Genomic DNA, 55755 nt, shown 5'->3' with positions numbered 1-55755 from the left:
GGAGATCGCGCGAGCGTGTCACGCGGAGGGGATGGTCGTGCTGACCGCGGGAACCTACGGCAACGTACTGCGCTTCCTGCCGCCGCTCGTGATGCCGCCCGAGCTTCTCCGCGAGGCTCTGAGCCTGCTCGCAAAGGTCTTCGACGCGCGGTAGGGCGTGTCGCGCGCATCACATCAAGGGGACCCAACCTCAAACCCTGTCGAGCCCATCATTGGCCTGTGGGGATCCTCGACAAAACTGTCACGACGACATTCGTTCTCCTGGCAGGGGTTGCCCTGGTCGGTGTCGCTACCGACCTCGCCGCAGTGGTCGCGCCGGACCACGCCAACGAGCTACACGCCTACGAGGCCGCGCCGCGCTGCCCGGCCGCCCTGTCCTGGGTCAACTCGACGAGGGCGACCGGGTGACCGGCACGATCTGGCGCGGCGAGCTGATCGAGATCGCGGCCAAAGGTGCCACCCAGACCGGAGACGCTCCGGGCGACGGGGTCGGAGCGGACATCCTTGCGCTGGTCCTGGCGACCAGCGGTGTGCTCGTGATGGTCGCCTGCGCCTGGCGGCTGCGACGCCGTCGCTCCGCCTCGACCCCCGCCATGGAAGCCACTTTCGTCCTGAGTATCGGAGTGCTCCTCGTAGGACTCGCCTCCGCGGTCGTGATGTTTGTTCTCGACGACTTCCTGCCGCCGAGCATGGGCGAGAACTTCGTGGTGTTCGCGGCCGTCTTCTGCGCCGGCGCTGCCTGGCTGACTGTCGCGGTACGCCGGGACCTCAAGAAGTCACCGGACCTCCCGGGCATCCCGATCTGAGTGCAGCTCGACAGGAGGTGCCGGGGCCGGCAGGCGCTCGCCACGCTCAGGGGAGCGTCTGCGATGAGTAGAACGCCCGACACTTCCTGTCGGCGTGCACATCAGGGGTCGATGGTGGTGGTGATGGTCCAGAGGAGGTTGCGGAGCACGCGACGGTCCTCGGGGCCGAGCTGGGCGAGGGCCCGGCGGCCGGCGCGGTCGTAGACCTCCTGGACCGTGTGGGCCAGCTCGACGCCGCGGTCGGTGAGTTCGATCGCGACCTGGCGGGCGTCGGTACTGTTCCTGACCCGGCGGACGAGGCCGGCAGCTTCCATCCGCTGGGTGGTTTTCGTTGCTGTCGGCACCTCGACGTCCAGGACCTTGGCCAGTTGAGCCACCGGGAGCGAGCCCAGATGCAGGAGCTTGGCAAGGACTAGCTCCTGGCCGGTGTGCAGTCCGGTGCCGGCCAGTTCTTCGGCGACCGCCTTCCGGGCGGCGCGGTCGGCGAACCGCAGCGCGATCAAGACATCAGCTTCACTGGCTGGTACTTCCGGAGGCCATTCGGTTTGATCGGTGCTCACATGTGGCTCCGTGGTAGGAACGGGTTGCGGGCGTCGTAGTCGCCGCTGTACTCGGTCGGGATCGCGGGCTCACCGCGGCTCAGCTGGCTGGCGTAGCGGGGCAGCTCGTCCCGCACCCTGAGGTGGTGCGCCTGGGACTCCTCCGGCGTGGTGCGGCCGACGATCTTGCCGGCTTCGACCAGCGGTTTGAGCAACTCGCGGTCGTCACCGTCGTCGACCGCTGGCTCGCCGACGCCGATCAGCTCGACCTCCGCGACCCCGCTGGCTGACCGGCGCCGCAGCGCGTACTTCCGGCCGCCGATGGAGATCTTGTCCGGGCTCTTCTTCGCCACCGGCACAAGCACTCCGTCCGCGGTCTCCCGCGCGACCAGCTTGTACACGAACCCGCAGGTCGGGTGGCCGCTGCCGGTCACGAGCGACGTACCCACGCCGTATCCGTCGACCGGAGCCGGGGCGAGCGCTGCGATCTGGAACTCGTCCAGGTCGCTGGTGACGATGATCCGGGTCTTGGTCGCCCCGAGAGCGTCCAGTTGCTCGCGGACCTGCCCGGCCAGGGACGGCAGATCGCCGGAGTCGAGCCGGACCGCGCCGAGCTCTGGGCCGGTGATGCTGATCGCGGTCCGGACCGCCTCGGCCACGTCGTACGTGTCCACCAGCAGGGTCGTCCCCTTGCCGAGGGCATCGATCTGGGAGGTGAACGCGTCCCGCTCGGTGTCGTGCAGCAGGGTGAACGAGTGTGCCGCCGTACCCGCGCTCGGGATGCCGTACCGGCGCGCGGCCTCCAGGTTCGAGGTGGTGGCGAAGCCTGCGATGTACGCCGACAGCGCGGCGGCGACCGCGGACTCCTCGTGGGTCCGGCGCGAGCCCATCTCGATACACGGCCGGCCACCGGCCCACCAGGTCATCCTCGATGCCGCCGAGGCGACCGCGGAATCGTGGTTCAGGATGGACAGGAACACGGTTTCCAGCAGCACCGCCTCGGCGAAACTGGCCTCCACCACCAGCACCGGCGAGCCGGGGAAGAAGATCTCCCCGTCGGCGTAACCGGAGATGTCGCCGGTGAACCGGTAGCCGGCCAGCCAGTCCCGGGTAGCCTGGTCGACGACACCCCGGTCGGCCAGGAATCCGATCGCCCGCTCGTCGAAGCGGAACCGCTCCAGCGCGTCCAGCAGCCGGTTCACGCCGGCGACCACGCCGTAGCGGCGCCCGTCGGGCAGCCGGCGGGCGAACAGCTCGAAGACCGAGCGGCGCTGCGCCGTGCCGTCGGCCAGGCTGGCCTGCAGCATGGTGAGCTCGTAGTGGTCCGTGAGGAGCGCGGTCGAGTGCGTCACAGGGGCAGCCTATTGCGAACCGTGACTCGATGATGGAGAGAATGGACTGGTGAGCACCGCACCAAGCGAACTCGAGAGCCCCGAGGTCGACGAGGCGATCGAGCTGAGCCCACCGTGGGTGACGATCGTCTGGAACGATCCGGTCAACCTGATGGACTACGTCACCTTCGTCTTCCAGACCTACTTCGGCTACTCCAAACACAAGGCGGAGAAGCTGATGCTGCAGGTGCACCAGGAGGGCAAGTCGGCGGTCTCGAACGGCAACCGCGAGGCGATGGAACGCGACGTGGAAGCGATGCACTCCTACGGCCTGTGGGCCACCTGCGAGAAGTCGTGACCCGGTTCCGCAAGCGCCGCAAGACCGTCGTCGTCAGTTTCGCCGAGCACGAGGCGGACATCCTGGCGAACCTGCTCCGCAACCTGGTCGAACTCCTGTACGACGGCCTGCCGCCGCGCGCCACCGAGTCCTCGGACCCGCTGGCCGCGCTCCTGGACAGCGACGGGCCGACCTCGCCGCCGGAGGACGTCGTACTCCAGCGGCTGCTGCCGGATGCGTACAAGGAGGACGACCAGGCGTCGGGTGAGTTCCGGCGGTTCACGGAGCGCGGTCTGCGCGACGGCAAGATCAGCGACGCGAAGCGGGTGCTGTCCGCGCTCGAGGAGTCCGGCGCGGACGAGATCGCACTGGAGCCCGACGAGCAGCTGTCCTGGCTGCGCGCGCTGAACGACCTCCGCCTGGCCATCGGCACCCGCCTGGACATCAAGGAAGAAGACGACTACTCCACCTGGGAAAAGCTCCCGGACGACGATCCGCGCCGCCTGACGTACGACCTGTACGACTGGCTGGGTTATCTCCAGTCCGCGCTCCTCCACAACATGCGCTGACACCCCCTCCGGCGCGCGAAAGGACACCGCCCTTCGGTGGCGGCTGATTGATGGCGCGCGGGCCCTGATCCGGACTGAGCATGATCGGCGAGACAAACCTCATTGCGGGTGGGTCGCCATGCGGGCCACGTCACGGCGCCTGGAGCATTCGCGGTGGACCTGAAGGACACCGCCGAGACGCCTTGGGCGTCCAGAGCTGAAGTCCGAACGACGCCATGGCGTCCATCTGCTCGTGAGCAGGTTGTTCTTGCCGGCGGTGTCCTTTGTCAGCTGCCGTGGGAGGCGGTGTCGGGGGCCCGTTTAGGATCGGCGGGTGGGTTATCCGATGAGTGGCGATGCTGAGCTGAGTGCTAGTCCTGACTTTCCGCGGGTTGAGCGGGAGGTGCTTGAGTACTGGGACAAGGATGGGACGTTCCTGGCCTCGGTGGAGCAGCGGGCGGCGGGGGAGGACGGGGCCAACGAGTTTGTCTTTTATGACGGGCCTCCGTTCGCCAACGGGTTGCCGCATTACGGGCATCTGCTGACGGGATATGTGAAGGACGTCGTACCGCGGTACCAGACGATGCGGGGACGTCGGGTGGAGCGGCGGTTCGGGTGGGATACGCATGGGTTGCCGGCCGAGCTAGAGGCCCAGCGGGTGCTGGGGCTGAGGACGAAGGCGGACATCCTCGAGCTCGGGATCGAGAAGTTCAACGAGGCGTGCCGGGCGTCGGTGCTGAAGTACACCGGTGAATGGCGCAGCTACGTCACCCGGCAGGCGCGTTGGGTCGACTTCGACCACGATTACAAAACGCTCAATCGCGACTACATGGAGTCGGTGATCTGGGCGTTCAAGACGCTGTACGACAAGGGCCTGGTGTATGAGGGCCTGCGGGTGCTGCCGTACTGCTGGAACGACGAGACTCCGCTGTCCAACCACGAGCTGCGGATGGACGACGACGTCTACCAGCAGCGCCAGGACCCGTCGGTGACGATCGCGGTGGAGCTGGAGACCGGTGAGCGTCTGCTCGCCTGGACCACCACGCCCTGGACCCTCCCGAGCAACCTCGCCATGGCCGTCGGCCCGGACGTCGACTACGTGGTGGTGAACGATGCCGAGGGCCGTCCGACGATCCTCGCCGAGGCGCGATTGGCGGCGTACGCCGGGACGCACGGCGACTTCGCCGGCCTCGGTGACGAGGTGCTCCGGCGGCTCAAGGGGTCCGAGCTGATCGGCCTGCGCTACACCCCGCTGTTCCCGTTCCTCGCGAACGCCGAGGTCTTCGGGACGGGCGAGGCGTACAAGGTCATCTCGGCCGAGCACGTCACCACCGACGAGGGCACCGGCGTCGTGCACATGGCTCCCGCGTACGGCGAGGAGGACCAGGTGGCCTGCGAGGCGGCAGGGATCCCCACCGTGCTGACCGTCGACGAAGGAGCCCGGTTCACGTCCGTGGTCCCGCCGTACCAGGGGATGCACGTGTTCGAGGCGAACCGGCCGATCATCCGGGACCTGCGGGCGGCCGGGGCACTGGTGCGCGAGGACAGCTACGTGCACAGCTACCCGCACTGCTGGCGGTGCCGGAACCCGCTGATCTACAAGGCGGTGTCGAGCTGGTTCGTCGAGGTGACCCGGATCCGGGACCGGATGGTCGAGCTGAACGAGCAGATCACCTGGGTGCCGGAGCATGTGAAGCACGGGCAGTTCGGGAAGTGGCTGTCGAACGCCCGGGACTGGTCGATCAGCCGGAACCGGTTCTGGGGCAGCCCGATCCCGGTCTGGCGTTCGGACGATCCGGCGTACCCGCGGATCGACGTCTACGGCTCGATCGAGGAGCTGGAGCGCGACTTCGGTGTCGCCGTCCCCGATCTGCACCGCCCGTACGTCGACCAGCTGACCCGGCCGAATCCGGACGACCCGACCGGGCGGTCCACGATGCGCCGCGTGTCCGACGTACTCGATGTGTGGTTCGACTCGGGGTCGATGAGTTTCGCGCAGGTGCACTACCCGTTCGAGAACACCGAGTGGTTCGAGCACCACTTCCCGGGCGACTTCATCGTCGAGTACATCGGCCAGACCCGCGGCTGGTTCTACACCCTGCACATCCTGTCCACGGCGCTGTTCGACCGGCCGGCGTTCTCGTCCTGCCTGAGTCACGGCATCGTGCTCGGGAACGACGGCCAGAAGATGAGCAAGTCGCTGCGGAACTACCCGGACGTGTCCGAGGTGTTCGACCGCGACGGCGCCGACGCGATGCGCTGGTTCCTGATGTCCAGCCCGATCCTGCGCGGCGGGAACCTGGTCGTCACCGAGGAAGGCATCCGGGACGGCGTCCGCCAGGTGATGATCCCGCTGTGGAACGCCTGGTACTTCTTCGCGCTCTACGCGAACGCCGCCGGGGCGACTGCGACCTGGTCGACCAGCTCCGAGGTGCTGCTGGACCGGTACGTGCTGGCCCGGCTGCGAGTGTTCGTCGCGGACGTCGAGGAGAAGCTGGACCGGTACGACGTCGCCTCGGCCTGCGACGCTGTGCTCAGCTACCTCGAGGTGTTGACGAACTGGTACATCCGCCGGTCCCGGGATCGTTTCTGGGACGAGTCGGGGGAGACGTTCCAGGACGCGGTGAACACGCTCTACACCGCGCTCGAGGTCGTGTGCCGGACGGCTGCGCCACTGCTGCCGCTCACGGTCGAGCAGGTCTGGCGCGGGCTGACCGGCGAGCGGTCGGTGCACCTGACCGACTGGCCGTCGGCCGACGAGCTCCCGGACGATCCCGAGCTGGTCGCGCGGATGGAACGGGTGCGCGAGGTGTGCTCGGTCGCGTCGTCGATCCGGAAGGCGGCGGGCATCCGCGGCCGGCAGCCGTTGCAGTCGCTGACGGTCGCGACGGCCCACGCAGAGGCGCTGAGGGCGTTGGTGCCGTTGATCGAGGACGAGGTCAACGTCCGTGGGGTCGTGCTGACGTCGGCGGATGCGGTGGACGCGCCGGTGTCGCAGCGGTTGACGGTCAACGCGCGGGCGGCCGGGCCGCGGCTGGGGCGTGATGTCCAGACGGTGATCAAGGCGTCGAAGAGCGGCGACTGGTCGGTCTCCGCGGACGGCGTGGTCGTTGCCGGGGGCATCGAGTTGGCCGAGGGCGAGTACACCCTGGAGACCACGCTGGCCGAGGGCGGTACGGCGAGCGGCCTGCTCTCCGGCGGCGGCTTCGTCGTACTCGACACGACGATCACGCCTGAGCTGGAGGCCGAGGGCACGGCTCGCGACGTGATCCGCTCGGTGCAGCAGGCGCGGCGGGACGCAGGCCTGCAGGTGACCGATCGGATGCGCTTGTCGGTGACGGCCGACGCTCGGACCATGCGGGCCGTCGAGGCGCATCGCGAGCTGATCATGGCCGAGACCCTCGCGACTGAGCTGGACGTCGCGGCGGGTCCCGAACTCCAGGTCGCGGTCACTGCCTAGGGTGAGGGCTATGGAGACGCGCAGGCTTGGTCGGACCGGTCGGGACGTGGGTGTGGTCGGGCTCGGCGCCTGGCAGTTGGGCGCCGACTGGGGCTCGGTCGACGAGAGCGATGCGCTCGCGGTACTGCGGGCCGCGATCGAGGGCGGTGTCACGTTCATCGACACCGCGGACGTGTACGGCGACGGCCGTAGCGAACGGCTGGTCGGTCAGGTCTTCAAGGAGTACGACGGCCTGACCGTCGCGACCAAGATGGGACGTCGCGTCGAGCAGGTGCCGTCGAACTACACGCTGGAGAACTTCCGCGCCTGGAACGACCGGTCCCGGCAGAACCTGGGCGTCGACACCATCGACCTGGTGCAGCTGCACTGCCCGCCGGCGCCGGTGTACTCGACCGACGAGGTGTTCGACGCGCTCGACTCGATGGTGGACGAGGGCAGGATGACGTCGTACGGCGTGAGCGTCGAGACCTGCGCCGAGGCGCTCACCGCGATCGCGCGGCCGAACGTGGCGTCGGTGCAGATCATCCTGAACGCGTTCCGGCTGAAGCCCCTCGACGAGGTGCTGCCTGCGGCGCAAGCGGCCGGCGTCGGCATCATCGCTCGTGTCCCGCTGGCGAGCGGGCTGCTGTCCGGCAAGTACGACGAGAACACCACGTTCTCGGCCGACGACCATCGCACCTACAACCGCCACGGCGAGGCCTTCGACGTCGGCGAGACCTTCTCCGGCGTCGACTTCGGCACCGGTCTGGAGGCCGTCCGCCGCCTGATGCCCTGGCTGCCCGCCGGCGTCACGATGGCCCAGTTCGCGCTCCGCTGGATCCTCGACCAGCCAGGTGTGAGCGTCGTCATCCCCGGCGCCCGCAACCCGGCCCAGGTGGCCGGCAACCTGGCCGCGGCAAGCCTTTCCCCGCTCACCGCGGACCAGTCGGCCGCCGTCCAGGCGACGTACGACGAGCTGATCCGGCCACAAATCCACCACCGCTGGTAGCGCTCTGTCCGCATAATGGACCGACTCCCGGGTTGGCGGGCCGGGTCCGGCGGTCGCCGTACCGTGGTCTCGTGTTGATCATCGAGAAGCCCACGTACGACGCGATCGTCGAGCATGCCCGCCGGGACCACCCGGACGAGGCCTGTGGCGTGGTCGCGGGGCCGGCCGGGTCGGACCGGGCGGTGCGGTTGGTGCCGATGCTCAACGCGGCGATGTCGCCGACGTTCTACGAGTTCGACTCGGGCGATCTGCTCCGGCTCTACAAGGAGATGGACGAGCGGGACGAGGAGCCGGTCGTGATCTACCACTCGCACACCGCCACCGAGGCGTACCCGTCACGCACCGACATCACCCTGGCCCAGGAGCCCGGCGCCCACTACGTGCTGGTGTCGACCCGGGACGGCGCCGATTCCCCGGCGTACGACGGGCCGGTCGAGTTCCGGTCGTACCGGATCATCGACGGCGAGGTCGTGGAAGAAGAAGTACGCGTGGTGGGTTCTTATGAGGAAACAAAAGGAGACAACTGATATGGCGATCGAGCTGCGCGTGCCGACGATCTTGCGCACGTACACCGGCGGCGAGAAGGCGGTGAACGGGGACGGCGCCACGCTGGCCGAGTTCATCGACAACGTGAACGGTGCCCACCCGGGCCTGAAGGAGCGCATCGTCGAGGGCGAGCCGGAGGAGCTGCGCCGGTTCGTGAACGTCTACGTCAACGACGAGGACGTCCGGTTCACCGGCGGCCTGAAGACCGGCGTGAAGGACGGCGACGTGGTCGTCGTACTGCCCGCGGTGGCCGGCGGCTGAGCATGCGTTTCGACAGTCTGCTCGACTCGGTCGGGGGCACACCGCTGGTCGGTCTGCCCCGGCTGTCGCCGTCGGCGGACGTCCGGTTGTGGGCCAAGCTGGAGGACCACAACCCGACCGGTTCGATCAAGGACCGGGCGGCGCTGCGGATGCTGCTGGACGCCGAGAAGGACGGCCGGCTGCGGCCCGGCACCACGATCCTCGAACCGACGTCGGGCAACACCGGCATCTCGCTGGCGATGGCGGCCAAGCTGCGCGGCTACCGGATGGTCTGCGTGATGCCGGAGAACACCTCCGAGGAACGCCGCCAGATCCTGCGGATGTGGGGGGTCGAGATCATCTCCTCCCCGGCCGCGGGTGGGTCGAACGAGGCGGTCCGGGTGGCCAAGCAGGTCGCCGAGGAGCACCCGGACTGGGTGATGCTCTACCAGTACGGCAACCCGTCCAACGCCGCCGCGCACTACGACGGCACCGCGCGCGAGATCCTCGCCGATCTGCCGTCCGTCACCCACTTCGTGGCCGGCCTCGGCACCACCGGCACGCTGATGGGCGCGGGCCGCTTCTTCCGCGAGCACAAGCCCGAGGTGCGTATCGTCGCGGCCGAGCCGCGGTACGGCGAACTCGTCTACGGACTGCGCAATCTGGACGAGGGGTTCGTGCCCGAGCTGTACGACGAGACGTTGATCGACGCCCGGTTCTCGGTCGGCCCGCGCGACGCCGTACGCCGGGTCCGTGAGCTGCTGGACAACGAGGGGATCTTCGCGGGGATCTCCACCGGCGCGATCCTGCACGCGGCGCTCGGCCAGGCAGCGAAATGCGTCCGCGAGGGCGAGACCGCGGATATCGCGTTCGTGGTCGCGGACGGTGGCTGGAAGTACCTGTCCACCGGTGCCTACGAGGGCACGATCGACGAGGCGGAGGACCGCCTCGAGGGTCAGCTCTGGGCCTGAGGTGGAGCTGAGCACCGGCGGGCGGAGGGCCGGGACTCAGGGGTGTGCCGGGTGTTGTTGCTGCCGGCACTTGATCGTGACTAGGTCATGTCCGCCTACGGTTGCTTGAAGAGGACCTTGCGTCCCAGCCGGGGATGAACGCCGCGGCCCTTGCAGCTGTTGCAGGGGCGTTGGGCGTAGCTGAAGAGTGCGCCGCGGTGCCGTCCGGCGCCTTTGCAACGGTTGCATTTGGCGTTCGGGTGCAGCGACAGCGAGACGACGTACAAGACGAACGCCGCCATGGCCAGCACCACCAGCATCCCGGTCGGCCCGAGGGCCGCCACGATGTCCCCGGTGGTGCTGTGCGTGTCCGCAGCCTGGCCCGCCGTGGCCTCGTTGGGTTGCGGATTCGGTGCGGCGGTGGTGACCAGCACCACCGCGATCTGGTGCGCCAGTGTCATGGCATCACGAAGGGCGGTCGAGCAAACATCGCTCCAGAGTGGCGCCCATCACGTGAAAAGGCAATTCCGCAGAGTAAAGATGTGGATAACTCCGGCGTGTCGGATCGCTTGGTTAGGTAAGGCTGGCTTCCGAACTGCCCGCGATCAGACCTGTATAAGCTCTGCCTGTGGCTGACGCACCGGTGGGGATCTTCGATTCAGGCTTCGGCGGTCTCACCGTCGCCCGCGCGGTGCTCGACCAGTTGCCGCACGAGCCGATCCTGTACCTCGGCGACACCGCCCGGCAGCCGTACGGCCCGAAGCCGATCGCCGAGGTCCGCGAGTATGCGCTGGAGTGCCTCGATCACCTGGTCGAGGCCGGTGTGAAGATGCTCGTCATCGCCTGCAACTCGGCCAGTGCCGCGATGCTGCGCGACGCCCGCGAACGGTACGACGTACCCGTCGTGGAAGTGATCCTGCCGGCCGCGCGCCGGGCCGTGGCCGCGACCCGGAACCAACGCGTCGGCGTGATCTGCACCCGGGCGACGGCGGCGTCGCTCGCCTACGAGGACGGGTTCGCGGCCGCGCCGCAGGTGGAGCTGTTCACCCGTGCCTGCCCGGATTTCGTCGACTTCGTCGAGTCCGGAGTGACGTCCGGGCCTGAGCTTCTCGAGGCCGCGCACGAGTACCTCGATCCGCTGGTCGAAGCCGGCGTCGACACGCTGATCCTCGGCTGCACGCACTATCCGTTGCTCACGGGCGTGATCTCGTACGTGATGGGCGACAACGTCACGCTGGTGAGCAGCGCCGAGGAGTGCGCCAAGGACGTGTACGGCGTACTCACCAAGACCGGACTGCTCCGCGCGGACAACCTGCCCGAGCCGCGGCACCGCTTCGTCACCACCGGCAGCCCGGCCGAGTTCGCCGCCATTGGCTCTCGCTTCCTCGGGCCGGTGCTGTCCGCGGTCGACCAGTTCGCGTGGGTCCGCTAGCGGGTCTGTTGTCCAGGGCACCGGATCACGGCGTGATGTGCGCGAAATCACTGCCAGGCAACTGGATCCGATGATCCCCGACGCGACTCGCGATCCTGCGAAGCCGGCAACCCGCCGGTAATGTTCCAGCTATGAAGCTCACCGTGATCGGCTGCTCCGGGTCCGTCCCCGGCCCCGACTCGGCCGCCTCGAGCTATCTGCTCACCGCCGAGGGTTTCCACCTGATCCTCGACCTCGGCAGTGGCGCGCTCGGCTCGCTGCAGCGGCACGTCGCGGTCCCGGAGATCGGCGCGATCGGCCTGTCCCACTTGCATCCTGACCACTGCATGGACCTGTGCGGGCTGTACGTCGCGGCGAAGTACGGACCCGGTACGCCGATCCCGCGGATCCCGGTCTACGGACCGCCCGGGACCTCCGGCCGGATGGCGTCGGCGTACGACCTGCCGACCGATCCCGGGATGGAGGAGGAGATCGAATTCCACACCTGGCAGGCGGTTCAGCAGATCGGCCCGTTCACAGTGCGCACCGCGCGGATGGTGCACCCGGTGCCCGCGTACGCGATCCGGGTTGAGCACGGCAACAAGTCGCTCGTCTACACCGGCGACACCGGCCCGAACGACGCACTGATCGAGCTCGCCCGTGGTGCCGACGTCCTGCTGTCCGAGGCCGCCTTGCAGGACAACGATCCGCACAACCCGACCGACCTTCACCTCACTCCCGCCGACGCCGGCGAACACGCCAAGAAGGCGGGGGTCAAACGGCTGATCATCACCCACGTCCCACCCTGGTACCGCCGCGAGACCCAGGCACAAGCCGCCGCCCGCACGTACCCCGGCCCGATCGAGATCGCCACCCCCCATGCCGTTTTCGACATCTGACGGCGCCGCGTTGTGGACGACAACGACCGGCAGCGCGAGTTCGTTGCCGCCCGTCGTCATCCTCCACGGCGGCCCCGGCCTGTGGGACGACTACGCCGTACTCGCGGAGATGCTGGACGATCTGACCGTCGTGCATCGCTTCGACCAGCGTGGGTGCGGGCGATCGGGTCCGTCGGAGTTGCAGTCGGTCCGGCGGACGGCGCAGGACATCGACGAGCTCCGCGAGTACTTCGGGCATGAGCGGATCGTCGTACTCGGGCATTCGTTCGGGGCAACGCTCGCGCTGGCCTACGCCGGGTGGCACGGCGACCGGACCGCGGGTGTCGTGTATGTCGGCGGTGTCGGGATCGGTGACTGGCGTACGCCGGAACGCGCGGAGCGTGCGCGGCGGATGACACCGGCCCAGGTCGCACGGCTGGACGAGCTGGGGGAGAAGCGTGGCCGGACCGCGGAGGAGGAGCTCGAGTTCCGCGTGCTGGCGTGGTTCCCCGACTATGCCGACCAGTCGATGGCGATGACCTGGGCGCGGCGGAGTGCGGCGGTGGAGCTGCCGATCAACTTCGCCGCCAACCGCGAGCTCGGCCAGGACGTCAGCAGGTGGCCCGAGGGCTACCTGGCCGGACTCGCCGCTGGGCTCAGCGCGCCGGTCACGTTCGTCCATGGAGCGGGTGATCCCCGGTCGGTGGTCAATGTCCGTGACCTGGCGTCGCACACTCCTCGCCACACCTTCCACCTCATCCCCGACGCCGGTCACTCCCCGTGGCTGGAGCGGCCGGAGCTCTTCCGGGAGGTGCTGCGGGAGGCCGTGCAGGGTTGCTGAAACGAATTCTGAGATCTACTCTCAAATTAGAGTTGATCTCAGAAGGAGTGTGCGATGGGTGCTGTGAGTCGTGACCCGCGGCGGTGGTGGGCGTTGGGCGCCATGTCGGTCAGCCTGATCGTGGTCGGGCTGGATCTGACCGTGCTGAACGTCGCGCTGCCGACGCTGGCGACCGAGCTGGAGGCGTCGACCAGTCAGCTGCAGTGGTTCGCCAACGCGTACACGTTGGTGCTCGCGGCGCTGCTGCTGCCCGCCGGGCTGCTGGGTGACAGATTCGGCCAGAAGCATCTGCTGATCGGGGCCCTCGTGGTGTTCGGCGGAGCTTCGGCGGCGTGCGCGTTCGCCTCTTCCGCGGGGCAGTTGATCGCGGCTCGCGCGGTGCTCGGGGTCGGGGCGGCGTTCCTGATCCCGCTGTCGATGTCGTTGCTCAACGTGCTGTTCGAGCCGGGGGAGCGGGCTCGGGCGATGACGATCTGGGTGATGGCCAACTCGCTCGGCATCCCGCTCGGGCCGGTGCTCGGCGGCTGGCTGCTGGACCACTACCGCTGGGGCTCGGTCTTCCTGATCAACCTGCCGTTGGTCGCCGTTGGCCTGGTCGCGGTCGCGCTGCTCATTCCGGCGACTCGCGGGCACCGGTCCGGTCGGATCGACGTACCCGGGATTGCGTTGTCCGGGGCGGGGCTGGTGGCGGTGACCTACGGGTTCGTCGCGGCCGGCGAGCGCGGGTGGGGTGACGCGGTGACGCTGGTCAGTCTGGTCGTTGGCGTCGTACTGCTGGCGGTGTTCTGGTCGTGGCAGCGGCGTACGACGGATGCGCTGGTCGACCTGGCGTTGTTCCGGTCGGCGCGGTTCGCGTGGGGGACGGTGCTCGCGACGCTGGCGTCGTTCGCGTTGATGGGTCTGCTGTTCGTGCTGCCGCAGCTCTTCCAGGCCGTGCAGGGCGCGGACGCGTTGAACACCGGTCTGCGGCTGCTGCCGATCATCGGTGGACTCCTGATCGGTGCCAAGGTCGCCGAGCGTCTCTCCGCCACCGCCGGGCCGCGGCTGACTGTGGCGTTCGGGTTCGTGCTGATGCTGGCCGGCCTCGTGATGGGCGCGTTCACCAGCGTCGACGCCGGCTACGGTTTCACGGCGATCTGGGTCAGCATCGTCGGCGTGAGCATCGGGTTCACGCTGCCGCCGGTGATGGATCTGGCGATTGGTGCGTTGACCGTCGAGCGCAGCGGATCCGGGTCGGGCCTGATCCAGGCGCTCCGCCAGGTCGGCGGCACGATCGGGGTCGCGATCCTCGGTACGGTGCTCAACTCGGCGTACCGCGATCACCTGAACGTCGGCGGTCTGCCGCCCGCGGTCGCCGACGCGGCCCGCGACAGCGCGTCCGGGGCGGTCGCGATCGCGGCCCACACCAATGCGCCGGCGCTGGCGGAATCGGCCCGTGAGGCGTTCGTGCACGGCATGAGCGCGACCCTGTGGACGTGCAGCGGGATCGCAGCTCTGGGCTTCGTGGTAGCGCTGGCCTTCCTGCCCAGCACCCGTGGGTCAGTCGAGCCGGAGTCCGTGGAAGTTGTCACAATCGAGGTATGACGATGGAGAAGCCGCCCGGGCTGCGCGAGCGCAAGAAGGCGAAGACCCGGGCGGCGATCCAGGAGCACGCGCTGCGGCTGTTCCGCGACCAGGGGTACGCCGAGACGACCGTGCAGGAGATCGCGGCCGCGGCGGAGGTGTCGCCGGCCACCTTCTTCCGGTACTTCCCGACCAAGGAGGACACGGTCGTCTTCGACCGGCTCGACCCGGTGCTGATCGACGTGTTCCGCGCGCAGCCGGCCGAGATGAACCCGACCGACGCGTTGCGGGCGACGCTCAAGGACAGCATGCGGGCGCTGACCGAGGAGGAGTGGGAGCTGGAGTCCCAGCGTCAGCAGTTGGTCCTCAACGCCCCGGAGCTGCGCGCCCGGATGCTCGACCAGCTGTACGCCGGCATCGATCTGCTGGCCGCCCTGGCGGCCGAGCGAGTCGGCCGGTCCGCCGACGACTTCGCCGTTCGGGCCTGGGCCGGTGCGGTGGTCGGCGTGGTGATGGCGACGTACCAGGTCACCGGCCACGCCAAGATGAAGGACTACTTCGAGATCATCGACCGTGCGTTCGCCCACCTCGAGGCCGGCCTGCCGCTCGGCAAGTAGCTGCCTACGGCCTCATTTCGGCGAGGGCGAGGGTCATCGTCGCGCCCGGGATCGGCATCGACAACGCCTCGGCCTCGATCGCGGCCCGGTCCTGATCGGACAGCGGGCCGGCAGTGCGGAGGTCGACCTTCCCGCCCTTGCGTCCCCAGGCGCCGCGGATCTCGCCGTTCAGCATCAGCCCGTGCGGGTGGTACCAGTCATGCAGGTGAATCCGCGGCTTCTGCCCTGGTCCGGCGAACAGACCGTGCCGGTCCTGCCCGAACAGCCTCAAGTCGGACGCCACCAGGAATCGTGCGCCGGTCGGAACCGGCGCTGACCGGACGGCCTGCTCGTCCGCCGCGAGGATCCACCCTTCGCGGCCTTCCAGCTCGACCGGGAGGAGCTCGCGGTCCAGCAGCTTCCAGACTTCTCTCGCGTCAGGTCTCGACAACCCGGACCACCAACTGAAGGCCTCCACGGTGGTCGGCCCGAATGCCTGCACGTGTCGTCGGCACAGCTCGGCGTGCGCGTCCTGGAAGTCGATCTCGGGCGCTGGAACCTCACGCACGTACAGCGCACTGGTCGTCCACCGCAACGCCAGCCGCCCAGTCCAGCAAGCACTCCGCAGCTCAGGACCCCGGCCGCCGCGATGCTCGGCCCCACCCAGCTCCCGGCAGATCCGGTCGGCCTGGCCTTCGATCTCCCGCCGCTTCTCTTGATCGAGCGGCATCCGCCCGATCGTGAACACCCCGAAGTCCCGCTCCGGCAACACATACACCGCCGCCCGCGGACTGTACGTCTGAACCAACCCCGGCGCCTCCCACGCCGACGGCTCACACCCCTCCACCCGCGCATGCAACCCAACCAACGCATCCCGAGGAGCCGTATCCTGCAACCCAAACCGAGCCGCCCGCACATACTCCCCACCAGCCAACCGGCCCCCCAGCCGGTTAACCATCAACCGATACCGCACAGCCCGCAGGTAGTCGATCTCAAGCATCCGCGCCATACCCGCTGTCTAACAGCCTCCACCGACAGCCCTGCTTGTTAGGTGTCCAGGGCGTTCAGGTACGCGGTGCCTCGGGGGCTTAGTTGGTAGCCGACTTCGAGGCTGTGGGTTAGGCCTAGGTTTTTGAGTTTGCGGACGTCCAGTTTGAAGGGGGCGGTTTCGCGGTTGAGGGAGGCGGCCAGGTCGGCGGCTCGGGTGGCGGGCTTGGACTGGATCAGCCGGAGGGTCTGGGTGGTCCAGGCGCCGTGGTGGCTGAGCTCGTCGAAGCGGGCCAGCCGGTTCTGGAGATCGGTGAGGTCCTCGGCGGTCAGCTCGGACTGGGACGCGAGCTCCTCGCGCGGATCCGGCCCCTCGACCAGGTGGAACTTGATCAGGAACGTCGGCCACTCGTCGTTCCCGCGCAGCCGCCGGCGGACGTCCTTCGCGTTGCGCCGGTCCGCGTCCGCCACGTCGGCGTCGGTGTCGGCGATCAGCTCCGGGTTCACCTGGCGGACGCTGTCGATCTCGATCCGGCCGGCGTTGGTGCGGTAGATCCGCCCCTCCACCACCCGGGGCTCAGCCCACCGCCGGTACGCCGCGGTGATCTTCCCGTCCGCGACCCCATCCCGGTCCGATCCGGCGAACAACATGGTTCTACCCTCCCAACGCCTTCGCGACGATCGGGGCCAAGGCACGCAACGCCTTGCCCCGATGGCTGATCGCGTCCTTCTCCTCGATCGACAGTTCCGCCGTCGTCCGGTCGTACCCCTCGGCCTGGAACAGAACGTCGTACCCGAACCCGCCCGTTCCGCGCAGTTCGCGGATGACCGACCCGCGCATCTCGCCGAGCACCAACTCGTCCGCCTCGTCGGGCTGGACGAACGCGACTGCGGCGACGAACGACGCACCACGCCGCTCGTCCGGCACATCCTCCAGCTGGCCGAGCAGCAGCAGGTTGTTCCTGTGGTTGTCCTTCGCCGGTCCCGACCAGCGCGCCGACAGTACGCCGGGCATGCCGTTCAGCGCGTCGACGCAGATGCCGCTGTCGTCAGCGATCGATGGCAACCCAGTCGCGGCCAGCGCGGCGTGCGCCTTCAGCAGCGCGTTGCCCTCGAACGTCGGCTCCGTCTCGGCCGGCTCGTCGTACGCCGGTACGTCGCCCAGCCCGAGCACCTCGATCCCGGGCACGATCGGGGTCAGGATGCGCCGCAGTTCCTCGAGCTTCTTCTTGTTGTTCGACGCCAATAGCACCCGACTCATCCACGTCCTCGCTTCGCTCCGGGCGCGGACGAGGCACGAGTTGCACAGCGCTTGATGGTGAACTCGCTTCGCTCGTTCACGCGAGGGCCTCCAGCTGCAGCTTGGTCAGCTCCGCGCAGCCCGCCGTCCCGAGCTGCAGCAGGCTGTCCAGCTCGGCGCGGTCGAACGGCGCACCCTCGGCCGTGCCCTGCACCTCGATGAACTTGCCGTCGCCGGTCAGCACCAGGTTCATGTCCGTCTCGGCCCGGACGTCCTCCTCGTAGCAGAGGTCGAGCATCGGGGCCCCGTCGATGATGCCGACCGAGACCGCTGACACCGAACCGGTCAGCGGCTCGCTCTTCAGCAGTTTGCGCTCACGCAGGTACGACACCGCGTCCGCTAGAGCGACGTACGCGCCGGTGATCGCGGCGGTCCGAGTCCCGCCGTCGGCCTGCAGTACGTCGCAGTCGAGCAGGATCGTGTTCTCGCCGAGTGCCTTGTAGTCGATCACGGCTCGGAGCGACCGCCCGATCAGCCGGGAGATCTCGTGCGTCCGGCCGCCGATCTTGCCCTTCACCGACTCGCGGTCCGAGCGGGTGTTGGTGGCCCGCGGCAGCATCGCGTACTCCGCGCTGACCCAGCCGAGACCGGAACCCTTGCGCCAGCGCGGCACACCCTCGGTCACACTCGCCGCACACAGCACTCGGGTCCGGCCGAACTCGACCAGCACCGAGCCTTCGGCGTGGTCGAGCCACTTCCGGGTCAGGGTGACGGGCCGCAGCTGATCCGGGGTACGTCCATCGATACGCGCCATGCGTCCGACCCTATGCCTCCAGGCGCTGGACCTCCGCATTGGACGTCCGCAGGGCACCGGACGAAACGGGTGGGCGCAGTCCACTGGACGGACGAACCTGGGTGACGGCCATCCGGGCAGCCCACGGCAGCAGGTCGTTGGCCCGCCGGCCAAGCCACGGGACGCCTTCCTTGACCAGCCAGAGCGTGTCCGCCCACCGGCTCGGCGCGACGCCGACACAGTCCAGATCCGGACGTACGTCGATCGGCAGGCCGCGCTGGGCCAGTTCGTCGGCGAACGCCCGGGCCAGCCGCCGGTGACCGCGCTCACCCGGGTGCAGCCGGTCGATGCTCCAGAAGTCCCGGCGGTACACCTCCGGGTAGTCGGCCAGGTCCAGCCGGATCCCGCCGAACTTCGCGTGCAGGTCGTCGTACACCTGGTTGACCTGCTCGATCCGCTGCCACAGCGGGCGGCGCAGCCAGGCCGGCAGACCGAACACCTGGCCGTGGTCGTGGAACCGGACCGTGAGCAGCAGGGCGCCACGGGCGGTGAGTTGCTCGGCACACTGATCCAGGCACGCGCGGATCCGGCCGGAGTCGAAGTTGGACCGCAGGGTGTCGTTGACCCCGACGATGAGCGAGGCGATGTCGATCGGACCGGTCGTTACGGCTTCGGGCAGTTGCTCGGTCGCGACCAGGTGCACGGTGGCGCCGCTGGTCGCGAAGTTGGAGAACGTCACACGGTGGGAACTGGCCAGGGAGTCGGCAAGCAGCGAGGCCCAGCCCCGCCACCCTTCACCCGGGCGCGCACCGGCACCGGACAGGTCGGTCGTACTGCTGCCGTTCATCGGGTCCCCGACACCTACGGTGGTCGAGTCCCCCAGTGCCACGTAGTGGAGGCTCACATTCCGCCATGGTGACGGCACGGAGCGAGACGTCGGTGTTTCCTGGATGACCAACGCGTCAATTCCAGCTGGAGGACGGGTGATTGAAGGACGCAACTGCTCGGAGTTACTGTGCTTCAAACAACTATGTGCAGGAGCTGCTTGCTGATGACTGATCTTCGGTTTGGCCTGGTGGGACTCGGCGCCCGGAGCCGGATCGGGCTGTACGCGCACACGCCCGGTGAAGGGACAGCGATCGTGGCGGTTGCCGATCCGGCCGCCGCACAGCGGGACACGGCACTCGAGCGGTTCCCCGGCGCGACGGCGCACGCGGACCACCACGAGTTGCTCGACCAGAAGCTCGACGGCGTCTTCCTGACCACGCCCGACGACCTGCACGAGGGCCCGGCGATCGACTTCCTCCGGGCCGGTGTCTCGGTGTTCGTGGAGAAGCCGCTGGCCATCACGACCGAGGGCTGCGACCGGGTCCTGCAGGCGGCGTACGAGAGCGGCGCACGGCTGTACGTCGGGCACAACATGCGGCACATGCCCGTCGTACTGACGATGCGGGAACTGATCCGGTCCGGCGCGATCGGTGACGTGAAGGCGATCTGGTGCCGGCACTTCGTCGGCCACGGTGGCGACTTCTACTTCAAGGACTGGCACGCGGACCGCCGTCGGTCCACCGGCCTGCTGCTGCAGAAGGGTGCCCACGACATCGACGTGATGCACTGGCTGGCCGGCGGCTACACGACCCGGGTGAACGCGATGGGCGCGCTGACCGTGTACGGCGGGATCGAGGACCGGCAGGACCGGTCGGAGCAGCGGTTCGGCGACTTCGTCAGCGACGACAACTGGCCGCCGCTGGAGCAGAAGGGCCTGGCGCCGGTGATCGACGTCGAGGACATCTCGATGGCGAACCTCCGGCTCGACAACGGCGTCTTCCTCACCTACGAGCAGTGCCACTACACGCCGGACTACTGGCGCAACTACACCGTCATCGGCACGCACGGCCGGCTGGAGAACTTCGGTGACACGTACGGCGGTGTGGTGAAGGTCTGGAACAGCCGCCGGTCCGGGTACCGCGAGGACGCCGACCAGGTCGTCGAGATCCCGGGCAGCTCGGACCACCACGGTGGCGCGGATCCCTTGCTGGTGGGCGAGTTCATCCGCTTCGTCCGCGACGGCGGCGAGACGCTCACGTCCCCGGTCGCCGCGCGGGCCGCGGTTGCCGCCGGGTACGCCGCCACCACGTCACTGCGCTCGGACGGCACCCCGGTCGACGTCCCGCCGCTGGACCCGACCCTGGTCAGGTATTTCGACAACGGCCAAACGCGGTGAGCTAAGCTCGTGGTCGTGACCTGGTACGCCGCCATGCGAATGCTGAGCCCTCGATGCGGAGGACTCTAGCGGCGTAGGCGCATGTGCTTGCAGCGAGAGGCCCCCTGTGTCGGGGGCCTCTCTCTTTTTGTCCCAGCTGCCTGCACATCCATGGAGAGATTCGATGTACCCGATCACCTATGTCACCGACTGTTTCGGCGGCAACGCCCGCGCCAGACTCAGCATCCGGATCGGCGCCCTGTTCGGCCAGTCGCCGACGATCGTGGCCGCCGACGGGCCTGATCCGGAGTCGTTCGCCGCGCTCACCCTGCTCGACTGTCTGAGATCGACCGAGTCCTTGGGCGAGGACGGCCATCCGACCATCACGCTCGTCAACATCGCACCCCGCGACGGCGAGTGGCCGAACGGCGCTCCGTTCTGCTTCTTCACCTACGGCAAGCACCTGGTCGCGAGCACCTTCGACGCGCGCACGCTGTCCCTGGTACGCCGCGAGCTCGGGATCGATCGGGTCCACGTGACGGACATCCGCGAGGTCGTCGACGCGGCCCGGGACTGGGCGTCGTTCAGTGCCGACGAACTCGACAGGATCGCCGACACCCAGTTCCGCAGTCTGTGGTATCTGCCGCTGCTGGCGAAGTGGCTCACCGACGGCCACGCGGTCCCGTCGACGCTGACCGCCGTACCCGAGCTGGACGACACCGAGCCGACCGTGAGCGTGGTCGACAACTTCGGCAACTGCAAACTCGACTGCGGCGCCGCCGCGATCGGCTTCAGCATCGGTACGTCGATTCCGGTCGCCGGCCGGACCCAGGACGGCTCGATCACCCTGACCGAGGTCACCTGCTACCGCCACCTGACCGACGTACCCCTCGGAGCCGCAGGCCTCGTCGTCGGCAGCTCCGGCACGGACTTCGTCGAACTCGTCATCCGCGGCGGCTCGGCGGCCTCCGCCTTCAACCTCCGCCCGGGCGACTCACCACTGCGCAGTACGCCGGCCGAGTACGCCGCCTGAGGTGCCAGAGGCGGGACTCGAACCCGCACGCCCGGGGGCACCGGCACCTAAAGCCGGCGTGTCTGCCGTTCCACCACTCTGGCTCGGGTGAGCACGCTGCTCCCCTAGGACAGACATCCTAGGGGAGCAGCGGACGCTCAGCGGCTTTGCAGGGCGTCGATGAACACCGTGCGCAGGTCGCCGGGGTTGCGGGCGACGTACGACTGTCCACCGGTGGCCTGGGCGAGCTTGCGGAGCTCCTCGGCGTCCGCGTCCGGGCCCATACCGAGTGCGATGATGCGGACCGGGCGGGCCGGGTCGCGGAGGCCTTCCAGGGTCTGGATGGTCTTCTCCAGGGTCGGGCTGCCCGGGTCGTCGTTCTTGCCGTCGGTGAACAGCAGGATCGAGTTGACCGCGCTCGAGTCGTACTGGTTCCGGACCGCGCGAACCGCCGCGATCGCGGTGTCGTACAGACCCGTGCCGCCGTTGGGCACCGCGTGCTGGATCTTCAGGTTGGCCAGGATCTTGGTCCGCTGGCCCGACGACAGCGGCGCGATCGGAACGAGTTCCTTGTAGTCGCCGCCGTCCGAGCCGATCCGGGTCGAGAAGGTCCACAGGCCCAGCGAGGCGCTGTTCGGGAACAGCGACAGGCCGCCGCTCGCCGCCTCGATGGTCAGCTGCATCCGGGTCTTGTTGCCGACCGTCTCCGCCATCGAGCCGGACACGTCGATGACCGCCAGCGAGTGAGTGGACAGCGACAGCCGGGTCCAGTTCTGCAGCGCCTTCTCGATCGCCTCACCGGTCGGCTTGGTCAGCTGGGTCAGGTCGCCGACCCCACGGCCGCCACTGAGCGGGCTGAACAGTGCGTCCCGGAAACCGGCCTGGTCGCGGGCCTGGCTGGACGCGTCGGTCAGCAGCTCCGCCGCCAGCGCCTTTCCGGCGTCGCTGATCGTCTCGGCGTCGTCCTTGGCGGTGACCACCATCGGGTAGTCCAGCGTCAGCGTGCCGGTGGCCGGCATGATCGCCTTGAGCTGGGCGTCCGGGTGATCCTCCTGGTACTTCACGAAGCTCTGCTCCGAGGCCGGTACGACGACCTTGCTGGCGTCCTGGTCGGCCCGGCCGAACAGTGCGTTCACGTCGGTGTACGGCTTGGCCATCGAACCGAGTCGCTGCGCCAGCGGCACGATCACCTGCGACACCTGGGTGTCGGAGGCGGAGGTCTTCTGCCGCTCGGACTGCACCGCGAGCAGCGCGAGCGCACCGGGTGAGGTGTTCAGCGGGTCCAGCAGAGCCGGATCCGCCGCGCCAAGGGCGCGTAGCCAGGACGAGGTGTCGGCGAAGTTGGCGCTCCGCCCGACCAGCACCAGCGGCGAGGTCGCGACGGACGGTACGGCGATGCTCGGGACGCTCTGGCCGTCGTCGGCTTGCGCCACCCACAGGGACGAGTCCGGCACCCACAGGTCGGGCCGGTTGTCGCTGCCGCTGGCGATGTCCCGGGCCACCTTGGCCGAGGGAGCCCCGCTGATGGTGAACTGCAGACACGGAGTTCCGTCGTCGCCGCCCTTGCCGGCCAGCGACTTGGCCGCGGCCTCCAGCGAGGGCTGCATCTCGGGTGTGGTGCTCAACGAGACCTGGGTCGGGTCGTCACACGACTTCCCGCCGAGGAACCCGTCGGCGCCCGACTGCGATCCGAAGGAGCGGACCACAAAGACGGCGCCCAACGACACCACCAATAGCCCGACCGCAGTGATGTACACCGAACGACGGTTGTTGTTACTTCGCGTCACCGCAGAGGAATGTTTTCCCATCGCGGCAGGTCCCTCCCTCCCAGAGGCTGACTGCGCGCGCAGATTACCCGCTTTCGGCTGGTCAGGGCCAAGGTCGGAGTACTTCTTGACACACCCGGGGGTGGACCGCAACCGAACGCCGGTGGTCCTGGGAGTACCGCTCTTTCGTAAGAACACTCAAAAAGTCACCGACGGTAGTCCTACCACTCCGATCCGGTGAGATCGGGGTGTGATCCAAATCACACCAGAGACTTTCCTCAAACGACCGTTCCATGGACCATCCCCATGAAACGGTCGAAGGTTTCCCTGCGCGGAGTGGTCTGGACCGGCCCGGATCAGAGGCCGAGATCGCGGCGGAGCTTGGCGACGTGCCCGGTGGCCTTGACGTTGTACTGCGCCACCGAGACCTTGCCCTCGGGGTCCACCACGAAGGTGGAGCGGATCACGCCGGTGACCTTCTTGCCGTACATCGTCTTCTCGCCGAAGGCGCCGTACGCGGTGAGCACCTGCTTGTCCGGGTCGCTCAGCAGCGGGAACGTCACGCCGTCGCGCTCGCGGAACTTGGCCAGCTTCGCGGGCTTGTCCGGTGAGATGCCGAGGACGGCGTACCCGGCGGCCTGCAGCGAGTCCAGCGAGTCGCGGAAGTCGCAGGCCTGCTTGGTGCAGCCGGGCGTCATCGCGGCCGGGTAGAAGTAGACGATCACGTTCTTCCCGCGCAGGTCCTTCAGCGCGACCTCGTTGCCATCGGCATCGGGCAGGGTGAAGTCAGGTGCGACATCGCCGACGGACAGACGTTCGGACATCAGGCCCTCCAGGGGAACGGGGTGAACTGCTCGCAATCGTACGTGGGCGGGGCCCCTGAGTGGCGACTTGCGCGGGCAGGGGCCGCAGGGTGGAGTGGGCGCATGCGGGCCATGACAGTCACACCGGGGAAAGCCGACTCTGCCAAGCTCGGAGAGGTCGGAGACCCGCCCGGCTCCGACGGTTCGGTGCTGGTCGAGGGGCTGCTGACCGGCATCTGCGGGACGGACATCGAGCTGGTCTCGGGAGCGTTCGGTAGCGGGCGGCCCGGCGCGGACCACCTGGTGATCGGCCATGAGTCACTGGGGCGGGTACTGGAGGCTCCGGCGGGTTCCGGCTTCGCCACAGGCGATCTGGTGGCCGGTGTGGTCCGCCGTCCCGACCCAGAGCCCTGTCCGGCGTGTGCACGTGGTGAGTGGGACTTCTGCCGCAACGGCTTGTACACCGAGCGCGGCATCAAGGAGATGGACGGGTACGGCGCCGAACGGTGGCGAGTCGACCCGTTCTTCGCCGTACCGATCCCGGCAGAGCTCGGCCACCTCGGCGTACTCGTGGAGCCGGCCAGTGTGATCACCAAGGCCTGGGAGCAGGTGGATCTGGCCGGCCGGCGGTCGTGGTTCGGGCCGCAGCATGTGCTGGTCACCGGAGCTGGGCCGATCGGACTGCTGTCCGCCCTGATCGCGAGACAGCGTGGGTACGACGTCCACGTCCTGGACCGCGTGCCGGATGGGCCGAAGCCGGAGCTGGTGCGAGCACTCGGTGGCACCTATCTGACCGACCTCGCCGACCTGAGCGTCGTACCGGATGTGGTGATCGAGGCGACCGGGGTCGGACAAGTGGTGTTCGACTGCGCGAAGCTGCTCGCGCCGGCCGGGGTGATGTGCCTGATCGGGATCTCGCCCGGTCCCGCGTCGATCGACGTACAGCTGGATGCCCTGATCCGGCAGTTGGTGGTCCGCAATGCCGCGCTGGTGGGTTCGGTGAACGCGGGCAAGCGGCACTACGCGGATGCCGTCGACGTGCTGCTCACCGCGGACCGGACCTGGCTGGAGCGGCTGATCACCCGGACCGTGCCGCTGTCGGACTGGCCGAGCGCGCTGGTCCGCGAGGCGGATGACATCAAGGTGGTCGTGGACTTGCAGGCGTGACCTGCGAGGATGGGAGGTACGCAGGGCAGGCCCGGCCATCCCGGGGCTGGCCCGTCGAATGAAGGGAGCGCCGACAGGTGTCGGACACGAAGGCGAAGGCTCGGACTGCCGAGCAGATCGAGGCGGACATCGCCGCCACCCGGGCGCGGTTGGCCTCCACCGTGGACGAGTTGGTCGACCGGGCGCACCCGAAGAACATGGCCAAGCGCCAGGTCGAGCAGGCGAAGGCGCAGGTCTTCGACGAGCGTGGCCAGTTGCGGACCCAGAAGATCGTCGCGGTCGGTGGTGCCGCGGTCGGCGTACTCGCCGTCCTGCTGCTGATCCGGCGGCTGGTGGGTCGCCGGTGACTCCTCGCAAGAAGCTCTCCGACGACAAGCTGCCGATCCGGATGCTGCACGACCGCGTCCTGGTCTCCGTCGAGCAGGAGGGCGAGCGCAAGTCGTCGGCCGGCATCCTGATCCCGGCCACCGCGCAGATGGGCCGCCGGCTCGCCTGGGCGAAGGTGGTCGCCATCGGGGCCAACGTTCGCACCGTCGAGGTCGACGACCGGGTCCTGTTCGACCCGGAGGACCGGGCCGAGGTCGAGGTCCGCGGTGACGACTACATCCTGCTTCGCGAGCGCGATCTGCACGCGGTCGCGGCCGGCCGTCTGGAGGACGGCCAGACCGGCCTCTACCTCTAAGAGGGCAGCCGGTAGAGCCGCCGGGCGTTATCGCGACCCCAGAGAGTGGCTACGCGTACGGCGTCCTCGGCGGACCAGTCGTCCTGCTCGACGAAGCCGCCGAGCACTGACGTCACGGCCCGCCGCCACAGGACGGCGCCGAGGTAGTGCAGCTCTGCCGGGCCGAACGCGTCCGAGGAATAGAGCAGCTTGCCGAACGGCGCCAGCTCCAGTCCTTCGGCGATCACAGCGGCCGCTCGCGCTCCGACGTACATGGTCGTCAGGCCTAGATCGAAGTACACGTGGGGGAAGACGTGTGCGAGGTATCCGACCTCGCGGTGGAACGGGTAGCAGTGCAGCAGGGCGACCTGCGTACCGAGTGGCTCCACCTGGCGCAGCCACTCGGTCAGCAGCAGTGGGTCGGCGGTCCGCAGGTTCAGGTCGGTGTCACCGAAGCCGACGTGTAGCTGCAGCGGCAGACCCCGGCGTGCACCGATCCACAGCAGCCAGCGCAGCAGGACCGGATCAGTGACGCGGTCAGCGCCGGCGGAGTACCAGCGGTCGAGTGCGGCCAAGACCTCTCTGGTGCTTGGCTCGGCGGGATCGAAGTCGAACCCGTGCCGATACGCGACGATGCTCTTCAACCCCACAGCACCAGCAGTCCGCTCTTCCAGCCGCTGGAGCAACGCGTGCGGTACGGCGGCCACGGTGGACTCGTGTGCGGCGACGTACTCCAGCTCGGACTCCAGCCGGACGACCTCATGTGCCCGCGAGCCGCTCAACGCCGCCAACTCGTCCACACCGGTCACCGCGTCGGCTTGGTAGCCCGTGTCGACGAGGTAGTCGCTCACACCTGCGGCGTTGAGGAGCAGCGTGTTCGGGTCTTGCTGCGCGCGGGCCGCGAGGTAGTCGTCGGGCGACGCGTGCGGCTGCAGTCCGAGCAGCGGAGCGCAGTACCGGCGGATCGCCAAGCCCAGCTGGGAATCGAACGTCGACAGCCACGGCGGGACCGGCCGGTCCGACTCGGTGATCAGCTGCTCGAAGGCGGTCCGGTCGAGCCGGCCCTTGAACGCGCCGTGGACGTGGTGGTCCACCAGCGACAGGTCGGCGATGTGGTCAGCGAGGGACATTGTGGCTCGCCATCCGGAACCGTGAAGGTACGGCGGCCGCACCGGTGACCAGGCCGCGCACGAACTCACCGACCAGCGGGACGAACTTCAAGCCCTGCCCGCTGAACCCGACAGCGACCGTGATCGGACCGGCCCGGTCGATGACGAATGTGTCCGACGGAGTGTTGTCGTAGAGGCAGCTGATCGTCGTGGACCGCGCTGTGTCGAGTCCCGGGAACCACTGCTCGACGTGCCGGATCAGCTCGGCGTCCCGCGTCGGCTCCGGCTCGAAGTCCCGCGTGTCGGGGTCGACCACTGGACCGGAGCCGTGCAGTCCGACCTTCACTCCGGTTCCGGGCTCGAACAGCCCATAGCTGTTGCCGTTGTGGTTCAGGAAGCTCGTCCAGTCCAAGCCGTCTGCTTTCGGTGCGAAGAACCGCGGCTGCTCCTGCGTGCAGGTGATCGGCGGCAACGGCGCGAGTCCGGTCAGCAACCTCGGAGCCCACGGACCGGCCGTCACCACAACGTGCTGCGCCCGCAGCGCCCCACCTGGTACCTCGAGCTCCACAAAACCGTCGTGCACGCGCAGCGCGTGGACCGGCGACTGCACGCGGAACTCTGCACCGTGCCGACTTGCGACCGTCTGCAGTGCCTTGACGGTGCGGTCGGCGTACAAGCGTCCGGAGCCCGGCTGGTGGAGGACCGGTGTCTCGAACCGGAACCCCGGCCAGCGTTCGGTCGCGGCCTCCGCTGTCAGCACCTCGCCGGTTGCCGCATGCAACGACCGGAACGTGTCGACGGTCGTGTCGTCCACGCCGAAGTCGATCCCACCGGTGACCTCGAACAGCGTCTCGCCGGACTCCGCCTCCAACTCACGCCAGAGCGGCCGCGCCTGCTCCGTCAGTCGCGCGAGGTCGGCGTTGTCGGCAGCGGGCCGGAACAGTCGCGTACCACCGTGCGACCCGCCGCGGTCGTGCCCGAGCGTGAACTGCTCCAGTACGACGACCTCCCGCCCGGCCGCCGCCAACGCCCGAGCCGCTGCCGACCCCATCGCCCCGGCCCCCACCACCGCTACGTCGTACGTCATCCCTCACCCCTCCAACCGGCGTCCGTCGTCCGGTTGGGTCCCATCTTCCTAGAAGCTGTTGGGTCCGAAGCGGAAGGCGGCGAGCAGGACGGCCAGGATCAGGACGACCACGTTGATCGGGAGCACCTTGAACTCCTTGCGGCGGGCGTGGATGACGATCGCGCCGGCCATGATCACGGCCAGCCCGACCGCGGCCAGCGGGACCAGGATCGGCGCGATGTCGAGGGCGCCGGGCAGGATCAGGCCGAGCGCCCCGAGCACCTCGGCGGTGCCGATGAGCTTCAGCGTGCCGGCCGAGAAGTCCTCGACCCACTGCATGTTCGGGCTCGCGAGCAGCTTGCGGCGCGACTGGCCGAGCTTGTTCGCGCCGGCGGCCAGGAAGAAGGCAACCAGGAACAAGGCGGCCAGGACCCCTGTCCCGCCTGTCGCATGTGGTGAAGCGCCTGGAGCAGCGGGGCTTCGTGACGCGCCGCCCGGCCGAGGACGACGGCCGGATCACGGTGGCGACCATCACCGACGCCGGCTACGAGGTCCTGGTCGCGGCCGCTCCCGGTCATGTCGCGACGGTCCGGGAGTATGTCGTCGACACCCTCACGCCGGAGCAGCTCGCCGAGCTCAAGACGATCGCCGACCAGATCCTCGCGAAGATGGACCGCGGCAAGGCCTGCTGAAATCCCCTTGCCGAGGAGCGAACGATCGTGCTTTTATCGTCAGATGGGCAAGGGCGAGGAGACCCGCGCTGCGGTGCTGGACGAGGCTGCGCGTGTGGTCAGTGCAAGCGGCTTGAGCGGTCTGACGATCGGTCTGCTGGCCGATCGGATGCAGCTGTCCAAGAGCGGCCTGTTCGCCCACTTCCGATCCAAGGAGCAGTTGCAGGTCGCGGTCGTCGAACGCGCAGTCGAGCTGTACGCCGAGCGCGTGATCCGGCCGGCGCTCAAGGCTCCGCGCGGTGAGCCGCGACTGCGGGCACTGTTCGACCGCAAGCTCCGCTGGGACGACGGTGATCTCGCCCTGCCGGGTGGTTGCTTCTTCGCCAGCGTCTCGGCCGAGCTCGACGACGCACCGGCCGGCCCGGTCCGCGATCTGGTGGTCAGCGCCGAACGCGACCATGGTGAGCTGCTCGCGAACGTCTTCCGGACCGGCATCACCGAGGGGCATTTCCGCGAGGACGCGGATCCCGAGCAGTACGCGTACGACATCAAGGGCGTGCTGCTCGCGTACCACCACGCCAGCCGGCTCCTGGCCGACCCCAAGGCCGAGGACCGAGCGCGCGCCGCCTTCGAGGCGCTCCTCCGGGCCGCCCGATCCGACGTTGTGGAGTGAGTTCTCGTGGCCAAGAAAAGCACGAACGTTCGGTTGCTGAATCTCGTCTTCGGGCTGTCCGAGCGCCTCGCGCCACCGGTCGGCACAGCCTTGCTCAACCGGATCTGGTTCCGCATCCCCGCCGTTCCGGAGAAGGCGCGGCGGCCGCGGGGCGAGTTGCCCGCGCCGACGCCGTTCGAGGTCGGGACGCTGCGTGGGCAGTCGTACGGCGAAGGGCCGGCGGTCTACCTCGTCCACGGCTGGGGTGGTTGGGGCCTGCAGTTGGCGGCGTACATCCAGCCGTTGGTTGACCAGGGTTTTCGAGTGATCACGTACGACGCTCCGAGCCACGGCGACTCGGGTCCCGGGCCGGAGGGCAGTTCGTCGTCGACCCTCCTCGAGATCGCCGACGCGCTCACCGCGGTCATCGCCGCGCAGGGACCGGCGTACGGGGTGATCGCGCACTCGGCCGGTGCGACGGCCACTGCTCTGGCGCTGCGGGACGGGTTGGAGGTGGAGCGGCTTGTGTTCGTCGCGGCGGCGACCGACTTCGCTGTGACACTTGATCAAATGCAGGCGGTCCTCGGCTTCGGGCGGCGGATCCGGCGTGGGTTCGAGCGCCGGTTCGAGGCGCGCTTCGGGCCGATGAGCTCGTTCCGGATGGTGGCGATCGTCGCCGAGATCGCTGCCGGCCGTGCGCTGCCGCCAATGCTTCTGATCCACGATCGCTCCGACGCGGAGACGCCGTACCAGGGCAGTGCCGACCTGGTCGGGGACTGGCCGGGCGCGCGACTGGAGACCTCCGAGGGACTCGGGCATCGGCGCGTGTTGCGAGACCCGGACCTGGTGAAGCAGGCGGTCGGCTTTCTCGCGGAGCGGGCGCCCGGCGGCGGCGCGGGCGGTGGGCGAGAGATGATGTGGGAGTGATCTTCGAGACCTCCAGCAGGCTGCCAGACTTCCCGTGGGACAAGCTCGCCCCCTACAAGCAGAAGGCGGCCGAGCATCCCGACGGCATCGTCGACCTGTCCATCGGCAGCCCGGTGGACCCGGTGCCGGACCTGGTGAAGAAGGCACTCGCGGACGCGGCCGACGCCCCGTCGTACCCGACCACCATCGGTACGTCGACTGCGCGGCAGGCTGCGGTGGACTGGATGGCCCGGCGTCTCGAGGTCACCGGAGTGGATCCGCAGACCGGCGTACTGCCCGTGATCGGCACCAAGGAGCTGATCATGCTGCTGCCGACGCTGCTCGGCATCGGCGCCGGTGACACCGTCCTCATCCCGGATCTCGCCTACCCGACGTACGAGGCCGGTGCTGCGCTCGCCCGCGCGACCAGCGTGCCGGTCAGCGATCCGACGACGTACGACGGACCGGTCCGGGTCGCGTACTTGAACTCGCCGCGGAACCCGACCGGCGAGATCACCTCCGTCGACGACCTTCGCCGTGCCGTCGAGTGGGCGCGGGCGAACGACGTACTGCTGGTCAGCGACGAGTGCTACCTCGAGTTCGGCTGGGACGAGCGGCCGCTGTCCGTGCTGCACCCGGACGTCTGCGGCGGCAGCTTCGACAATCTGCTCGCGGTGCACTCGCTGTCCAAGCGGTCCAACCTGGCCGGGTATCGCGGTGGCTTCGTGGCCGGCGACGAGACGGTGGTCACCGAACTGCTTGCCGTACGCAAGCACGCTGGGCTGATGGTGCCGTCGCCGATCCAGGCTGCGATGGCGGCTGCGTTTGCCGACGACGTGCACGTGGAGGAGCAGCGGGCTCGGTACCTGCGTCGGCGGTCGGTGCTGCAGGACGCGCTGACCGATGCGGGCTGGGCGATCACGCTGTCCAACGGTGGCCTATACCTGTGGGCCGAGCACCCGTCGTACGACGCTTACGGCTCCGTCGGAACGCTCGCGGACCGCGGCATTCTGGTCGCTCCGGGCGCCTTCTACGGTACGGCGGGGGAGCGGCACGTGCGGGTCGCACTGACCGGCACGGACGAGCGGATCGACGCCGCGGTGAAGAGACTCCAGGAATAACAGAACTTCCACGTCTTGTGCGACGTCCTCTTCAATGGGTAGATGATTCCCTGGGGAGGGGACGTGCACATGAAGATGTGGCGATCTGTCGGGGTGGCGGGGACTGCTGTCGTGCTGGTGCTGGGGTTGCTCCCGGCCGGAGCACAGGCGGCCGACGAGCCGACGCCTGAGGTGACGGGAACAACTCCTGCGGTCACGCCGCCGGTCGAGACGCAGGCTGACACTCCACCGCCGAGTGAGCCGCCGCCTTCGGCTGCGGCGGAGCAACCGACGCCTACACCGACTCCGACGACCGCGGCGGCGCCGGAGTGGTCGATCACGCTGAACCAGCCGGCTGCCTCGTGGGAGGACCGGCCGATCGTGTTCACCGGCAAGATCAGCAAACCGATCACCGGTTCCTACATCACGCTGTGGCAGCGCGTCTCGACCACGTGGGTCCTGCGTGGGGCGACCCGGACCACGACCGGCGGGGTCTACAAGTTCAGCTTCACCTCGCCGTACCCCGGGACCTGGGCGTTCCGCACCATCATCGGAGCGAAGGACACCACGTCGCTGGCGATCTCGGCAGCCCGGACCGTGCCGATCCAGGACCGGAAGATCGTGGTCAACACCCCGGCTCCCTGGTACGCGACGCTGACCGGTGCGTCCGTCAGCGGGCGGACCTGGCCGCCCGAGCCGCGCAAGGAACTCGGGGTGCAGCAGTTGGTCGGCGGCAAGTGGCTCGCACTTGGCATCACCAAGACGGATTCGTGGGGCAAGTACCTCTTCCGCGTGCCCGACAACGTGCCGGCGACCCGGACCGTGCGGGTGCTGAGCCGGTGGGTCAGCCAGCCGGCGATGGAGTACTCCGCCTCGGTCAAGATCGTGGTCAAGGCGCACATGAACCCCAAGATCTACACAGTCACCGCTGCATCGTTGCCGAACACCTATCGGGCCGGCTGTCCGGTCGGGCCGTCGTCGCTGCGGCTGCTCCAGCTGAACTACTGGGGTTTCGACCACACGGTGCACCGCGGTGAGCTGATCGTCCGGGATGCCGCCGTACAGAAGATGATCACGGCGTGGACGGCGACGTTCGCGGCCAAGTTCCCGATCCGGCAGATGCGGCGGGTGGACCGGTTCGGCGGCAGCGACATCAAGTCGATGGCGGCCGACAACACGTCGGCGTTCAACTGCCGTCGGGTCACCGGGAACCCGTATGCGTTGTCGCCGCACTCGTACGGCTGGGCGATCGACATCAATACCGTCGAGAACCCCTACCTGGCGGCGAACAACGTCTGGTACCCGTCCAACGGGAGCGCGTACCGGAACCGGTCGGTGTCGCGGCCGGGCATGCTCTTCGCCACCAGCACACCGACCAAGTCGCTGATCGGGCAGGGCTACTTCTGGGGCGCCCGCTGGAGCAAACCCGACTACCAACACTTCGAACCAAAGTGAAACCACTCCCTCGTGCCGCGGCGCTAGCTGGCGCTGTGGTGCTCGGTCGTGCGGTGGTGTGCGGTGGTGCGGTGGTGCTTGCTGTGGTGCTGGTGGGGTGCAGTGCCGACCCGCCGCCGCAGGCTGCTGGGACGCCGCCTGCCAGCACGCCCACGCCGGCACCTACGCCTCCGCCGACGGGTGGTGGCACGGTGCCGGTGCCTACGAACACACTGAGCACGGTGAAGCCGACAGATGCCGCTGTACCGCCGGAGCTACCGGAGGAGGCGACCGCACCACCACCCGCCTCGGCCGGTCCGCTCAGTGCCCGCAACCTCCCGGCACCTGCCAAGCTCGGTGCCGGGTGGAAGACGTACGTCGACCCTGGTGGTTCCGAGGCGGGGTTCCTCGGCAACAAGACCTGGACCCGCCAGCGCGAGCCACACCAGGCCGCGTTCGAAGCGCTCCCGGTCGGCTGTGCGGGTCAGCTGCCGTCCGGCTCGCTCCCGGTGCCGCAGTACGCCCTGCAAGCGACGTACCGCACCGCCGCAGGCCTGCCCGCAACCGCTCTGCTCCTACGCTTCACCGGCGCCGAGGAGGCTGCCACGTACTACAACGGCTACCACTCCCGCATGACCGCCTGCGGCAACGGCGGCGACCTCTCCGTCACCCAGCTCTGGACCGAGGACGCCGCGACAGCAGCCACCCGCCAGTACGCCGGCGCCGAGTCCTACACAGACATCTCAGTAGTCCAAGGCCGCACAGTCGCCCTCCTAGCCGCCACCGCCACCACCCCGCCCCCCACCCAATCCACCTGGTCCCACACAGTCACCCCCACCCTCCAATCCACAATCGACACCCCCTGACCCACCCCGCTTGGAACCCAGCACGCGCCACTCAACTGGAACAGAAGTTGTATTACCTTTCAGTATTTGTTGTCTTACACTCGCGGTATGGGTGACTTCGACCGGTATGCCCGCCTGACCGCGGGTCTCGACGCGCCGTTCGCGGTGGTCGACCTCGCCGCGTTCCGCCGGAACGCGGACGACCTGGTCCGCCGCGCCGCGGGCACGCCGATCCGGATCGCGTCCAAGTCGGTCCGCTGTCGCGCGCTGATCTCCGCGGCGCTCGAGCGACCCGGCTTCCACGGCGTGATGAGCTATGCCCTCCCGGAAGCCCTCTGGCTGGCGCACAACGGCATCGACGACATCCTGATCGGCTACCCGACCGTGCACCGCACGGCTCTGCACACGCTCTCCGAAGACCCCGAGGCCGCCGCCCGGATCACACTGATGGTCGACTCACCCGAGCACCTCGCGTTCATCAAGACCGTTGCGACTGGCAACGCCCGCATCCAGGTCTGCCTGGACGTCGACGCCTCCCTGCGCATCTTCGGCCAGCACCTCGGCGTACGTCGTTCGCCCCTTCGCACCCCCGCAGACGTCGCCGCCCTCGCCCGCACGGTCGCCGCGGATGACGCCTTCGAACTCACCGGCGTGATGTTCTACGAGGCGCAGATCGCCGGCCTCCCCGACACCTCACCAGCCGTCCGCTGGGTCAAGCGCCGCTCGGCCGCCGAGCTCGCAGACCGCCGCGGCGCTGTAGTCGACGCCGTCAAGCAGATCGCTCCGCTGCGCCTGGTCAACAGCGGCGGCACCGGCAGCGTCGAGATCAGCAGCGCCGACCCCGTCGTCACCGAGGTCACCGCAGGCTCAGGCCTCTACGGCCCGACGCTCTTCGACAAGTACGACGTCTTCAAGCCCGAGCACGCGGTCGCCTACGCCCTGGACGTCGTACGGCGTCCTGCCCCGCGATTCGCCACGCTCTTCGGCGGCGGATATGTCGCGTCCGGACCGGCCAAGAAGTCGCGGCTGCCATCGCCGACCTGGCCGGCTGGGCTGAAGCTGCTGGGCACAGAAGGTGCCGGAGAAGTGCAGACTCCGGTCCTTGGCAGGGCCGCCGAAGGGTTGCATCTTGGAGACCGGGTCTGGATGCGCTATGCGAAGGCGGGCGAAATGCTGGAGCGGTTCGAGGTCGTGCACGCGATCGACGGTGACGCATTGAGCGAGCTCGTCACGTACCGGGGCGAGGGGAAGAACTTCGGATGAGCACCTGGCGGAACTGGGCCGGCACCGAGTCGGCCACCGGTGTGGAGATCCTCCGGCCGTCCTCGACCGACGAGCTCGCCGCGATGGTGAAGTCCGCCTCCGAGCAGGGCAAGAAGCTCAAAGCAGTCGGCGCGGGGCACTCGTTCACAGGCTGCTCCGTGCCCGAGCAGGTGATGATCCGGATGGACAGACTGTCCTCGATCGTCAACGCAGACAAGGAATCCGGACGCGTCACCGTCGGCGCCGGCACCGGCCTGCGCAAGCTGAACGCCGGCCTCGCCGCCTTCGACCTCGCGATGGCGAACCTCGGGGACATCGACAAGCAGACCATCTCCGGCGCCATCTCCACCGGCACCCACGGCACCGGCGCGCGTCTCGGCGGCCTCGCCACCCAGGTCGTCGCGCTCGACCTCGTCACCGCGGACGGGTCCGTGCTGCACTGTTCGGCCGAGGAGAACCCGGACGTCTTCGCCGCGGCCCGCGTCTCGGTCGGCGCGCTCGGCGTCATCAGCTCACTCACGCTGCAGACCGTCCCGGCGTTCCTGTTGCGTGCCCAGGAGATGCCGCTGCCGCTCACGGAGGTTCTCGACGGCTTCGATGAGCTTGCCGATGGCAACGATCACTTCGAGTTCTACTGGTTCCCGCACACCGACGTCGCGTTGACCAAGCGGAACAACCGGGTCGCCGCCGGCGTCGGCCCATCCCCGGTCGGCCGGGTCCGCGGCTGGATCGACGACGAACTCCTGTCCAACAAGGTTTTCGAATTCACCAACCGCGTCGCGGTCAAGCAGCCCGGCCTGGTTCCCCGCATCAACCGGATCGCGTCCCGCGCGTTGTCGGCCCGTGAGTACGTCGACGCGTCGTACAAGGTGTTCTGTTCCGAGCGCAACGTGGTCTTCCGCGAGTCGGAGTACGCCGTACCTCGGGAGAATGTGGTCGAGGTGATCCGCCGGCTGCGCGAGTGGATCGATGCTTCGGGCGCCCGGATCCCGTTCCCGATCGAGGTCCGCGTCGCCGCCGCGGACGAAATCTGGCTGTCCACCGCGCAGGGCCGCGACACGGCGTACGTCGCGATCCACCAGTACCACCGACTCGCGCACACTGCCTACTTCGACGCGTTCGAACGCATCGTCGCCGACTACAACGCCCGCCCGCACTGGGGCAAACTGCACACCCTCACCGCTGCGGACCTCCGCATCCGCTACCCGCACTTCGAGGACTACCTCGCCGTCCGCGCTCGTCTGGACCCGAGCCACACCTTCACCAATCCCTACACCCGCCAGGTCTTCGGCTGACCGGCTCGCGCGCGAGGTGGTGTTCGAGGTGACGCGGCGCGGGTAGCCTGCGGGCATGACTGACGTGGAGGGGCTGCAGCCTGTCGACGAGGACTGGCACAAGGCGTTGGCGGTGATCGCTCACCCGGACGACATGGAGTTCGGGTCGGCGGCTGCCGTGGCGCGATGGACGGCGCAGGGGAAGGAGGTCGTGTACTGCCTCCTGACGTCCGGCGAGGCCGGCATCGACGGAATCCCGCCGGAGAAGTCGGGACCCTTGCGCGAGGCCGAACAACTCGAGTCGTCGCGGATCGTCGGCGTCTCGCAAGTCGAGTTCCTCGGCCAGCCGGACGGGACCATCGAGTACGGCGTCCCGCTCCGGCGCGTGATCGCCGAGGTGATCCGGCGGCACCAGCCGGAGATCGTGATCACGAACAACTTCCGCGACACGTGGGGCGGCGAAAACCTCAACCAGGCCGACCACATCAACACCGGTCGCGCCACGATCGATGCGGTCCGCGACGCCGCCAACCGGTGGATCTTCCCCGATGTGGGTGAGCGCTGGGGCGGCGTACGGCAGGTCTGGGCAGCGGGCTCACCGAACGCGAAGCACGCCGTCGACACCACCGACACGTTCGACATCGGCGTCCAGTCCCTGAACGCCCACAAGGCCTACATCGACGGCCTGAACTGGCCCCACTTCGACCCCACCGAATTCCTGGAAGGCGTCTCCCGCCCCGCCGGCACCCTCCTAGGCACCCGCTACGCCACCCGCTTCGAAGTAATCACCCCCTAACGCGTTCAAGGGGTCGGCCAGAACCTGACCGACCCCTCGAATCCCACCCCGCCGCGACCGCCTAGCCACCCGCTACGCCCCCCGCTTCGCGATCACCCCGTGACACGTTCGAGGGTCGGCCGCCGTGGTCGTCGCCGGGTTCAGGCAGTCCGGCGTTCCCGCGGTCGCCGTGGTTGTCGGTGGGTTGAGTGGTTTGGGGCTTGTGGGAGCGGGCGTTGTTGTCGGGGGTGTGGGTGGCTGACCAGGCTGCTGTGCCGCCCGCGACGAGGGCGGTTGCGGTGGCGAGGGTGATGAGCGCGGTGCTGGCGCGGGCGAGGTGTCGGCGCCGGGACGGGAGGTGGTCTTGGTTCGGGGCTTCGTTGTGCTTGTGAGGGTTCATGGTTCGATGCTCGCCCGGCGTCGCGGGCAGCGGGTGTCGGACCATCGTCGTACGACGAACGATCAGAAAGGCCGGGATTTCAAGGCCCCGGGCGGTCAGTTCTTGGGCAGGTCCAAGTGGATGGACAGGTGGGGCGGTGTGGGCTTGGGGTTGCGGGGTTCGCGGTCGCCGGAGGGGTCTGGGCCGGGCGGGTTGCCGGGGCCGGACCAGGAGCGTACGAGGGTGCGGCCCTTGCGGGAGAGACGGTGGAGGTCGATCTGCTCGACCTGATTCGCCGGGATGCCTAGCTGAGCCAGGCTGCGATTGGCCATCGCGCAGGCAGAGTCGTGCTTGCGCGGCGAGAGCTTGTGCTGGAGGACGATCGCGATCGCCCCGTCGGGCAGGTCCTCGACCCGGCACAAGCGCATGCCGGCGTCCAGGGCGTACGACCCGAGCGCTCGGTCGATGTAGTCGGCGTTGGACAGTCGATTGGTCTTTGCGCGAGCAACCACTTCATACCTGGCCATGTACCGATCATGCGTCGGCGCGCACCCGTTTTCCAGGTATGCCGGCCGCCGGCAAGGGCACGTGGTCGTTGGAGGCCGGGTGGTCAGGGCTGGGCGGCGACCCGGTTGTCCTCGGTGGTCAGAGCTGAACGACCCGGTGGCCTTGGTGGTCAGAGTTGGACGACGCGGTTGGCCTCGGTCAGGACGGCGGGGGATGCCAGGGACTGCCAGCGCGGGAGCTGCTCCTGCAGGAACTGGTGGAGTTTCGGCGCCAGGTCTGGAGCGTGGTCAAGGACGTCCAGTTCGTTGACGATCGTCAGGTCGACGAAGTCGCGGAGATCCGCGGTGGACAGCTCCTCCGACGTACCGGTGAAGCGGTCGGTCACGGTGCGATGTTCGGCCAGGTCACGCCAGGTGGTTTCGCGATCGCAGGCTCCGTAGCGGTACACGATCTGCTCGGCTTCGGTGCCGATGACGGCCTCCAGAACCGGGCGTTCGTTCTGCCAGTCGAACAGGTGGGTGGGGAAACCGTCGGTCCCGTAGGCGGCGTGGGCGAGGCCGGCCAGGACGAGCGTGTCGGAGGCGCCGAGGGTGGTGAGGCGCTTGGCTACGCGGTGGAGGTGAACGTACAGGCTTCCACCCGCGTGCTCGAGTTCGTCCGCGCCGCGGACCAGCAGCAGCGATCCCATGTCCTGAAAGGCGCTCATCTGACCCCTTCACTTCGGGAGCGGCCAGGGCCCAGGAGGATCGGCCCAGGGAATTACGGTAAGGCCTCGATCACGACCGCGCCCAGAGGTGCGGCGCGCCGGGTTCGTCACATTTTGTTGCCGGGACTGCGAGCTGGTGCCGCTGCCGCGGCCGCGGCGGTGTCTGCGAGTAGCTGCCGTTTGGTACTTCCCACCCTTGTGCGGGTGGTGCCCACAGGATCCGTCGGTGGACGGGTGGGAAGCACCAAACGTCAGCAGTTGTCCCTGAAGCAATTGCCGTGCAAGCCGCAGTCGAACAGCCCGTTGTCGTTGAAGCCGTCGTACGGCCACTTGTCGTTGAAGCTTCAGCAGTTGCCGCTGAAGCAACTGCCGCTCAAGCCGCTGTCGTAACAACCGCTTGTCGTTCAAGCCGCCTGTGGTTCAAGCAGTTGTTCTTGGCTGAGGTCCGGGGTGGTTGCCGACGGCGTCAGCCGGTGGGGTCAGTCTGCGAGGTCGGCGAGGGCTTTGCGGGCGGCTTCGAGTTCGGCCTCGAGGGCGGCTACCTTGGCGGCCTGCTGTTCGCGGGCGGCTTCGATGACCTCGTCGATCGGGGTCGAGAGGTCCTCGTGGAGTTCCTTGGCGGCGCGGGAGACGGCGGCGGCCGCGACGGCGAGGTTGCGGGCCAGGTACGTGCTGCCCTGCTTGAGCTCGGCGTGCCACTCGCCGTCCGCCGTACCGGTGACGGTCAGCGTCAGCTCGAGGGTCTTGGTCTTCTTGCTCGCGGCCTTCTTCGCCGGAGCCTTCTTCGGCTTGTCCGCCTCAGGCGCGTCGGGCGTCGAGGTGGTGGCGGCCGAGGCGGCGGCGTTCGGGGTGGCGTCCGTCGGGGTGAGGGTGTCGGGAGTGTCGGCGACGTCCGACGGCGCTTCTACTGCCAGAGTGTCTACAGTCATCGTTGCGGCGATCTCCTTGTGAACATCGCCCGCCGTGAGCGGGCTGGCGCTGAGCGTCTATTAGAACATATGTTCGAGACGCAAGCCAATCCGCGAAGAAAGATTGTGATGTCGCAGGACATCGGAGACGGTTCAGCCGGTCTTGGGCGCTGTCCGGGAGGTCGGCCGTTGCCGAGGTAAGTCACGCCGGGCGCCGGTTGGGTGTCCTCGATGAACTTGGTCAGGCTCACGCGGCTGACCGAGCTGGTGGAACGTCTATCGGGGCTGGGAGATACGGGAGTTGGCGCGTCGATCGCCAGCTCAGAGACCTCATCGAGGAGCCGCGAGGACCTCGCCGATGACGTGCCGCGCATAGTTCCCCATCGCCGGGTTGGTGTCCTTTTGGTACGCCCACACGATCAGGGCCTGGGACAGCACGCGCCCGCGTCCGCGGAGCCACGTCGCGTCGTCCACGTCCAGCGCCGCACGGAACTCGTCGCGGACGTTCACTGGCAGTAGATGCCACACGGGGAACAGGTCGCACGCCGGATCGCCGACACCGCATGTCTCGAAGTCGAGCACCGCGGTCAGTCGGCCCTCCGCCGACACGAGCAGGTTGCTCGGCGTCAGGTCCGAGTGCACCCACACCTCGCACCCGTCGGATGGCGCCGCGAGCGACTCCTCCCACGACGCCAGCGCTGCGCGAGTGTCGATCAGGCCGTCAAGCTCGCCGATCGCCTTCCGCGTCGAGGAGTCGATCTCGACCATCGGAGCGCGCGTGCGGCGCTCGCCCGGATACGCCGGCGGCCGGTCTGGCAGGTCGATCCGCCGGAACGCGTCGACGAACGCCGCGAGGTCCGTCGCCAGCCCGCGTGGGTCGGCGAGCACGTCGTGGGAGGGGTGTCTACCGGTGAACCAGCGGTGGACGGACCACTCGCCCGGGAACGCGTCGGTGGGTGAGCCGATCGCCTCGACAGAGGGGATGGCCACAGGCAGGAACGGCGCAAGTGCCGCGAGTTTCGCCTGCTCCCGTTGCACCATGTCGGTGATCGAGGGCCGGAGCGGCAGCCGTACGGACAGGTCGGAACCGAGGCGGTAGATCGCGTTCACCAATCCGCCGGACTCGACCGGCTCCAGCGGCAACGCGGCCCACTGCGGGAACTGAACGGCCACCAGCTCGCGGACGAGCGGTGTGTCGATGTCGGCCTGATCGGCGTGGACCTTGCGGGGACTCACGAGCCTCATCGGAACGGCCGGGCCGTCCGCTGTCAACCCGGTTTCGGATCGAGCGGGTCAACAGGAGCCGGGCCGGGCGGGCTACGGAAGTGTCACCACCAACATCGCCCGAACCGTCACCGATGTCTTGCGACAGAACCGTCACCGATGTCTTGCGACGTGACACGCGAAGCAAAAGTGTCAGGTCGCAGGGTGACCTTGTTGACCGGTGTGTGATCAGCTGCCATGGTCAGCGGATCTCGCTCCAGTGGGGGCCGGTCCAGGGTGGCAGGTCGAGCGAGCGGGATGCCCAGTTGAGGCAGCTCACGGCGATGCGTTGAAAGACCATGCGGAGCCACTGCGGAGCCTGCGTCTCGTGAGCGGCGCGGCGAGCGCATTGACCGGCGATGTGGGCCGCCCAAGGCCCTCCGTCAGGTGGTACGTCGAACGGATCCGGGCCGCCTTCGAGGGGCAACGTAGAGAGTGCCGAAGCGAGGTCCTGCTGCGGATTCCCACGAATGGCCTGGGCCCAGTCCACCAGCACCACGCGTCGACCGACGAAACACAGATTGTCGCTCCGGACGTCGTTGTGCACCAGCGCATCACCCCCGACTGGGACGTTGCCCTCCGCTTCCACCAGTCCATCCAGCGCGGCGCTGAACCAGGCCTCGCTGCACCAGCTCCCGAGCGACAAGGTCGCTCTCGACACTGGAGACGATCTCATGCTCTGTACGGAGCCCTTCCGCTCCCTGGTCATCGACCGCGGCCTTCACGAAGGCGCTCGAGCCGTCCGCAAAGCCAACGACGAAGGACGCGGCCGAGCGTCCGGTGTGCGGCCGATGCCAGTCAATCGGCTCTTTGCCTAGTGCCGACGCAATCAGCGTGTGCAGCTCCTGCGTCGGATGCCCGTCCTTTGTCAGAGCCATACTGTGCTTCTCCAAGCCGGCTGGATCTTGACTGCTCCGAGTGCCGGCGCCGGTCGCATTCAACGAACGGGATCGCCGGGTCGCGGCGATGCCGGTGTCAGCCAACCGACCCGGCTTGCGGCTTTCGTTCAGCCGACGAAGGCGACTGTGTTGCCGTCCAGGTCGCGCACGATGAAGTCCGTGCCGCCCCAGGCTTGTTTGGTGAGCTTCTGGGCCGGCTCCACGCCCGCCGCGAGATACTCCGCGTACAAATCCTTGACGTTTCGAGCTTCGATGTAGGCCATGATGAGCCCTTCATCGCGCGCGGTGTCTGGAATGAGCACCGGCGCATGCACGAACCGCAAGTGCAAGGTAGCGTCGTCGCGCGACACCGAGCCATAGAACGGCGGATGCCCGTGCAGAAAGTCGACACGGAACCCGAGGCGATCGCGATAGAACTCGGCGGCCGCCCGTACGTCGCGAACGAACAGGACCGGCCGCGCGGCGTCGAGCAGGACGGCCTTCGGAGCCTCGGGTGGTCGTGGCCAGGCATCCTCGACGGCCGCCCTCAGCGCGGCCCAACTGTCGTAGCCCGCCTCGAGCGCAATGATCTCCTGCGCCTCCGCAAGCTTGAAGTTCAGCGCGAACGATTCGTGATCCGTCACATCGCGGTATCGCGGCAGCTGGCGGATGCGGCCACCGACCGAGTAGTCGCGGTCGCGGTGCCAGCGGACGAGCTGCTTGGCTTGCTTCTTGTACGTTTCGAGCGTTGGCATGGCGTCCCTCCCAGGGGTGAGCTGGAGTAGGTGGGCCTTGCCCTTTCGGCGTCTTGCGCCGTTGCGCCCCAGACTAGAGATCAATCTCGCGCTTCGCATGAATCTAGCCCGGCACGACCTACTTCGGCAACGGCAGACCCCGCGGACCGCGCCAGAACCCGCCCCCTCGCTTCTCTCGGGGGCGGGGTGGAATGCGCGGCGATCAGGCGCCGCGCACGGCGTGACGGCGTGCTGGCTGTCGAGCTCAGGACCGGGTTTCTGAGCGGTCGCCGGACCACTCCAGGTGGTAGGTGCCTTCTTGGTCTACTCGTTTGTAGGTGTGGGCTCCGAAGAGGTCTCGGAGGCCCTGGATCAGGGCTGCCGGCAACCGTTCGGCGCGGAGGCCGTCGTAGTAGGAGAGGGCGGCGGAGAAGCCGGGTGCGGGTACGCCGACCTGTGCTGCGGTTGCGACGACACGGCGCCAGGCTTCCTGGCCGTTGGCGACGGCTTCCTTGAAGTAGTCGTCCACCAGCAGCGAAGGCAGCGCGGGGTTCCGGTCGTACGCCTCCTTGATGCGGTCCAGGAAGCGTGCGCGGATGATGCAGCCGCCGCGCCAGATCGTCGCCATCGCGCCGAGGTCGATGTCCCAGTCGTACTGCTCGCTGGCCGCCCGGATCGCGTCGAACCCCTGCGCGTACGCCACGAGCTTCGACGAGTACAGCGCATGCCGTACGTCGTCGATGAACGCGTCCCGATCCACGTCGGCCTTCTCCGAAGCCGGCCCCGGGAGAACGCCGGCCGCCGCGGATCGTCGTACGACGTCACCGGACAGGGAACGCGCGAACACGGCCTCCGCCATGCCGCTCACCGGGATGCCCAGGTCGAGCGTGGACTGCACGGTCCAACGGCCGGTGCCCTTCTGCTCGGCCTGGTCCAGGACGATGTCCACGAACGCACCGCCGGCGGTCGGGTCGGTCTGGCTGAGTACGTCGGCGGTGATCTCGATCAGGAACGACTCGAGGTCGCCGGTGTTCCAGTCCCGGAACACATCGGCCAGCTCGGCCGGCGACAGTCCGAGGACGTGCCGGAGCAGGTCGTACGCCTCCGCGATCAGCTGCATGTCGGCGTACTCGATGCCGTTGTGCAGCATCTTCACGAAGTGGCCGGCGCCGTCCGGGCCGACATGCACGCAGCAGGGCTGGTCGCCGACCTGGGCCGCGATCTTGGTCAGCATCGGTTCCAGTGCGGCGTACGACTCGACCGAACCGCCCGGCATGATGCTCGGACCGTTCAGCGCGCCCTCTTCACCGCCGGACACACCGCTGCCGACGAAGTGCAGGCCCGACGCCTGCAGTGCGTCCTGCCGGCGTCGGGTGTCGAGGAAGTGCGCGTTGCCGGCGTCGACGACGATGTCGCCCTCGTCCAGCAGCGGGACGAGTTCGTCGATGACCGCGTCGGTGGCCGGACCGGCCTGGACCATGATGATGATCTTGCGCGGCCGCTCCAGCGACGCGACCAGCGCGGGCAGGTCGTCCGCGGGCACGAACTCGCCCTCGTGACCGAACTCCTGGATCAGGGCGTCGGTGCGGCCCTTCGACCGGTTGTGGACGGCGACGCGGAACCCGTTGCGCGCGAGGTTCCGGGCCAGGTTGCGGCCCATCACGGCGAGGCCGGTGACGGCGATCTGGGCTGGAGCAGAACTCATCGAATCTCCCGCTGGTCAAGGTGTGTGCGGACCCAGTCTGGCGCGCCCGGCAAGGCTCGTCGTCGGCGGGCCCGAACGGTGGACGGGGCAATTCGACGTGGCCGAGCCCTTCTCAACCGCTGTGCATCGATGGTAGACATCTGAGAAATCGATTTCCGACACCTCGCCGGAAGGCCGCCCATGTTCCGTCGTGTTGCCGCGCTCGCTGTCAGCGCCTTGCTCGCTCTCTCCGCCGTGAACGCCTCGACGGCATCAGGTACGACGTACGCCGGGAACGACAACGGACCGGTCGGCTGGCAGGTGTACCGCAACCTGGACCGGCTGCCCGAGCTGCAGACCGGTGTCCGGACCAAACAGTTCTCCAGCTTCGGCCGGGACGGCACCAACAACGATGGCTTCGACGGCAAGTACTCCTGTCTGCGCACCACCTCGGACGGCTGCGTGATCGCGGAGGACAGCGGCCCTGGTGAGGTCGCGTCGATCTGGTTCACCCGCGACGAGGGCAACGTCAGCAAGACCGGCACGATCACTGTCGAGCTCGACGGCAAGCAGGTCCTGCACGCATCGCTGCAGGACGTGGTCGACGGCAAGCTGGGCGCGCCGTTCACGTTCCCGCTGGTGGCGAACGGGGTCGAGACCAGCGGCGGCGTCTACATCCGGGTGCCGATGCCGTACCGCTCCTCGATGCGGATCACCACCCAGACCAACCCGTTCTTCTACCACGTCGACTACCGCCAGTTCCCTGACGCGAACGGCATCAGCACGTTCGACCCGAAAGACAAGGCCGAGGATGTCGTCGCCCTGCTGAAGGCGGCCGGCACCAAGGACCCCAAGCCGGTCCAGCCGAACAGCAAGACCTCCGCAACCCCGGTGAAGCTTGCCCCCGGCAAGCGAATCACGCTGGCCGACAACCGCGGCCCGGGTGAGGTCAGCGCGCTCCGGCTCAAACTGCCCGAGATCGAGGGACTGGATCTGCAGTCGTTCGCGGACGACGGTCGTGCGTTCGTCGGCGGCAGCAAGTTCACGATGAAGATCGATCCCGCGAACAGCGGTGTGAAGCTGATCCGCCGGATGGATCTGCGGATCGGCAACCAGCGCGCGAAGGTGCTCGTCGACGGCGTCGAGGCGGCCGAATGGGCGCCGCTGAAGGCCGAGGGTGCGCAGTGGAAGGATCAAACCGTCGACCTGCCGGCCGAACTTACTGCCGGTAAGTCCGAGATCACCATCACCAACCAGTTCATCTCGTCCGACCTCGACTTCAACGAGTTCACCTACTGGGCCGACTCGACCGTCGGCGGTACGGCGAAGCGCACCGACACCCTCGACGTCGGTCCGGACCACGTCGCGGACGAGAAGGCGCACGGCTACGAGATCACCCAGCAGAACTGGAGCGGTTCGCACGCGATGGCGTACGCCGCCACCGAGGAGGACGCGGCCCGGGTGAAGCCATCGGACTCGCTGCTGGCCGGCGTCCGCGTCCAGGTGACGATCGACGGCGAGAAGCGGGTCGACGCCCCGATCGGCGAGTTCTTCGGCTCAGGCCTCGGCGAGAACCCGGTCCGCTCGCTGTTCTTCGGCATGGACCCCGACGGCTGGTACTCGTCCTGGTGGCCGATGCCCTACGCCGCCCGCGCCACGGTCAGCCTGGTCAACACCTCGGCGTACCCGCTGAACGGTCAGGCCGAAGTTACTTCGAGTAAGGACGCGCGCAAGGCGGTCGACCTGGTGACCGGCAAGACCGGCTATTTCACCGCGATCTCGCAGCGCGGCGAGACCACCCAGGGCAGCGACTGGAACTTCGCCGACGTCACCGGCCGCGGCAAGTTCGTCGGCGTCTCCCAGACCATGGAGGGACTACTTGCCGACGGCAACACTCGCGGCTACCTCGAGGGCGACGAGCGGGTGTACGTCGACGGCGAGCGGACGCCGGCGCTCCACGGCACCGGAACCGAGGACTACTACGAGTCCGGCTGGTACTTCAACGCCGGCACCTACTCGACCCCGTTCCACGGCAACTCCGCCCACGAGGTCCGGGTCGGCTTCTGCACCAACGAGTGCGACGGCGCTTGGCGACTGCACATCACCGACTCCGTCGCCTTCCAGAACCAACTCGACTTCGGCATCGAGCACGGCCAGCAGGACGACCACCCTGCGATCTACGGATCGACTGCGTTCCTCTACAAGGCAGCCAAGTTCGGCGCTCGCGAGACCGACCGCATCGACACCGGCTCCGCGTCCAGCCTCCAGCAGCACGGGTACGCCGACACCGGCGCGCAGACGTACGACGTGAGCTCGGTGTACGAAGGCGATCACGACGACACAACCCTGACCGACCAGGTCCGCGCCACCACCCAGCCGATCCGCTTCAGCGTCAAGACCGACCCGGTCAACCGCGGCGTGACGCTGCGCCGGACCAGCGATCAGAACGTCGCGGGTCAGTCGGCCCAGGTGTTCGTCAACGGCAAGGTCGCCGGCACCTGGTTGCAGCCGCTCGGCAACGACCACCAACGCTGGCTGGACGACAACTTCCAGCTGCCCACGGCACTCACCTTCGGCCGGACCAAGCTCGACATCGAACTGAAGCCCGCCGGCCCGAGCTGGACCGCATCGTCGTACGTCGTCCAATCGCTGGTCCTCCCGTACGACGACAAGCGCGGCCCGGCGCAGGCGACAGGACTCGCCGCCACCGGCCGGGCCGACAACGCGATCAGCCTGACCTGGTCGGACACGAGTGACGACAGTGGGATCGCGCACTACAACATCTACGGCGCGAAGGCGGGAGCTGCCGAGAAGCTGATCGGCACCAGCCCGCTGCCCGGGTTCGTGCACCGCAACCTCGGGCTGAACGAGACCTGGTCCTACCGGGTCGCGGCGGTCGACCTCGCGGGTCACGTGAGCGGCAAGTCCGCCGCCGCGCAAGGATCCACAGGCAACACGATGCGACTCGAGGCCGAGTCGATGCTGCCGCCGGTCTCGTCGACAGTGCCGGTCGACCCGCAGGGCAACTGCTGCGGCGTGAGCTGGTCGGGCGGATCACAGGCCTGGATCCACGCCACCAAGGCCGGTGACAAGGTCGTGCTGGGCTTCACGGTCCCGACGACCGGCTCCTACAAGCTCTCGACAGTGCTGACCAAGGCGGGCGACTACGGCATCGCCGACGTACAGGTCGACGCAGCAGCGGCCGTCAGCTTCGACGGCTACTCCGCCGCCGGAGTCAGCACGCAGCAGCTCGACCTGGGCAGCGCGCAACTTACTGCCGGTAACCACCAACTCGTCATCACTTTGACCGGCAAGAACCCGGCCGCCACCGGGTTCCTCGTCGGAGTCGACCTGCTCGACCTGGAGCTCAACTCATGATCCGCAAAGTCCTCGCCGCGCTGATCGGCGCGACTGTCCTCGCCGTACCGCTGCAGGCCGCCGCGTCACCCGAGCGTGTACGAATCACGCCGTACGTGAAGGTCGACAAGGTCGTAGCGGCCGGCCAATTCGCCAAGGTCTACGACCCGAGCGTCGGCGAGACAGAGCCGTGGTACTACAACGACCACACCCTGGTGCAGGACCGCTCGACCGGCACCTGGCACGTCTACGCGATCACACACGCAGAGCCGGCCAACCCGCTCGACGAGAAGAGCTTCGGCCACGCGACAGCACCGACGCCGAACGGCCCGTGGACGAAGCAACCGCCGGCACTGATCGCCGACCCGGCCGCAGGCGAGAGCCACATCTGGGCGCCGTACGTCATGTACGACGCCGGCACCTACTACATGTTCTACGCCGCCGGTACGCCGGACCACACGGCGTACCGGATGCATCTGGCGACGTCGACCGATCTCGTGCACTGGACCCGCGATGCGGCCAACCCGCTGTTCACCGACGGCTTCGACGGGCGTGACCCGATGGTCCGCAAGGTCGGCGACCAGTGGGTGATGTACTACACCGCCAACTCGACGCCGGCCGGCGGGAACCACATCGTTGCCTACCGCACCAGTACCGACCTCAAGCACTGGAGCGACCGCCAGACAGCGTTCCTGCATCCGTCGACCGGGACGTTCGGTGGCCCGACCGAGTCGCCGTTCGTCGTGCAACGCGGAACGGATTGGTACCTGTTCGTCTGCTGCGACGGTGGCTACGAGTCGACAAAGGTCTACCAGAGCAAGGATCCGCTGCACTTCAGCATCGATCAGCTCGCCGGGACGATCCCCGCACACGCGGCTGAGGTCGTGCAGGACGGCCAGGACTGGTACGTCACCGGAGCCGGCTGGGGGAAGGGCGGCCTGTTCATCGCACCGCTCGACTTCGCCAAACTGCAGGTGACGAAGGGCCGCGTGGTGACCACCAACCACTACCGAGCGACCATCGAGACCAGTCCCCGAGCAGCACTCACCAGTCTGGACGTCGACCCAGCCGGTCACCGAAACTACCGCCCTGCGCTCGACTCGACCGGACGCTCAACAGCGCCGTACCTCGCGGTCGGGAACTTCGGCGCCACCGACCTCAGCGGCCCAGCCGCCCACATAGATGCGCGCCGCTCGTCGTTGACCCTCCGCGGCATCTCCTTCGGCGATGAGCCCGTCGCCGCGGACTGGACGTTCGACTTCGGCCCGACCACGTTCGACACGCGCCTCGCCTGGACGGTGAAGGCACCAATGAACGCACCCGTCTGGGAGGTCGCGCTGAACGTCGACTCCGCGCTGCCCGACCAAGGTGACCCCGGCGGCTTCGGACGCGACGGCGACGTCGCGGGCCTGCCCCAATGGTCGATGGCGACAGGCCCCGGCCTCAGCGTGGTGACGGCGTACCGGCCGGGCTCGGCCTGGTCCGAGGACAACCACTGGTACGACCCGTCGAACGGCGCAGTCGCCTGGCAGCCACTTTGGCAACCGGGTGGACGCGCGCTCCCACCAGGCAAGTACGACGGCGGTCGCTGGCGACTCGGCTTCTCCGGCACCGAGCGGGACGTGGCCTTCGCGGATTCCCTGGCCGCTAGTGTCGGTATGTGACCACGCTCAGTCTGGATCCCCGCAGTACTGCCCTCGTCCTCATCGACCTGATGCCGCGGATCATCGCGCTCGACACGGCACCGCTGGCCGGACCGATGGTGCTCGAGCGATGCGTGGCGCTGGCGAAGGCGACGCGGTCGGTCGGCGGGCTGGTCGTCAACGTGCGGGTCGAGCGGCCGGGACTGGATGCACAGCCGGAAGGGAGTGAGCTCGCACCAGAACTCGCCCCGCAGCCCGGCGATCTGGAGATCGTGAAGCGGACGATCGGAGCCTTCGGCCGGACGAGCCTGGACAACGAACTGCAGGCGCGCGGGATCGACACTGTGGTGCTGGCCGGGATCGCGACGAACTTCGGCGTCGAGTCCACCGGCCGGGCCGCGGACGATCTCGGCTACAACACCGTCTATCTCACCGACGCGATGACCGGCCTCGACCAGCAGGCGCACGAGTTCGCGGTGTCCTACGTGTTCCCGCGCCTGGGCACGGTCTGCACCGGGACCGAGTACGTCGCAGCCCTCAGCCCGGCCTAGGACCCTGCGTTACGACCTCTGCTCGGCGGCTCCTGGCAGGGCGCCGTACATCGCGGCGCGACGGTGCACCTACGCGAACAGCCCTGCGTTCTCACCGACCCAGTCCTGCAACGTGCGCGGCGCCCGCCCAGTCACCGTCTGGACCGTGTCGTTGACCGTCGTCTCGTCGACCGTCCCGTCCCCGAAGAACCCTTCGATCGCCTCGGCGTACGGCGCCGGCATCGAGGCCTGCAGGTCCTCGTGCGTCTCCGCCCGGCTCATCGGGTACGCCGTCAACCCCCGGCCGATTGCCTCCGCCAAGATCTCCACCTGCTGCGGAGGCGTGAGCGCGATCGGACCCGTGAGGCGCAGGATGGCGCCGGCCCGGTCGTCCTCAGTGAACGCACGCACGGCCACATCCCCGATGTCTCGCGGATGGATCGTCGCGATCGGCACATCGGGGAACTGAACCCGCACCACGTCACCCGCGCGGATTTGATCAAGCCAACGGAGCGTGTTGGACATGAACGAGTTCGGCCGCAGGAACGTCCACTCCAGCCCGGATGCCTTCACCGCCTCCTCGGCCGCCTGGTGATACGCGGCGATCGCGTTCGACGTATCGCTCGCGGCCAGCGAACTGCTCGACAGCAGCACGACCTTCCGCACTCCCGCCCGGACCGCGTTCGCGAGCAGTTCCTCGGCCCGGTCGTAACCGCTGAGCAGGAAAATCCCCGTCACCCCGTCGAGTGCGAACGAGTCCGGCTTGTTCAGATCGCCGTACACGGGCTCGATCCCGCCCGGCAGGGGTGTGTCGGACCGGATCAGCGCCCGGCCCGCGATCCCCGCACTTGCCAGCGACTGCACCACCGCACCACCCGCGTTGCCGCTCGCGCCGGTCACCAGGACTGTCATGCACACCACCCCTTCGGCTCGAGGCGCCAGCCTGTCACATGAACCGGATCACCCCCTGATCCGTACTGCAGGGCAAGGAAAGGGGACCAGGATGAGCGGCACCGACCTCGCATGCAGCACCGGGCTGACCGAGAACAGCCTGTATCGGTACGACGACTGGCTGCTGCGGGCGGCCGCCATTCGGGACGGTGATCACGTCCTCGACATCGGTTGCGGAACCGGCGGTACGACGCGCGCCGCCGCCTGGCTCGCGGGCTCCGGCGCGGCCGTTGGGGTGGACCTCTCGGAACAGACGCTGGCGGAGGCGACTCGTCGTGCGGAGGAGACCGGCGCTGTCACCGCGACCTTCGTGCCGGCCGACGCCCAGGTGCACGCCTTCGAGACCGAAACCTTTGATGTCCTCCTCAGCCGCACCGGCTGCACGGACTTCACCGACCCGATCGCGGCCTTCACCAATCTCGCGCGGGCGCTGCGTCCGGGTGGGCGCGTCGCGCTCCTGGTCTGGCAAGCACCCAGCCGGAACCCGTGGTACGCCGAACTCACCACCGGCGCCACGCCGTCGCTCGACGTACCCGGTGCGTTCGCGTTCGCCGACCCGGCGCGGGTAGCGCACATCCTCACCAGCGCGGGCTTCCACACGCCCGAATGCGAGTCCCTGCAGGAACTCATCCAGGTCGGTCCGGGCGTCGACTACCGGTCGGCTGCCTGGCTGGTCACCACCCGCAAGCCCGCATAGCCTCGACCGCTGCCTGGAGTTCGGTCTGCGCGTCGTCCGCGTGATAGATGCGTTCGTCCGGCTCGATGTTCTCGAGGAATCGCTGGTACATGACCGCGCCGACCAGGCGTCCGAGCACCGTCATCGGCTGCAGTGCCCGGAACGGTTCGCTGTCCAGGATCCGGCGCTTCCAGGCCGCCGACCAGACCTCGACCGCGTGATCACCCTTTGCCTGCGGCATCCATCCGCGGAGCCGCTGGATGTCGGTGGCCGGATGGCCGACGAAGCTGTCCGCCCAGTCGACGATCGCCCGGTTGGTGCCGTCCGAACGCCAGTTGCCCGGATGGAAGTCGCCGTGTACGAGCGTGATCGGCAGACCAGACGCGTCCAGTTCGGACAGGATGCCGGGCAGCTTCGCCACCAGCTCCTCAACGGCGAGTGCATCGTCGCCGGGCAGCGCGACGATGGTCAGCAGCCGGGACACTTCATCCACCAGGTGCTCCGGCCGCAGGGCAACCGTCTTCGTCTCCACGTGATCAGTGTCGTCTGACCCGGTGCCAAGTACGTGCACCGGATTTGATCACAACACCGTTGCCCAGGTCGACGGTCTCCGTCGGGTCGTCTGCCCGGGTGCCGTCGATGGTGACAGCGCCCTGCCGGATCAGCCGGCGGAGCTCGGAGTTGCTGTCGCCGGGCCGGACCGCGCGGAGGAGATCGAGCGCAGTCCTCACGGTCCGGTCGACCACGATCTCCGGAATGTCCTCTGGCTGATTGCGGTCAGAGAACGTGCGCCGGAACGACTCCAGTTCGGCCTTCGCCGTACCCGCACCGTGGTTGCGCGTCACCACGGCAGCGGCCAGGCGGAGCTTGGCGTCGCGAGCCTGTGGACCACCGTGCGCGGCCGCGGCGCCGACTGCAGCGACGGTGTCCAGAGGGAGTTCGGTGTAGACGCGGGCGTACGGCTCGACCAGGTCGTCCGGGATGCTCATCAGCTTGCCGAACTTCTCCCGCGGCGGGTCCGTCAGCCCGACGTAGTTGTTCAGCGACTTCGACTGCTTCGCCCGTCCGTCGAGGCCCGGCGTGATCGTGGTCGTGATCACGACCTGCGGTGGCGCGCCCAAGCGCTGCTGGAAGTGCCGCCCGAGCTGCTCGTTGAACAGCTGGTCCGTGCCGACGATGGTCAGATCGCTCTGCATCGCGAAACTGTCGTAGCCCTGCAGCACCGGGTACACCAGTTCATGCACCGCGATCTCCCGCCCGGCAGCCACCCGCTCCCGGAACATGTCCCGCGCGATCAGCTGTGCATGCGTGACCTGCGCGAACAGACCGAGCAGCTCCGCGACCTGCATCCCGTCGTACCACTCGGAGTTCCGCCGTACCTCGAACACCGCGGGATCCGTGCGCAGCACCAGCGACACCTGCTCCAGGAACGACGTTGCGTTCGCGTCGATCTCCTCCGGCGTCAGCACCGGCCTGGTCTCGGACCGGCCGGTCGGGTCGCCGACGCGAGTGGTCAGGTCGCCGAGCAGGAACACGACCTGGTGGCCGAGGTCCTGCAGTTGCCGCATCATCCACAGGTTGACCGCGTGGCCGAGATGCAGATCCGGCGCGGTGCAGTCGACGCCGTACTTGATCCGCAACGGCCGCCCGGCCGCCAGTCGTTCCCGCAGGTCGGCCTCGCCGACGATGGAGTCGGTGGTACGGCGTAATCGATCGATCACCGTGGTCGGGTCGTTCATGGGATCCTCTCAGCAGGTCTGGAGGCACCCTCGCCACGACAGCGCCTCCGGCAACGGAAAGAGGCAGGAACCCGGTCGGTTCCTGCCTCGGAGGCTCTGGGTGGAGCGAGTTGTGGGGACTACCGAATGCCGGCCCCTCCCAGAGCCGGTCGATATGCCACGCGTCGCTTCATCACGGCGTCAGAGTAGCACCGCCCCATTGGGCTCGCAGCCAGGTATCCGCCTACCCTCGGGGGGTGACGGAGGAGCGAGTGGTGCTGCTGGATGACGCCGGCCGGGCGATCGGGACCCAGGCCAAGGCAACGGTGCACCACTCCGCGACCCCGCTGCACCTGGCGTTCTCGAGCTACGTGGTCGACGACGCAGGCCGGGTGTTGCTGACCCAGCGCGCCCTGACCAAGCCGACCTGGCCCGGGGTCTGGACCAACAGTTGCTGTGGGCATCCACTTCCCGGTGAGCCGGTCCCGGACGCGGTACGGCGCCGGCTCGCCGACGAACTGGGGATCGTCGCGGACGGCGTCGAACTGGTGCTGCCTGAGTTCCGCTATCGCGCCGAGATGCCGACCGGCGTGGTGGAGAACGAGATCTGCCCGGTCTACCGGGTCCGTTGGTCCGGCGAGCCCACGCCCGATCCCGCGGAAGTGGCGTCGTACCGCTGGGTCGAATGGTCGGAGATGCGCGACGTACCAGGCCTGTCGCCGTGGTGCCTGCTGCAGTTGGACGAGCTCAGCGGAGCGCCAGGGGAGTGGACGGTCGGGGACCCTGAGCTTCTGCCGCCTGCCGCGCGGTCATGAGCTGAGGTCGCGGTCGAGCAAGTCCGCGTGCAGCGCAACGGCGGCCGTGCTCGCGTGCCCAGCAGCACCGATCGCGAACAGGGCGGGGACGGCCGTCGTACCGACTGCGTAAACCCCAGGGACGTTGGTCCGGCCGGAACTGTCGACGGCGACCGCGCCATCCGCCATCTCGCAGCCGAGCTCGGTCGCGAGATCACTCTGCTGATGCTGCCGGACGACCACGAACACGGCCCGCGGAAGCAACGTGTCACCACCCTTCAGCAGCACGCGTACGTCGTCATCGGACGGCTCGACGGCCTCGACTCTCTCGGTGCGAATCGTCACACCGGCCTTGTCGAGCTTGGCCAGCTGATCTCCGTTGAGTTCGTCGCCATCGGTGCACAGGACGACGTCATGGCTCCACCTGCTGAGGAGCAGCGCCCGGACAACCGAGCGATCCGGCAGACCGCGCATCCCGAGCTGTACGAGCGGCTCGTCACGCACCTCCCAACCATGGCAGTGCGGACAGGCAACAACCGACCGACCCCACGCGTCCCACACACCCGGCACATCCGGAAGCTCGTCCCGCAGCCCGGTCGCCAGTACGACGGACCGCACCTGCTCACCCTCGACGACGAAACTGTCGCCGTCAGCGGTCACGTCCTCGACCCGGGAGTCCCGTACCTCGACGTCGTACTCCCGCAGCTGCCGACGCCCGAGCGCGAGCAGTTCGCCCGGTGCGGTGTCCTCGACTCCGAGGAAGTTGTGGACGTGCTCGGCCGCCCGGTTCCGCGCCTTCCTGTCGTCGAACAGCACCACGCGGCGCCGAGCCCGTCCCAACGTCAGCGCCGCCTGCAGGCCCGCCACACTTCCACCGATCACCGCTGCGTCGATCACAGCGCCATCGTGCCGTTACATCCACAATTCGAGAAGAACTTGCTCATATATTGAGACAGTGAAATCGAGTGCGCACCAGGTCCGGGTAGGGCAAGGTGGGGCCATGGGTGAGATCGTGATCCGGCCGGTCGAGTCGGAGCAGGACTACGAGGACTGGCGAGCGGTCCGGCTCGATGTGCAGCCGTACGAGCGCTGCCCGAGTGTGGCCGAGCTGCAGAAGCTGGCGAAGCCGGGACGGCTCCTGGTGCTGGCCGTGATGGACGGCGCGGTCGTGGGCAATGGGATGTCGGATCACTCCAGCGAGGCAGGTCGTGCGGCCGTCAAGCCGCGGGTCCGCCCCGAGGCCCGGCGGCAAGGGGCCGGCACCGAGTTGCTGCGTGCGCTGACCGAGCATGCCGTTGCCGAGGGCTACCAGTTCGCGGGCTGCTCGGTCGACGACGAGGAGTCACGTGCGTTCGCCGAGCGTTTCGGTTTCACCGAGACGAACCGCCAGGTCGAGCAGCTCCGCCCGATAGGCACCGAGCGGTGGCCGGAGCAGCCGACGGCGTACCGGATCGTGACCGTGGCCGAGCGGCCCGAGCTCTGGGCGAAGGCGTACGAGCAGGTGGCGGTGCCGACTCTTCCCGACCTGGATGTGCCGGCACCGATGGACGTCTCGGCCGAGGAGTGGGAGACCGAGTGGATCAACGACCCGGCAGCGATGTTCATGGCCGTCGTCGGTGACGACGTGATCGGGGTCGCCGGGTTGATGCTCGACACGGACCAACCGGAGCGGGCCGAGGTCGCCTACACCGCCGTCCATCCGGACTGGCGCGGCAAGAGCGTCGCCGCGACCTTGAAGCGAACGAGCATGGCTTGGGCGGCCGAGCACGGGATCACCGAGATCTACACGTGGACCCAGCGCGGCAACGAGAACATGCGCCGGCTGAACGAGCACCTCGGCTTCACCTACGGCATCGTGAGCGTCGATGTTCGCGCGGAGCTACCGCTGCAGTTCGCGGAGTAGCTCGGGGCCGGGCCAGGGGTGGTGGTTGGTCTCGGCCTTGTGGATCAACTCGATCAGTTTGGCGTTGACCGGAGCTTTGCGGCCGAGGGCTTCGGCCAGGCGGACGACCTCGCCGTTCAGGTAGTCGATCTCGGTGGGGCGGCCGGCTTTGAGGTCTTCCCACATGGAGGTCCGGGCGAGCGGGTCGATCGCGAGGACCGAGCCCGCGAAGCGGGAGAACAGGAAGTCGGGCAGGCGGAGGACTGCTGGGAAGAGGCGCATCGGCACGGCCAGGATCCGGGCCGGTTCGATGCCGTGAGCAGCAAGGAGCGCGAGTGACTCGGCCTGCGCGGCGGCGAGGCAGCGGCGGTACGTGCGCTGGGA

Annotated in this window: 61 protein-coding genes and 1 tRNA gene (2 of these 62 running past the window's edge); 36 read left to right on the top strand and 26 right to left on the bottom strand. The window is 68.4% G+C overall.

Going from position 1 to position 55755, the window contains the following annotated elements; all coding sequences use genetic code 11:
* The 3 genes from gabT to E0H75_RS32345 all read left to right on the top strand — a co-directional run.
* Positions 1-154 carry the 3' end of a 4-aminobutyrate--2-oxoglutarate transaminase gene (gene gabT / locus E0H75_RS32355; RefSeq protein WP_131517494.1) on the top strand. The gene continues 1160 nt to the left of window position 1, outside the view, so the window shows 154 of its 1314 coding nt (coding positions 1161-1314); its start codon lies beyond the left edge, outside the window; it ends in the stop codon at positions 152-154.
* Between the two features lie 65 nt (positions 155-219).
* Positions 220-408 carry a hypothetical protein gene (locus E0H75_RS32350; protein WP_131517493.1) on the top strand — a complete coding sequence of 63 codons (189 nt, stop codon included), beginning with the start codon at positions 220-222 and terminating at the stop codon, positions 406-408.
* The gene (locus tag E0H75_RS32345) at positions 405-806 is read left to right on the top strand and encodes a hypothetical protein (RefSeq protein WP_131517492.1); all 402 of its coding nucleotides are present in this window, start codon (positions 405-407) and stop codon (positions 804-806) included. Before E0H75_RS32350 ends, E0H75_RS32345 begins: the two co-directional genes overlap by 4 nt.
* Before the next feature lie 101 nt (positions 807-907).
* On the opposite strand, the gene E0H75_RS32340 is transcribed toward E0H75_RS32345, so the two are convergent.
* Both E0H75_RS32340 and E0H75_RS32335 read right to left on the bottom strand, forming a co-directional pair.
* Positions 908-1309 (bottom strand): MarR family winged helix-turn-helix transcriptional regulator, encoded by a 402-nt coding sequence (locus E0H75_RS32340; RefSeq protein WP_238163383.1) that lies wholly within the window; start codon positions 1307-1309, stop codon positions 908-910.
* A gap of 53 nt (positions 1310-1362) precedes the next feature.
* Positions 1363-2652, bottom strand: a complete 1290-nt coding sequence (locus tag E0H75_RS32335) for a nicotinate phosphoribosyltransferase (RefSeq protein WP_238163406.1) — start codon at positions 2650-2652, stop codon at positions 1363-1365.
* Between the two features lie 94 nt (positions 2653-2746).
* On the opposite strand from E0H75_RS32335, the gene clpS reads away from it, so the two are divergent.
* The 7 genes from clpS to E0H75_RS32300 all read left to right on the top strand — a co-directional run bounded on the left by clpS (position 2747) and on the right by E0H75_RS32300 (position 9766).
* Positions 2747-3034, top strand: a complete 288-nt coding sequence (clpS, locus tag E0H75_RS32330) for an ATP-dependent Clp protease adapter ClpS (protein WP_131361796.1) — start codon at positions 2747-2749, stop codon at positions 3032-3034.
* A complete protein-coding gene (locus E0H75_RS32325) occupies positions 3031-3582 on the top strand; it encodes a DUF2017 domain-containing protein (protein ID WP_131517489.1) in 552 nt (183 codons plus the stop codon). Before clpS ends, E0H75_RS32325 begins: the two co-directional genes overlap by 4 nt.
* Before the next feature lie 325 nt (positions 3583-3907).
* Positions 3908-7021: an isoleucine--tRNA ligase gene (ileS, locus tag E0H75_RS32320; RefSeq protein ID WP_131517488.1), complete on the top strand. Its 3114-nt coding sequence runs from the start codon at positions 3908-3910 to the stop codon at positions 7019-7021.
* A gap of 10 nt (positions 7022-7031) precedes the next feature.
* Positions 7032-8009 carry an aldo/keto reductase gene (locus E0H75_RS32315; RefSeq protein ID WP_131517487.1) on the top strand — a complete coding sequence of 326 codons (978 nt, stop codon included), beginning with the start codon at positions 7032-7034 and terminating at the stop codon, positions 8007-8009.
* 71 nt (positions 8010-8080) lie between these two features.
* The gene (locus E0H75_RS32310; RefSeq protein WP_131517486.1) at positions 8081-8536 is read left to right on the top strand and encodes a M67 family metallopeptidase; all 456 of its coding nucleotides are present in this window, start codon (positions 8081-8083) and stop codon (positions 8534-8536) included.
* A 1-nt stretch (position 8537) separates the two neighbouring features.
* Positions 8538-8816 carry a MoaD/ThiS family protein gene (locus E0H75_RS32305; RefSeq protein WP_131517485.1) on the top strand — a complete coding sequence of 93 codons (279 nt, stop codon included), beginning with the start codon at positions 8538-8540 and terminating at the stop codon, positions 8814-8816.
* A gap of 2 nt (positions 8817-8818) precedes the next feature.
* A complete protein-coding gene (locus E0H75_RS32300; protein WP_131361802.1) occupies positions 8819-9766 on the top strand; it encodes a PLP-dependent cysteine synthase family protein in 948 nt (315 codons plus the stop codon).
* A gap of 95 nt (positions 9767-9861) precedes the next feature.
* Here the strand turns inward: E0H75_RS32300 and E0H75_RS32295 are convergent, their stop codons facing one another.
* Entirely contained in the window at positions 9862-10206 is a 345-nt protein-coding gene (locus E0H75_RS32295) for a zinc finger-like domain-containing protein (protein WP_131517484.1), read from the bottom strand.
* Positions 10207-10373: 167 nt separating this feature from the next.
* Between E0H75_RS32295 and murI the strand changes: the two genes are divergently transcribed.
* The 5 genes from murI (at position 10374) to E0H75_RS32270 (ending at position 15055) form a co-directional block, all read left to right on the top strand.
* Positions 10374-11177, top strand: a complete 804-nt coding sequence (gene murI / locus E0H75_RS32290; RefSeq protein WP_131517483.1) for a glutamate racemase — start codon at positions 10374-10376, stop codon at positions 11175-11177.
* A gap of 131 nt (positions 11178-11308) precedes the next feature.
* Positions 11309-12055, top strand: coding sequence for an MBL fold metallo-hydrolase (locus E0H75_RS32285; RefSeq protein WP_131517482.1), 747 nt, complete (start codon positions 11309-11311; stop codon positions 12053-12055).
* Complete coding sequence (locus tag E0H75_RS32280; protein WP_131517481.1) at positions 12036-12875, top strand: alpha/beta fold hydrolase; 840 nt, start codon at positions 12036-12038, stop codon at positions 12873-12875. Before E0H75_RS32285 ends, E0H75_RS32280 begins: the two co-directional genes overlap by 20 nt.
* A 54-nt stretch (positions 12876-12929) precedes the next feature.
* Positions 12930-14459 (top strand): DHA2 family efflux MFS transporter permease subunit, encoded by a 1530-nt coding sequence (locus E0H75_RS32275; protein WP_202873283.1) that lies wholly within the window; start codon positions 12930-12932, stop codon positions 14457-14459.
* A complete protein-coding gene (locus tag E0H75_RS32270; protein ID WP_202873282.1) occupies positions 14456-15055 on the top strand; it encodes an acyl-CoA-like ligand-binding transcription factor in 600 nt (199 codons plus the stop codon). The genes E0H75_RS32275 and E0H75_RS32270 overlap by 4 nt, the downstream gene beginning before the upstream one ends.
* Before the next feature lie 4 nt (positions 15056-15059).
* On the opposite strand, the gene E0H75_RS32265 is transcribed toward E0H75_RS32270, so the two are convergent.
* From E0H75_RS32265 to E0H75_RS32245, 5 genes are all read right to left on the bottom strand, one after another.
* Positions 15060-15881, bottom strand: a complete 822-nt coding sequence (locus tag E0H75_RS32265) for a DNA glycosylase AlkZ-like family protein (protein ID WP_165554179.1) — start codon at positions 15879-15881, stop codon at positions 15060-15062.
* Positions 15882-16081: 200 nt separating this feature from the next.
* Positions 16082-16672, bottom strand: coding sequence for a hypothetical protein (locus tag E0H75_RS32260; RefSeq protein ID WP_131517479.1), 591 nt, complete (start codon positions 16670-16672; stop codon positions 16082-16084).
* Between the two features lie 4 nt (positions 16673-16676).
* Positions 16677-17282 (bottom strand): RdgB/HAM1 family non-canonical purine NTP pyrophosphatase, encoded by a 606-nt coding sequence (gene rdgB / locus E0H75_RS32255; RefSeq protein ID WP_131517478.1) that lies wholly within the window; start codon positions 17280-17282, stop codon positions 16677-16679.
* Positions 17283-17358: 76 nt separating this feature from the next.
* Complete coding sequence (gene rph, locus E0H75_RS32250; RefSeq protein ID WP_131517477.1) at positions 17359-18075, bottom strand: ribonuclease PH; 717 nt, start codon at positions 18073-18075, stop codon at positions 17359-17361.
* Between the two features lie 10 nt (positions 18076-18085).
* Positions 18086-18958, bottom strand: a complete 873-nt coding sequence (locus tag E0H75_RS32245) for an SGNH/GDSL hydrolase family protein (protein WP_131517476.1) — start codon at positions 18956-18958, stop codon at positions 18086-18088.
* A 147-nt stretch (positions 18959-19105) separates the two neighbouring features.
* Between E0H75_RS32245 and E0H75_RS32240 the strand changes: the two genes are divergently transcribed.
* Both E0H75_RS32240 and E0H75_RS32235 read left to right on the top strand, forming a co-directional pair.
* Positions 19106-20278, top strand: coding sequence for a Gfo/Idh/MocA family protein (locus E0H75_RS32240; RefSeq protein ID WP_131517475.1), 1173 nt, complete (start codon positions 19106-19108; stop codon positions 20276-20278).
* Between the two features lie 163 nt (positions 20279-20441).
* Positions 20442-21290 (top strand): SAM hydroxide adenosyltransferase, encoded by an 849-nt coding sequence (locus E0H75_RS32235; protein ID WP_131517474.1) that lies wholly within the window; start codon positions 20442-20444, stop codon positions 21288-21290.
* Between the two features lie 2 nt (positions 21291-21292).
* Here E0H75_RS32235 and E0H75_RS32230 read toward each other — a convergent pair.
* The 3 genes from E0H75_RS32230 to bcp all read right to left on the bottom strand — a co-directional run bounded on the left by E0H75_RS32230 (position 21293) and on the right by bcp (position 23859).
* Positions 21293-21373, bottom strand: a tRNA-Leu gene (locus tag E0H75_RS32230).
* A 54-nt stretch (positions 21374-21427) separates the two neighbouring features.
* On the bottom strand, positions 21428-23026 hold the full coding sequence (locus tag E0H75_RS32225) for a substrate-binding domain-containing protein (protein ID WP_238163382.1): 1599 nt from the start codon (positions 23024-23026) through the stop codon (positions 21428-21430).
* Between the two features lie 365 nt (positions 23027-23391).
* On the bottom strand, positions 23392-23859 hold the full coding sequence (gene bcp, locus E0H75_RS32220; RefSeq protein ID WP_131361816.1) for a thioredoxin-dependent thiol peroxidase: 468 nt from the start codon (positions 23857-23859) through the stop codon (positions 23392-23394).
* Between the two features lie 102 nt (positions 23860-23961).
* Here bcp and E0H75_RS32215 point away from each other — a divergent pair, with 102 nt between their 5' ends.
* From E0H75_RS32215 to E0H75_RS32205, 3 genes are all read left to right on the top strand, one after another.
* On the top strand, positions 23962-25005 hold the full coding sequence (locus E0H75_RS32215; RefSeq protein WP_131517472.1) for a glucose 1-dehydrogenase: 1044 nt from the start codon (positions 23962-23964) through the stop codon (positions 25003-25005).
* Between the two features lie 77 nt (positions 25006-25082).
* Positions 25083-25352 (top strand): DUF3618 domain-containing protein, encoded by a 270-nt coding sequence (locus tag E0H75_RS32210; protein ID WP_131517471.1) that lies wholly within the window; start codon positions 25083-25085, stop codon positions 25350-25352.
* Complete coding sequence (locus tag E0H75_RS32205) at positions 25349-25687, top strand: GroES family chaperonin (RefSeq protein WP_272948946.1); 339 nt, start codon at positions 25349-25351, stop codon at positions 25685-25687. Before E0H75_RS32210 ends, E0H75_RS32205 begins: the two co-directional genes overlap by 4 nt.
* Here E0H75_RS32205 and E0H75_RS32200 read toward each other — a convergent pair.
* The 3 genes from E0H75_RS32200 to E0H75_RS32190 are packed head-to-tail and all read right to left on the bottom strand — an operon-like array spanning position 25684 to position 28261.
* Entirely contained in the window at positions 25684-26796 is a 1113-nt protein-coding gene (locus E0H75_RS32200) for an amidohydrolase family protein (RefSeq protein WP_131517470.1), read from the bottom strand. The two genes, E0H75_RS32205 and E0H75_RS32200, sit on opposite strands and share 4 nt — an antisense overlap.
* Positions 26783-27862, bottom strand: a complete 1080-nt coding sequence (locus tag E0H75_RS32195) for an FAD-dependent oxidoreductase (RefSeq protein ID WP_131517469.1) — start codon at positions 27860-27862, stop codon at positions 26783-26785. Before E0H75_RS32195 ends, E0H75_RS32200 begins: the two co-directional genes overlap by 14 nt.
* A 48-nt stretch (positions 27863-27910) precedes the next feature.
* Positions 27911-28261, bottom strand: coding sequence for a DoxX family protein (locus E0H75_RS32190; protein WP_238163381.1), 351 nt, complete (start codon positions 28259-28261; stop codon positions 27911-27913).
* A 32-nt stretch (positions 28262-28293) separates the two neighbouring features.
* Here E0H75_RS32190 and E0H75_RS32185 point away from each other — a divergent pair, with 32 nt between their 5' ends.
* From E0H75_RS32185 to E0H75_RS32145, 9 genes are all read left to right on the top strand, one after another.
* A complete protein-coding gene (locus E0H75_RS32185) occupies positions 28294-28533 on the top strand; it encodes a MarR family winged helix-turn-helix transcriptional regulator (protein WP_202873281.1) in 240 nt (79 codons plus the stop codon).
* Positions 28534-28576: 43 nt separating this feature from the next.
* On the top strand, positions 28577-29185 hold the full coding sequence (locus tag E0H75_RS32180; RefSeq protein ID WP_131517466.1) for a TetR/AcrR family transcriptional regulator: 609 nt from the start codon (positions 28577-28579) through the stop codon (positions 29183-29185).
* A 6-nt stretch (positions 29186-29191) separates the two neighbouring features.
* A complete protein-coding gene (locus tag E0H75_RS32175) occupies positions 29192-30091 on the top strand; it encodes an alpha/beta fold hydrolase (RefSeq protein WP_131517465.1) in 900 nt (299 codons plus the stop codon).
* Positions 30091-31191 (top strand): succinyldiaminopimelate transaminase, encoded by a 1101-nt coding sequence (gene dapC, locus E0H75_RS32170; RefSeq protein WP_202873296.1) that lies wholly within the window; start codon positions 30091-30093, stop codon positions 31189-31191. The genes E0H75_RS32175 and dapC overlap by 1 nt, the downstream gene beginning before the upstream one ends.
* A 69-nt stretch (positions 31192-31260) precedes the next feature.
* Entirely contained in the window at positions 31261-32625 is a 1365-nt protein-coding gene (locus E0H75_RS32165) for a M15 family metallopeptidase (RefSeq protein ID WP_238163380.1), read from the top strand.
* A 221-nt stretch (positions 32626-32846) separates the two neighbouring features.
* Positions 32847-33470, top strand: a complete 624-nt coding sequence (locus E0H75_RS32160) for a hypothetical protein (RefSeq protein WP_131517463.1) — start codon at positions 32847-32849, stop codon at positions 33468-33470.
* An 87-nt stretch (positions 33471-33557) separates the two neighbouring features.
* Entirely contained in the window at positions 33558-34712 is a 1155-nt protein-coding gene (locus E0H75_RS32155) for an amino acid deaminase/aldolase (protein ID WP_131517462.1), read from the top strand.
* Complete coding sequence (locus E0H75_RS32150; protein ID WP_131517461.1) at positions 34709-36007, top strand: D-arabinono-1,4-lactone oxidase; 1299 nt, start codon at positions 34709-34711, stop codon at positions 36005-36007. The genes E0H75_RS32155 and E0H75_RS32150 overlap by 4 nt, the downstream gene beginning before the upstream one ends.
* A 55-nt stretch (positions 36008-36062) precedes the next feature.
* Positions 36063-36782 carry a PIG-L deacetylase family protein gene (locus E0H75_RS32145; RefSeq protein ID WP_131517460.1) on the top strand — a complete coding sequence of 240 codons (720 nt, stop codon included), beginning with the start codon at positions 36063-36065 and terminating at the stop codon, positions 36780-36782.
* Positions 36783-37256: 474 nt separating this feature from the next.
* On the opposite strand, the gene E0H75_RS32140 is transcribed toward E0H75_RS32145, so the two are convergent.
* Both E0H75_RS32140 and E0H75_RS32135 read right to left on the bottom strand, forming a co-directional pair.
* Entirely contained in the window at positions 37257-37667 is a 411-nt protein-coding gene (locus E0H75_RS32140) for a hypothetical protein (protein ID WP_131517459.1), read from the bottom strand.
* A 149-nt stretch (positions 37668-37816) separates the two neighbouring features.
* The gene (locus E0H75_RS32135) at positions 37817-38353 is read right to left on the bottom strand and encodes a DUF6817 domain-containing protein (RefSeq protein ID WP_131517458.1); all 537 of its coding nucleotides are present in this window, start codon (positions 38351-38353) and stop codon (positions 37817-37819) included.
* Between the two features lie 234 nt (positions 38354-38587).
* Here E0H75_RS32135 and E0H75_RS43270 point away from each other — a divergent pair, with 234 nt between their 5' ends.
* Positions 38588-38743 carry a hypothetical protein gene (locus E0H75_RS43270; protein WP_165554175.1) on the top strand — a complete coding sequence of 52 codons (156 nt, stop codon included), beginning with the start codon at positions 38588-38590 and terminating at the stop codon, positions 38741-38743.
* 89 nt (positions 38744-38832) lie between these two features.
* Here E0H75_RS43270 and E0H75_RS32130 read toward each other — a convergent pair whose 3' ends face one another.
* The 5 genes from E0H75_RS32130 to gndA form a co-directional block, all read right to left on the bottom strand.
* Positions 38833-39282, bottom strand: coding sequence for a DUF6319 family protein (locus tag E0H75_RS32130; RefSeq protein WP_131517457.1), 450 nt, complete (start codon positions 39280-39282; stop codon positions 38833-38835).
* A 309-nt stretch (positions 39283-39591) separates the two neighbouring features.
* The gene (locus E0H75_RS32125; RefSeq protein ID WP_131517456.1) at positions 39592-40506 is read right to left on the bottom strand and encodes an aminoglycoside phosphotransferase family protein; all 915 of its coding nucleotides are present in this window, start codon (positions 40504-40506) and stop codon (positions 39592-39594) included.
* Between the two features lie 220 nt (positions 40507-40726).
* Positions 40727-41200, bottom strand: coding sequence for a phosphotransferase (locus E0H75_RS32120; protein WP_202873279.1), 474 nt, complete (start codon positions 41198-41200; stop codon positions 40727-40729).
* Positions 41201-41530: 330 nt separating this feature from the next.
* On the bottom strand, positions 41531-42157 hold the full coding sequence (locus E0H75_RS32115; RefSeq protein WP_131517454.1) for a glyoxalase superfamily protein: 627 nt from the start codon (positions 42155-42157) through the stop codon (positions 41531-41533).
* 244 nt (positions 42158-42401) lie between these two features.
* The gene (gene gndA / locus E0H75_RS32110) at positions 42402-43841 is read right to left on the bottom strand and encodes an NADP-dependent phosphogluconate dehydrogenase (protein ID WP_131517453.1); all 1440 of its coding nucleotides are present in this window, start codon (positions 43839-43841) and stop codon (positions 42402-42404) included.
* A gap of 180 nt (positions 43842-44021) precedes the next feature.
* On the opposite strand from gndA, the gene E0H75_RS32105 reads away from it, so the two are divergent.
* The 3 genes from E0H75_RS32105 to E0H75_RS32095 are packed head-to-tail and all read left to right on the top strand — an operon-like array spanning position 44022 to position 49371.
* Complete coding sequence (locus E0H75_RS32105; RefSeq protein WP_131517452.1) at positions 44022-47198, top strand: DUF2961 domain-containing protein; 3177 nt, start codon at positions 44022-44024, stop codon at positions 47196-47198.
* On the top strand, positions 47195-48841 hold the full coding sequence (locus E0H75_RS32100; protein ID WP_131517451.1) for a family 43 glycosylhydrolase: 1647 nt from the start codon (positions 47195-47197) through the stop codon (positions 48839-48841). Before E0H75_RS32105 ends, E0H75_RS32100 begins: the two co-directional genes overlap by 4 nt.
* On the top strand, positions 48838-49371 hold the full coding sequence (locus E0H75_RS32095; protein WP_238163379.1) for an isochorismatase family protein: 534 nt from the start codon (positions 48838-48840) through the stop codon (positions 49369-49371). The genes E0H75_RS32100 and E0H75_RS32095 overlap by 4 nt, the downstream gene beginning before the upstream one ends.
* 69 nt (positions 49372-49440) lie before the next feature.
* Here the strand turns inward: E0H75_RS32095 and E0H75_RS32090 are convergent, their stop codons facing one another.
* Complete coding sequence (locus tag E0H75_RS32090; protein WP_131517450.1) at positions 49441-50262, bottom strand: NAD(P)H-binding protein; 822 nt, start codon at positions 50260-50262, stop codon at positions 49441-49443.
* Between the two features lie 91 nt (positions 50263-50353).
* On the opposite strand from E0H75_RS32090, the gene E0H75_RS32085 reads away from it, so the two are divergent.
* A complete protein-coding gene (locus E0H75_RS32085) occupies positions 50354-50998 on the top strand; it encodes a class I SAM-dependent methyltransferase (protein ID WP_165554172.1) in 645 nt (214 codons plus the stop codon).
* On the opposite strand, the gene E0H75_RS32080 is transcribed toward E0H75_RS32085, so the two are convergent.
* Both E0H75_RS32080 and tyrS read right to left on the bottom strand, forming a co-directional pair.
* Positions 50976-51509: a phosphotransferase family protein gene (locus tag E0H75_RS32080; RefSeq protein ID WP_165554170.1), complete on the bottom strand. Its 534-nt coding sequence runs from the start codon at positions 51507-51509 to the stop codon at positions 50976-50978. The two genes, E0H75_RS32085 and E0H75_RS32080, sit on opposite strands and share 23 nt — an antisense overlap.
* A 4-nt stretch (positions 51510-51513) precedes the next feature.
* Positions 51514-52716 (bottom strand): tyrosine--tRNA ligase, encoded by a 1203-nt coding sequence (gene tyrS, locus E0H75_RS32075; protein WP_131517447.1) that lies wholly within the window; start codon positions 52714-52716, stop codon positions 51514-51516.
* 236 nt (positions 52717-52952) lie between these two features.
* Between tyrS and idi the strand changes: the two genes are divergently transcribed.
* Complete coding sequence (idi, locus tag E0H75_RS32070; RefSeq protein ID WP_131517446.1) at positions 52953-53510, top strand: isopentenyl-diphosphate Delta-isomerase; 558 nt, start codon at positions 52953-52955, stop codon at positions 53508-53510.
* On the opposite strand, the gene E0H75_RS32065 is transcribed toward idi, so the two are convergent.
* Positions 53505-54386 carry an NAD(P)/FAD-dependent oxidoreductase gene (locus E0H75_RS32065; RefSeq protein WP_131517445.1) on the bottom strand — a complete coding sequence of 294 codons (882 nt, stop codon included), beginning with the start codon at positions 54384-54386 and terminating at the stop codon, positions 53505-53507. The genes idi and E0H75_RS32065 overlap by 6 nt on opposite strands.
* 103 nt (positions 54387-54489) lie before the next feature.
* Between E0H75_RS32065 and E0H75_RS32060 the strand changes: the two genes are divergently transcribed.
* The gene (locus tag E0H75_RS32060) at positions 54490-55392 is read left to right on the top strand and encodes a GNAT family N-acetyltransferase (RefSeq protein ID WP_131517444.1); all 903 of its coding nucleotides are present in this window, start codon (positions 54490-54492) and stop codon (positions 55390-55392) included.
* Here the strand turns inward: E0H75_RS32060 and E0H75_RS32055 are convergent.
* Positions 55369-55755: the final stretch of a 2-dehydropantoate 2-reductase gene (locus E0H75_RS32055; RefSeq protein ID WP_131517443.1), read on the bottom strand. The gene runs 606 nt beyond the window's last position; only the last 387 of its 993 coding nucleotides appear in the window; its start codon lies beyond the right edge, outside the window; it ends in the stop codon at positions 55369-55371. The two genes, E0H75_RS32060 and E0H75_RS32055, sit on opposite strands and share 24 nt — an antisense overlap.

Source organism: Kribbella capetownensis (genome assembly GCF_004331485.1).
Classification (GTDB): Bacteria; Actinomycetota; Actinomycetes; order Propionibacteriales; family Kribbellaceae; genus Kribbella; species Kribbella capetownensis.
Note: the sequence above shows the minus strand (reverse complement) of the source record. Positions and strands in the feature narration are given on the sequence as shown.

Bases quoted from the DNA above. Each gene is read 5' to 3' on its own strand.
- E0H75_RS32060 (WP_131517444.1), top strand. From the start codon at position 54,490: ATGGGTGAGATCGTGATCCGGCCGGTCGAGTCGGAGCAGGACTACGAG.
- gndA (WP_131517453.1), bottom strand. From the start codon at position 43,841: ATGAGTTCTGCTCCAGCCCAGATCGCCGTCACCGGCCTCGCCGTGATG.
- E0H75_RS32240 (WP_131517475.1), top strand. From the start codon at position 19,106: ATGACTGATCTTCGGTTTGGCCTGGTGGGACTCGGCGCCCGGAGCCGG.
- E0H75_RS32135 (WP_131517458.1), bottom strand. From the start codon at position 38,353: ATGAGCGCCTTTCAGGACATGGGATCGCTGCTGCTGGTCCGCGGCGCG.
- E0H75_RS32275 (WP_202873283.1), top strand. From the start codon at position 12,930: ATGGGTGCTGTGAGTCGTGACCCGCGGCGGTGGTGGGCGTTGGGCGCC.
- E0H75_RS32145 (WP_131517460.1), top strand. From the start codon at position 36,063: ATGACTGACGTGGAGGGGCTGCAGCCTGTCGACGAGGACTGGCACAAG.
- E0H75_RS32300 (WP_131361802.1), top strand. From the start codon at position 8,819: ATGCGTTTCGACAGTCTGCTCGACTCGGTCGGGGGCACACCGCTGGTC.
- bcp (WP_131361816.1), bottom strand. From the start codon at position 23,859: ATGTCCGAACGTCTGTCCGTCGGCGATGTCGCACCTGACTTCACCCTG.
- E0H75_RS32125 (WP_131517456.1), bottom strand. From the start codon at position 40,506: ATGAGGCTCGTGAGTCCCCGCAAGGTCCACGCCGATCAGGCCGACATC.
- E0H75_RS32235 (WP_131517474.1), top strand. From the start codon at position 20,442: ATGTACCCGATCACCTATGTCACCGACTGTTTCGGCGGCAACGCCCGC.
- E0H75_RS32130 (WP_131517457.1), bottom strand. From the start codon at position 39,282: ATGACTGTAGACACTCTGGCAGTAGAAGCGCCGTCGGACGTCGCCGAC.
- E0H75_RS32085 (WP_165554172.1), top strand. From the start codon at position 50,354: ATGAGCGGCACCGACCTCGCATGCAGCACCGGGCTGACCGAGAACAGC.
- E0H75_RS32150 (WP_131517461.1), top strand. From the start codon at position 34,709: ATGAGCACCTGGCGGAACTGGGCCGGCACCGAGTCGGCCACCGGTGTG.
- E0H75_RS32140 (WP_131517459.1), bottom strand. From the start codon at position 37,667: ATGGCCAGGTATGAAGTGGTTGCTCGCGCAAAGACCAATCGACTGTCC.
- E0H75_RS32295 (WP_131517484.1), bottom strand. From the start codon at position 10,206: ATGACACTGGCGCACCAGATCGCGGTGGTGCTGGTCACCACCGCCGCA.
- rdgB (WP_131517478.1), bottom strand. From the start codon at position 17,282: ATGAGTCGGGTGCTATTGGCGTCGAACAACAAGAAGAAGCTCGAGGAA.
- rph (WP_131517477.1), bottom strand. From the start codon at position 18,075: ATGGCGCGTATCGATGGACGTACCCCGGATCAGCTGCGGCCCGTCACC.
- E0H75_RS32215 (WP_131517472.1), top strand. From the start codon at position 23,962: ATGCGGGCCATGACAGTCACACCGGGGAAAGCCGACTCTGCCAAGCTC.
- E0H75_RS32100 (WP_131517451.1), top strand. From the start codon at position 47,195: ATGATCCGCAAAGTCCTCGCCGCGCTGATCGGCGCGACTGTCCTCGCC.
- E0H75_RS32155 (WP_131517462.1), top strand. From the start codon at position 33,558: ATGGGTGACTTCGACCGGTATGCCCGCCTGACCGCGGGTCTCGACGCG.
- E0H75_RS32115 (WP_131517454.1), bottom strand. From the start codon at position 42,157: ATGCCAACGCTCGAAACGTACAAGAAGCAAGCCAAGCAGCTCGTCCGC.
- E0H75_RS32165 (WP_238163380.1), top strand. From the start codon at position 31,261: ATGAAGATGTGGCGATCTGTCGGGGTGGCGGGGACTGCTGTCGTGCTG.
- E0H75_RS32200 (WP_131517470.1), bottom strand. From the start codon at position 26,796: ATGTCCCTCGCTGACCACATCGCCGACCTGTCGCTGGTGGACCACCAC.
- E0H75_RS32195 (WP_131517469.1), bottom strand. From the start codon at position 27,862: ATGACGTACGACGTAGCGGTGGTGGGGGCCGGGGCGATGGGGTCGGCA.
- E0H75_RS32305 (WP_131517485.1), top strand. From the start codon at position 8,538: ATGGCGATCGAGCTGCGCGTGCCGACGATCTTGCGCACGTACACCGGC.
- E0H75_RS32280 (WP_131517481.1), top strand. From the start codon at position 12,036: ATGCCGTTTTCGACATCTGACGGCGCCGCGTTGTGGACGACAACGACC.
- E0H75_RS32335 (WP_238163406.1), bottom strand. From the start codon at position 2,652: ATGCTGCAGGCCAGCCTGGCCGACGGCACGGCGCAGCGCCGCTCGGTC.
- E0H75_RS32315 (WP_131517487.1), top strand. From the start codon at position 7,032: ATGGAGACGCGCAGGCTTGGTCGGACCGGTCGGGACGTGGGTGTGGTC.
- ileS (WP_131517488.1), top strand. From the start codon at position 3,908: ATGAGTGGCGATGCTGAGCTGAGTGCTAGTCCTGACTTTCCGCGGGTT.
- tyrS (WP_131517447.1), bottom strand. From the start codon at position 52,716: ATGAACGACCCGACCACGGTGATCGATCGATTACGCCGTACCACCGAC.
- E0H75_RS32260 (WP_131517479.1), bottom strand. From the start codon at position 16,672: ATGTTGTTCGCCGGATCGGACCGGGATGGGGTCGCGGACGGGAAGATC.
- E0H75_RS32270 (WP_202873282.1), top strand. From the start codon at position 14,456: ATGACGATGGAGAAGCCGCCCGGGCTGCGCGAGCGCAAGAAGGCGAAG.
- E0H75_RS32120 (WP_202873279.1), bottom strand. From the start codon at position 41,200: ATGAGATCGTCTCCAGTGTCGAGAGCGACCTTGTCGCTCGGGAGCTGG.
- E0H75_RS32090 (WP_131517450.1), bottom strand. From the start codon at position 50,262: ATGACAGTCCTGGTGACCGGCGCGAGCGGCAACGCGGGTGGTGCGGTG.
- E0H75_RS32285 (WP_131517482.1), top strand. From the start codon at position 11,309: ATGAAGCTCACCGTGATCGGCTGCTCCGGGTCCGTCCCCGGCCCCGAC.
- E0H75_RS32180 (WP_131517466.1), top strand. From the start codon at position 28,577: ATGGGCAAGGGCGAGGAGACCCGCGCTGCGGTGCTGGACGAGGCTGCG.
- E0H75_RS32105 (WP_131517452.1), top strand. From the start codon at position 44,022: ATGTTCCGTCGTGTTGCCGCGCTCGCTGTCAGCGCCTTGCTCGCTCTC.